Here is a 57,671-nt window from a genome sequence, read left to right on the forward strand (position 1 = left end):
CCGGGAACGCGCGCCCGGCGGACCCAACTCGAGCGCCCTGTCTGCCGGCCGCTGCAGGTCGCTTTTTCGCCGAGCAAGACGTCGGTCTCGCCGAAGGCCCAAGCCTCGAAGCCCCCACCCCGGCGGCGGTTCACCACCGACCCGGGCCGGCCCCGGACCGGCCACCCGCAACCCAACGCCCAACGCCCGCCGAAGAGGACCCGGCCCACTCGGGAACGCGCGCCCGGCGGACCTGACCCGAGCGCCCTGTCTGCCGGCCGCTGCAGGTCGCTTTTTCGCCGAGCAAGACGTCGGTCTCGCCGAAGGCCCCAAGTCTCGGAGCCCCCGCCCCGGCGGCGGACCACCACCGACCCGGGCCGGCCCCGGACCGGCCACCCGAGACCCAAAACCCAACGCCCGCCGGAAACACCCCGACCTGTTCGGGAAGGGTGCTCGGCGGACTCGGCTTGGGTGACCGCTTGCCTTGTGGTTTCAGGGGTTTGGGTCGTTCGTCGGTTGGCCTGGTGACTTCGGTTGGGGTCGCTGCGGCCGCCGGAGGCGGAGGTTCGTGTGATCTTGTCCGTGGGGGTGCTGTGGTTCGGGGTTGTCGAGTCGCCGATCCACAAGGGTCGAGTTGTGCACAGTCTGGTTGCCCGTGTTCGGTCGGGAGGGGTGTCGGGCGCAGGCTCGATGCATGAACGACACCGATGGCTTCGACCGCACGCCCTACGTGGCCATGTCCCCGCAATCCGTCCTGCGGGTGCGCTCGCCCGCCGATCTGGTGGAGGCCGTGCCGTATCTGATCGGCGTGCGGCCCACCGACAGTGTGGTGCTGCTCGGGATCCTGCCGGGGGATCGGAGCCGGGTCGGGCCGGTGTTGCGGCACGATCTTCCCGCGCCGGCCGATTTCGCGAACGCCGCTCGGCACTTCGCGCGCCTGCTGGTGCGGACCGGAGCACGCGGGGTGGCGGTGGCGATATACGCGGACGGGGAGCGCGGCCGGGCGAGCGGGGCGGAGGTCGCCGGGACGTCGCGTGCGGCCGACGCGTCCGGTGGAGCGGGTGCTTCGGAGGCGTTGGGAGGAAGCGCGGCGGCAGGCGGGTCGGTTGCCCCGGAGGCATTGGGGGCGTTGGAGGCTCTGGGGGCCCCGGAAGCCCCCGAGGTCTCACCCGCTCCGGGGTTCTCCTCCGGGTCGCCACTCCAGGACTCCGGCCGTACCGACCGGCCGGCCCCCGATCCGGGCGCGCCCGGGTCGCGTTCCGGCTCCCTCGGCGGTTTGCCCGGGGCCGTTGGGCGGCTGCGGCCCCTGCATGACGCCATTGCGCGGGAGTGTGCGGCTCTCGGGGTGGAGGTTCGGGAGGCGGTTTGTGTCACCGCCGGGCGGTGGTGGTCATATGGGTGTGCCGATGTGCGGTGTTGTCCGGTGGAAGGCACGCCGCTGCGGACCGAGCGTAATTCGACCGTGGCCGCCACGGCGGTTTGGGCCGGGTTGCCCGAGCCGGCCTCGTTGGCCGATCTGGTGCGCCTGTTCCGGCCGCCGGAGTATGCGATGCGTGAGCGGATACTGCGTGCGTACACCGACGTGCGTGGCGATTCCGCGGGCTTCGAGCCGGGGCGCACGCTGATCGCGTTGGCGGGCCATCGGGTCCGGTTTCGGGCCGGTGATACCGAGATCGAGCCGGAGGAGGCGGCGCGGCTGGTGTTGGGGCTCGGCGACGCGCGGGTGCGCGACGAGGTGATGGCCTGGCATGGGGAGACGCCGGGTGAGGCCGACGACCGCACCTTGCTCGCGCTGTGGACCGTGCTCGCCCGTCGGGCCTTCGCGCCCGCGTCCGCGCCGCCGCTCACCCTCGCCGCGTGGGCGGCCTGGACGGCGCACGACGGCGTGCTGGCTCGGGTCGCGGTGACCGGGGCACTGCGTGCCGATCCCGGATACACCATGGCGCGGCTGCTGCACTCGGCGATCAACAGCCCGCTGAGCGCCGCCGAGGTGCGTCGGCGGATCTTCCGCGATGCCGTGACCAACCGGGCGCCATGAGCGTTGGGGGGCCGGGGGCCGGTTGTCGACCGCGGGGGTGCGGTGCGGCCCGACGCGTCGCCGCCGTCCGGGTGGACCGACGTGACCACGGCCCCGCGTGGGACCTGGGAGAAGGGGGAGGCGGGAGCGGTGACGGTGAGCACGATTCCACATCCGGTCGCGCACGACGCGCTCGTCTGCGTGGACGCGCCGGGCATGGTGATCAGCGGCCGCGACGGGCAACTGCGCGGCCAGGGCGTGGAGGGTATGTACCACGACGGGCGACGCACGCTCTCGCGCAACGTGCTGACGCTCGGCGGCATCGAGCCGGAGCCGCTGTCCGGGCACGTGGTCGCCGCGGGGACCGTGCGATACCTGGCGATGCGCCGATTCGCCGCGGACACCACGCCCGACCCGGCCCTGGTGGTCGAGCGCACCCGGTTCGCCGACGGCCGCGAGCGGATCGTGGTGCGCAACACCGGCCGCCGGCCGCTGAGCTTCCCGGTCGAGGTGGTGCTGGGCGCCGACCTGATCCCGCTCGACGCGCTGCGCGCCGGCTTCCGGCCGGCCGAACTGCCCGCCCGGGTCGCCGCGGCGGGCCTGGGCTGGAGCGCGCCGGACGGCATGTCCGTGCGCGCGGTGTCCGAGCCCGCACCGGACACCGCGCTCGCCGCCACCGCGACGCTGCGCTGGGACGTGGCGCTGGAGCCGGCCCGCTCGTGGGCGGTCGAACTGCGCGTGCTCGCCGAGCCGGTGCCCGGCCGGTCCGGCCCGCGCGCGGTCTCGGGCCGACCGCCGTGGAGCGAGCCGCGGGTGCGCTGCGACGACGTACGGGTGGCGGCCTGGGTCGATCAGGGCCTGCGCGATCTGCGGGCGCTGCTCGTGGTCCCCGATCCGGACCTGCCGACCGCGGTGCTGCCCGCCGTCGGCGCGCCCTGGCAACTCGCCCCCGCCGGGCGCGACGCGCTGTGGACGGCCCGGATGTCGCTGCCCCTGGGCACCCGCTTCGCGAGCGGCGTGCTGCGGTTGCTCGCGTCGCGCCAGGGGGTGCGGTCGCGACCGAGGGTCGGCGAGGAGGTCGGGCGCATCCCGCACACCCTGGGGCGGGGCGGCGAGCAGGTGCGCTACGACTGCGCGGGCTCGACCGCGCTGTTCGTCACGCTGCTCGGCGAGGCGTGGCGGTGGGGGCTGCCCGCCGCCGAGACCGCCGCGCTGCTGCCCGCGCTCGGCCGCGCGCTCGGCCATCTGACCCGGACGCTGGGCGAGCGGCCCGGCGACTTCGTACGACTGGGGCCCGCAGGGCCGGCGCCGTGCGAACTCCAGGCCCAGACCTACGAGGCCGCGCGGCACGGGGCGGCCCTCCTTGACGCGCACGACCTGCCGGGCGGGGCGGCGTTGCGCGAGCGCGCCGAGCAGTTGGCCGCGGCGTTTCGCCGGGCGTTCCGGGCCGAGGACGCGGCAGGGGAGTACTACGCGGCGGCGCTCGATCCCGGCGGTCGGCCGATCCCGGTGGCCTCGTCGGCGATGGGGCACCTGCCCGGCAGCGGCATCCTGGACGACACCGGCAGCGAGGCGGTGGCCCGCCGGCTGACCGCGCCCGACCTGGACTGCGGTTGGGGCCTGCGCGGCACCTCGGCCCGTACGCCCGGCTATCACCCGCTCGCCGTGCGCGGCGGGGTGGTGCGCACCCACGACACGTGCGTGGCGGTGGCCGGGCTGGCCGAGGCCGGCCATCCCCACGCCGCGCAGCGGTTGTTCGCCGGACTGCTCGACGCCGCGCCGTGGTTCCAGTACCGGCTGCCGGAGATGCACGCGGGCGAACAACGCGTCGAGGGCCACGCACCGGTGGCCCACCCGCTGGCCTGCCGCCCCCTCGCCCGCGCGGCCGGCGCGATCCTGCCGGTCCTGGTCGCCTTCGCCGGCATCCGCCCCGACGCCCCCACCGGCCGCGTCGTCGTGCGCCCGAGCGGCCCCTTGGACATCGGCGAACTCGAACTCCGCGACCTGCGCATCGCCGGCAACCCCTTCACGGTCCGGGTGAACCGCACCGGGCAACCCATCGTCGAAGAGGCCCCCGAGTCCCTCCAATTCTCCACATGACCAACCCTCGTCAGCACCCCGAATCCCCGCCCCCACCGCATCCCGCGCCACAGGCCCCGAGCGACGCCACGCCGTTGCCTCGTCCGATACGTCGTCCCGCCCGTCGGTGGGGCATCCGGGCGGCGGAACGTCGCTCCGCTTCGGGGCGCGTTCGGATGTTGTCCGAGGGGCCGGCGGGAAGGGTGGGGTTGCGGGTGGTTTTATCGTCAGCCAGACAGCTAGTGGCTTTCGGGCACTAGGATCGCTCCATGCCGCGCTCCGATACCTCGCTCTTCCCGCCCTTCGGAGTCACCGTGGATCTTGTCGTCCTCACGGTGCGCGAGCACGCTCTGAGTGCCCTGACCATTCGTCGGGGCGAGCCGCCGTTCCAGGGCGCCTGGGCGTTGCCCGGGGGATTCGTGCGGGAGGGGGAGGGGCTGGAGGCCGCCGCGGCGCGGGAGTTGGCCGAGGAGACCGGGCTGGATCGGCTGCCCGTGCACCTCGAACAACTCGCCACGTTCGGCGATCCCGGCCGGGATCCCCGGATGCGCGTGGTCAGTGTCGCCTATCTGGTCCTGGCCCCCGACCTGCCCGCGCCGCGCCCCGGCGGAGACGCGGCGGGTGCGCGTTGGTCCTCGGTCGGCGAACTGCTGGGCGACGGCGGTCGGCTCGCGTTCGACCACGCGCGGATCCTGGAGGACGGGGTCGAGCGGGCCCGGTCCAAGATCGAATACTCCTCCCTGGCCGCCGCGTTCTGCCCCGAGGAGTTCACCGTGGGCGAGCTGCGCCGGGTTTACGAGTCGGTGTGGGGGGTGGCACTGGACCCGCGCAACTTCCACCGCAAGGTGACCGGCACCCCCGACTTCCTCGTGCCCACCGGCGGCACCACCACGCGCCAGGGCGGTCGCCCCGCCCAACTGTTCCGTCGCGGATCCGCGGAGAAGCTCAACCCGCCGATGTTGCGCCCCGAGGCCTGATCGCCAAGCCCCGCCCGATCGCCAAGCCCTGATCGCGCGGCGCGACCGACCCGCGACACGCCGCGCCCGCCCCTGCCCCCGCCCGCACTCCCCGTCAGCCCTGTCCGCCCAAGTCCAGCGCGACCGCGTCATACGCGAGCTGGGCGTCTCGGCTGCGGTGGTGGACCAGTTGGGCGAGCAGGTCCAGCACCCTGGGCCGCAGCGCCCGCCAGTCGGCCGCGTCCTGCGGGTCGTGGGCCAGGCCCGCGAGCAGGTCGTCGAGGAGCAGGCCGAGTCGGGTGTGTTCGTCCCGCAGTCGCCACACCGTGGGTTCGAACCTGGGATCCGCGCGGCGCACCTCCTCGTAGAGCCCGTCGGGCCCCTCGGTGACCGCGACATGTTCGTACAGATCGGCCCGCAACTGCCGCAGCCCCGCGCACAGCGCGGCCATCCGGCGCGGGCCCACACGGTCGGCGACCAGACCGTCACGAACGATCAACAACGCGTCGTCGAGGTCGCTCCGCCTACGGCGGACGGCGTCCAGGACGCCCGGATCGGGAAGAGACATGCCGACCTCCAGAGACGTGCTCGGCGGTACTTCGATGGTCCTCCCGCACCCCGTGACCTGTCCAGGTTCGGGGGACTTTTCCCCAGCTCGCCGATACGTGGGCAAATGCCGAGAAAACTATGGTTTCGCCGGTATGTTGCCAAAGATCCAAAGATCTCCCACGCACGGGATGACCAGGAGCGATGGCGATGGCGATGATCCAGACACGTGCGCTGACCAAGAGATACGGCGGCATCGTGGCCGTCGACGACCTTTCCTTCGACGTGCCGCCGGGCAAGGTGACCGCCCTGCTCGGGCCCAACGGCGCGGGCAAGACGACCACGCTGCGGCTGATGCTCGACCTCGAACGCGGTGGCGGCGAGACGCGGTACGACGGCCGCCGCTATCGCCGACTGCATCGCCCCGGCACCGTGGTCGGCGCCTGCCTCGGCCCGGGCGCGGCCCACCCCGGCCGGCGTGTGCGGGCGCACCTGCGGATGCTCGCCGCGGCCGGGCGCATCCCGGCGCGTCGGGTGGACGAGGTGCTGGACCTGGTCGGCCTGACGCCCGTGGCCGGTGCCCGGGCCCGGGTGCTCTCGGCCGGCGCGCTCGGCCGGCTCGCGCTCGCCTCGGCGCTGCTCGGCGACCCGGACACGCTGATCCTGGACGAACCGGCCGCCGGTCTGGACCCGCAGGGGGTGCGATGGCTGCGCGACTTCCTGCGGGCCTATGCCGCCCAGGGCCGTACCGTCCTGGTCGCGGGGCACATCCTGGCCGAGACCGCGCGCTGCGCCGATCGGGTGCTGGTGATCAGCCGGGGTCGGCTGGTCGCGGACGAGTCGGCCGCCGACTTCCTGCGCCGAGGGGTGCGCACGGGGGTCGCGGTACGGACCCCGCAGGTGGCTCGGCTGTCCGCGCTGTTGCGGGCCGAGGGGGTACACACCACGCGTCCCGGGGGCACCACGCTCACCGCGATCGGTGCGGATCGGGCCCGGGTCGGCGAGATCGCCTTCCGCGGCGGCGTGCTGCTGCACGAGTTGACCGAACGCGAGCCGGGCGTGGGCGACGCGTTCGCCGACGCGATCACCCGCCGCCGCGAGCGGGCGGCCGTCACGACCGAACTGGCGCGGACCGAGCACCGCGCCGCCCACCCGCCCGAGCACCCCGCCGACGCGGTGTGCACCGAAACGGGTCACCGCGCCGAACCGACACGCGTGGACCGAGCGACGCGACGCCTCGCCGACCCGGTACAGACGGACGATTCGGCCCGGACGGACGACCTCGCCTGGACGGACGCCCCGGTCCGGAGCAACCCCCACCCGCACGACCCGGCACCCGCACTCGCACCTACGCCCGCACCTACGCCCGCCCCCGGATCGCCCGCCGGACACCGCGTCGAGACCACCCCGACGATGACGACGACGGATCACCTCACCGAAGCCCTCGCCGAGTCCGCCCTCGCCCGGTCGGCCCCCCGCTTCGACACCCCCACCCGCGTCGACCTTCCCCGGGCGGCCCTCGCCCCCGACCCCCGAGGCGCCGAACCGGCCCCGGAGGCCGCGCCCGAGGTACGCCCGCTCGACGAGCCGATCGTGGCGGTCGAACCGCTCGCCCCCGAGGCCCCGCCGGCCGCGCGTCCGCCGAGGCGTCGATTCGCCCGCACCTGGCGCTCCGCCGACCGCGCCCGACAGACCGACGAGGTGAGGAGCGCATGAGCGCGATCCGGTACGAACTCGTGCGAGCCCGGAGCCTGCGCGCCACCTGGTGGGGCGCGTCGGCGCTGATCGCGCTCGCCGCCGGGAGCACATGGGTGGCGGTCCGCCAGGCCGGGGCCGTGCCGATCGGCTCCGGCGAGGTGGCCAACCTGCTCACCGCGGGCCCCGGCCACACCCCCGTCCTGGTCCCGGCGATCATGCTCTCGATCGCGCTGGCGTGTGCGCGGGAGCAGCGTCGCGACGCGCTGCCGACGCTCTTCCTCGCCCTGCCGCGACGCAACCGGGTGTTCCTGGCCAAGGTCGTCGGCACCGCGCTCGCCGCCGCGCTGGTCGCGGTCCTGGCGGTGGGCGCCGATCTGGCCACGGCCCGCGCGGTGTTCGGTCCGACCTTCCCCGACCTCGCGGCGATCGACCCGCCGGCGCCGCGGATCCTGGTCGGCTTCGTCGGCTACGTGGTGCTCGCCGCCGTACTCGGCCTGGGTGTCGGGGTGTTGTCCCGTGGCGCGCCGCTGATCGCGGTCGCCGTCGCGGCGCTGCCCGCGGGCGCCGAACGGCTGATCGCGGCGGCCATTCGGGCCGGCGTTCCGCCCGAGCGGCGGGACCTGGTGCGTCACCTTCCGTTCCGCGCCGCCGACCGCATGCTCGTGGTCGGCGAGGGTGGCGGCGGATGGTCGACGCTGGTCGACGGCGCGGTTCTGGCCGGGCTCACGGGTGTGGTCGCCGTACTGGCGATGGTGACGTTCCGTCGTCGGCGGGCCTGAGGACGGGGCCGCTTCGTGGGGTTGTGCGGGCTTCACACTTTCGGACGATCGACCCGCAAGGTAGATCACCCTTTCGTGTGTTTTTCAGCCGGGAGCGGGTTTGCGGCTCAAGCCCGACCCGTTCGAGGCCGAGATGGAGAGCGTGAGTATCGCTGCCCATCAGACAATGACCCACGCCCCGGCGAGCGGCTCGGCCGACGCGTTCCGCGCCGGCGAGCCGGGCGCCGCCGGCACCGACCCGATGTCCCGCCGGCCGTACGTGTGGGACGGACCCGACCTCGAACCGGCCCGAGCCGTCCGCAAACCCGGCGTCGGCCGGGGGCGGGGCCTGCACGGCCAACTCGTCCAGCAGCTCGGCCAGATGATCGTCGCGGGCGAGGTGGGCGCCGAACGTCCGCTGGTGCCCGAGGAGATCGGCCAGCGCTTCGAGGTCTCCCGGACCGTGGTGCGCGAATCGCTCCGGGTCCTGGAGGCCAAGGGCCTGGTCAGCGCCCGGCCCAATGTCGGCACCCGGGTGCGCCCGGTGAGCGACTGGAACCTGCTCGACCCCGACGTGATCGAGTGGCGCGCGTGCGGCCCGCAGCGTGATTCGCAGCGTCGCGAACTGTTCGAGCTGCGCTGGGGGATCGAGCCGCTGGCCGCGCACATGGCCGCGTGCCGCAACCACCCGGAGATCGTCCGTCGGCTCGGCGACGTCGTGGAGATCATGCAGCGGGCGGTGGCCCAGCCCGATCCGCTGACCTTCAGCCGCGCCGACGCCGAGTTCCACGGCCTGCTGCTCCAGGTCGCCGGCAACCGCATGCTCGACCACCTCGCGAGCATCCTGGCCGCCGCCCTCCAGGTGTCCGGCGGGCATGTCGCCGGGTGCGAACACCTGTCGGAGGCGTCGGTCGCGCTGCACGCGCGCCTGGTCGACGCGGTCGCCGCCGGCGACGGGGAGTGCGCCGAGGCCGCCATGCGGTCGCTGCTCGCGGTACACCCCGAGGTGGACCGCCAGTTCCCCGCCCCCCGCGAGGGATGACCCGCGCCGCCGCTTCCCGGATACCGCGCATCGCCCCTTCGCCGACCCACCGCCCGGGGTCGACGGAGGGGCGCGCGTATGCCCCGGGTCCCGGTCCGCTTCCTCGCCCCGCGGCCTGCCCGCGGATCGACGACCGACCCCGACCCGCCCGCTTTCGCGCGGCAGTTCGCGAGGCGGTGCGCGACGTGGCACACGAGACGGGGAGAGTTCGGGGCAATCCTCCCGATGAGGCGGCTCGCGTGCGTACTCTCGATATCTGACTCGATCCGACTCGCCGGCCCGTGATTGCCAACAGGTGGGGTTGTGAGGCAATGAACGACGACAAGGGCGGAAGCGAGCGGCCCGCGGACATCGACGCGGCGTTGCTCGACACCTTGAGCACCCACGGATCCATGGCATTCGCCTTCTACGACCGACGGTTGCGCTGTCGGCGGGTCAGCGACGCGCTGGCCCGGATGCATCGGCGCGGCGCGGCCGACCTGCTCGGCAGCCGTCCCGGCGAGGTCTCCCCGGGCGCGCGGGGCCGGCGGATCGAGGCGGTGTTGTCCCGGGTGCTGGCCGACGGTCAACCCCTCGTCGAGCCGCACGCGACCGGCCCCGACGGCGCCGCGGACACCCCGGATCCCGTGGACACCGGCGACCCGGGCCGGTCGGAGCGGGCGGAAGGGCGCGAACGGGCCTACGAGGCACAGTGGTTGCCGGTTCCCGACCCCGCCGACCGGGACGCCCCCGCGGTCGGCGTGCTGCTGGTGGTGCGCGATGTCACCGAGCAGCGGCGCTGCGAGGAATTGCTGCGCGCCGGGCAGTGGCGCACCGCCGGGCTGCAGGCGATGACCGCGCGGATCGCCGGCACCCTGAGCGTGCCCGAGGTCGAGGACGCGGTCGGCGAACTCGGCGCCGGCATCGCCGCCGTGTGCTCGGAGGCCTACCTCCTGGACGAGAGCACCCCGGTGTACCCCTGGCCGAACGTGCCCGCGCAGCGCACCGTCGGCCGCCGCCGGGGCATGCCCGCGCACTGGCCGGCGGACCTGGTGGCGGCGGTCACCGACGGCGTGGCGCGGTACACCTGCGCCGACGGCCCCGGCGCCTCCCGGGCGATCCTGCCGCTGGTCGGCTCCGGCGCGCCGCTGGGCGTGCTGCGCTACACCTTCGACGACGGCCGGGCGTTCGGGTCGGACGACCGGATCTTCCTGGAGGCGTTCGCGGGGCAGTGCGCGCTCGCGGTCGAGCGGTCCCGGCTGTACGAGCGCGAACACCGCACCGCGGTCGCCCTGCAGCGCAGCCTGCTCCCGGATCGGTTACCCGCGGTGCCCGGGGTCGAGTTCGGCTTCCGCTACCTGCCGGGCGCGCCCGACTTCGAGGTCGGCGGCGACTGGTACGACGTGTTCCAACTGCCCGACGGGCGGGTGGCGATCGTGGTCGGCGACGTGATCGGCAAGGGGCTGACCGCGGCGGCCGGCATGGGCCGGGTGCGCTCGGCGCTGCGGGCGCTCGCCTTCACCGACCCCGAACCCGCCGCCGTACTCACCGGCCTGGACCGGTTGTTCACCGCCACCGAGGACGACGAGTCGCTGACCACCCTCGTCTACGCGGTGGTCGACCCCACCACCGGCCTGCTCGACCTCGCCGACGCGGGACACCTGCCGGTGGTGGTCGTCTCGGCCGACGGCAAGTCCCGACTGGTCGAGATCGGCGAGGAGTCCACGCCCCTGGGGGTGGCGGAACACCGCACCCAGCACACCGTGCGCCTCGACCCCGGCGACATCCTGATCGGCTTCTCCGACGGACTGGTGGAGACGCGCGGTCGCGGCATCGACGAGGGGCTGGACGACCTCGTCGAGATGGCCAGAGGGGCCAACGAGGGCCTGGAGCCGCTGTTGACGGCCATCCTCGACGGACTCATCGGCGACCGGGGCCGCGACGACGACGTGACCATCCTGGGGGTGCGGATCACCGGCGCCGATTGAGGCGCATCCCGCATACATCCCTCACACAGGGTGTGGCGCGCGCCGCAAGGGGGAATCGTGTGAGCTGCGCCACTGAAGGGGCGCGTAACACTTCTTCGCCTGGCCCGATGAGTACGAAGGTGGCAGCCGTTCGGGAATAGCAAAACAAGCCGAAGCGCTGACTCGAGTGCAACCGGTTTGCCGGAACCACGCGCTGTCCGCCCGAGTGTCGTTCGCTTGGCGGCGCCCGCCTGTTCACCAGGCCGTGACGCCGTCCAGATCGTCGAGAGGTTGTTTGTGTCGGCCAGCACATCCCGTTCGCTCCCGCCCGAGATCGCCGAATTCGTCAACGTGAAGTCGTTGATCGAGCGTGGTGAGGCCCAGGGGTACATCGCCAGCGACGAGGTGCGCCAGGCGTTCGAGGCCGACCAGATTCCGGCCACCCAGTGGAAGAACGTCCTGCGCAGCCTCAACCAGGTCCTCGACCAGGAGGGGGTGACCATCATGGTCAGTGCCGCGGACTCGGCGGCACCCAAGCGCAGTCGCAAGAGCGTGGCGGCGAAGAGCGCGGCCAAGCGCACCGCGACCAAGACCGTCGTCACCAACCGCGCGGCGGCCGCCCCCGTGCCGGCCGCCCCCGCGCCGGGCATCACGGCGCAACCGACCACGAGGGCCACGACACCCGACGAGAACGCCGCCCCGGCCCCGATCGCCGCCGCGCCGGCCGCCGCCGCGCCGCGCAAGGCCGCCGCGAAGAAGACCGCCGCCGGCGGCGGCGCCAAGAAGGCCGCGCCGAAGAAGGTCGCCGCCAAGAAGACGGCCGGCAAGGCCGGCGAAGCCGAGCCGGACGCCGAGGAGTTGCCCGACGAGCCCGACATGGTCGTCGAGGACGCGGTGCCCGACGAGCCGGAGAGCAAGGGCTTCATTCTCTCCGACGACGAGGACGACGCGCCGGCCCAGCAGGTCGCCGCCGCGGGCGCCACCGCCGACCCGGTCAAGGACTACCTCAAGCAGATCGGCAAGGTCCCGCTGCTCAACGCCGAGCAGGAGGTCAACCTCGCCAAGCGGATCGAGGCCGGCCTGTTCGCCGAGGACAAGCTGGGCTCCGGCGAGAAGTTGCAACCCAAGCTCCGGATGGAACTGGAGATCATCGCCGAGGACGGCCGGCGGGCGAAGAACCACCTCCTCGAGGCCAACCTCCGGCTGGTGGTCTCGCTGGCCAAGCGCTACACCGGCCGCGGCATGCTCTTCCTGGACCTGATCCAGGAGGGCAACCTGGGTCTGATCCGCGCGGTGGAGAAGTTCGACTACACCAAGGGCTACAAGTTCTCCACCTACGCCACGTGGTGGATCCGGCAGGCGATCACCCGGGCCATGGCCGACCAGGCGCGGACCATCCGCATCCCGGTCCACATGGTCGAGGTGATCAACAAGCTCGCCCGCGTGCAGCGCCAGATGCTCCAGGACCTGGGCCGCGAGCCCACCCCGGAGGAGCTGGCCAAGGAACTCGACATGACCCCCGAGAAGGTCATCGAGGTGCAGAAGTACGGGCGCGAGCCGATCTCGCTGCACACCCCCCTCGGCGAGGACGGGGACAGCGAGTTCGGTGACCTGATCGAGGACTCCGAGGCGGTCGTGCCCGCCGACGCGGTCAGCTTCACCCTGCTCCAGGAGCAGCTGCACTCGGTGCTCGACACGCTCTCCGAGCGCGAGGCGGGTGTGGTGTCGATGCGCTTCGGGCTCACCGACGGTCAGCCCAAGACGCTGGACGAGATCGGCAAGGTCTACGGGGTGACGCGCGAGCGCATCCGGCAGATCGAGTCGAAGACGATGTCCAAGCTGCGCCACCCGTCCCGCTCCCAGGTGCTGCGCGACTACCTCGACTGACCCGACCGACGGACCGGGCCCCGGATACACCATCCGGGGCCTTCGTGTGTGCGGACGCGAATCAGTCACCCGTTCGCCGGGGCGAAGGGTTCCCGATCGTCACGCCTGGGCACCGGAGACTACCTGACGGTAGCCGGCGAGAGGTTCCCCATGATGGTGCGAGCGCCCGAGCGGAACGAACGCAGCAGTTTCCGGCGGTACACACGAGGATCGACGGCCGCGTTGGCCGCGATCGTGGTTGCGGCAGTCCTGACGGGGGCCGCGCCTTCCGCGCCCGCCGGGCCCCCGCGCGGCGTGGTCGGCGGGTCGCCCGCCGACACCGCGACCTATCCGTGGGCGGTGGCCCTCTCCAGTCGTGCCGAGTACGGCTCCGCGCGATCGGGGCAGTTCTGCGGCGGCACGCTGATCGCACCCACGAAGGTGCTGACCGCCGCGCACTGCATGTTCGATCAGAACGGACAACGCGACGATCGCCCGGATCTCAAGGTGATCCAGGGTCGGACGGATCTGCGCACCACCGCGGGCCGCGAGGTGGCGGTCGGTTCGGTGTACGTGAACCCGGGTTTCGACGCCGGCCGGATCTCCGGCGACTGGGCGGTGCTGACCCTCGAAGAGCCGCTGAGCACGGCCGGCGCGTCGCTGGTCGGCGCGGACGAGGACGTGTACGCCGCCGACACCCCGTCGACGGTGGTCGGCTGGGGTGACACCACGGGACGGGGCGACTACTCCCCGACGCTGCGGCAGGTCACCGTGCCGCTGGTGTCCGACGCCGCGTGCGCCACCGCGTATCCGGGCGGGCGGTACGGCACCTACGACGCCGCGTCGATGGTGTGCGCGGGGGAGAAGCGAGGCGGCAAGGACGCGTGCAGCGCGGACAGCGGCGGACCACTGCTGGTCGGCGGCCGGGTCGCCGGGATCGTGTCCTGGGGCGACGGATGTGCGCTGGCCGGCAAGCCGGGCGTGTACACCCGGGTCGCCGCGTTCGTCCGAGACATCCGGGATGCCGCCGGATTGTGAGGGATATCACGCACGTTTCGGACCCGAACGACCGTTCCTGAAGCGGGCGGGTGCGCAGGGACAGACGCCGATGGCGGCCACCTCGGTGGCCGCCATCGGCGCGATGTCTGCTCGTCGGGATCTCAGAGGGTCGGCTGTCTGGTCAGTTGTCGTCGTCCGGTGCGGTAACGGGGACCGCCGTGAGGCGGTCGGTCTCGTCCTGTATCTCCACGGCCACCTTCCGAAGTTCCGGCTCGAACTTGCGGGCGTGGTGCGCACAGAACAGCAGTTCGCCGCCGCTGGAAAGGACAACCCGAAGGTATGCCTGGGCGCCGCACCGATCACAACGGTCGGCGGCCGTCAACGGACTGGCGGGTGTCAGAACCGAATTCACGTCGCCTCTTCTCTACTCGACGAAGCCTTCATCGATGTCCAACATCAAATCAGCCTCGAACGTTCCCGGGGTGATCGTGTCATGTTCAACAGCTTCTCGGCACACCCCTTTTGCAACTCGTTCCTTGTGCATAGGACGTGCCCTGTGCGCGTACGGTTCATGCCGGCCACCCGATCGGGTGGTCGAAGATGTGTTCGGATGCCGGCTAGTATGCGGCGGCGAGCCGTCGCCGGGCTGTCTTCCGGCCCCGGTAGCCTTGCTCTCCGGCGCGACGAGGGTGATCACCGGGCCCACTTCCGTGGGTTCGACACATCGCGAACGCGCCGTACGGATCGACGCGTACGCGGCGATCCGACTACTCGACTACATGCGAGGAGTTGCACCGCGTGACCGCCCAGACGACCGCGCAGTCCACCGCGCTCCTGGCGGGCGAGCCCGACCACTCGAACTACACCGCACGGCACCTCCTCGTCCTCGAGGGTCTGGACGCGGTCCGCAAGCGCCCCGGCATGTACATCGGCTCCACCGACAGTCGGGGCCTGATGCACTGTCTGTGGGAGATCATCGACAACTCGGTCGACGAGGCCCTCGGGGGCTTCGGCGACCGGATCGAGGTGTTCCTGCACGCGGACGGCTCGGTGGAGGTTCGGGACAACGGTCGCGGCATTCCCGTCGACGTGGAGCCCAAGACCGGCCTGTCCGGTGTCGAGGTCGTCATGACCAAGCTGCATGCCGGGGGCAAGTTCGGCGGCGGCTCCTATGCCGCGTCCGGCGGCCTGCACGGCGTCGGCGCGTCGGTGGTGAACGCCCTGTCCGCCCGACTCGACGTCGAGGTGGACCGCGGCGGACACACCCACGCCATCTCGTTCCGCCGCGGCGTGCCCGGCGAGTTCGCCACGCTCGGTGCCGACGCTCCGTTCAGCAGTGGTAACGGACTGCGCCGGATCAAGAAGGTCGCCAAGGCCAAGAGCGGGACCCGGATCCGCTACTGGGCGGACCGGCAGATCTTCCTCAAGGACGCCGCCCTCGACCTCGAACTGCTGCACGCGCGGGCCCGGCAGACCGCGTTCCTGGTGCCCGGACTGACCCTTGTTGTTCGCGACGAGCGTAATGGGGCGAATCAGGGCGAAGTAGACGAACAGCTCTTTCACTACTCCGGCGGGATCAGCGAGTTCTGCGAGTACCTCGCTCCCGACCGCGCGCTCTGCGACGTGTTGCGCTTCACCGGCTCCGGCACGTTCAAGGAAACCGTGCCCGTGCTCGACGAGCAGGGACACATGGTGCCCACCGAGGTCCAGCGCGAGTTGGGCGTCGACGTGGCGCTGCGCTGGGGTACCGGCTACGACTCGACCCTGCGCTCGTTCGTGAACATCATCGCCACCCCCAAGGGCGGCACCCACGTCGCCGGGTTCGACCAGGCGCTGCGACGCACGGTCAACGACGCGCTGCGCTCGGCGAAACTGCTGCGCGTGGCCGAGGACGACATCACCAAGGACGACGCCACCGAGGGGCTGACCGCCGTGGTCACCGTTCGGTTGGCCGAGCCGCAGTTCGAGGGGCAGACCAAGGAGGTGCTGGGCACCTCGGCCGCCGCGCGGATCGTGCAGAACGTGGTGTCCAAGGAACTCAAGGCGTTCCTGACCTCCACCGGGCGCGACCACAAGGCGCAGGCGCGCGCCGTCCTGGAGAAGGTCGTCTCGGCGGCCCGCACCCGGATCGCCGCGCGGCAGCACAAGGAGGCCCAGCGTCGCAAGACGGCCCTGGAGACCTCGGCGCTGCCCGCCAAGCTGGCCGACTGCCGCAGCGACGACGTCGACCGCAGCGAGTTGTTCATCGTCGAGGGCGACTCCGCGCTCGGCACCGCCAAGCTCGCCCGCAACTCGGAGTTCCAGGCCCTGCTGCCGATTCGGGGCAAGATCCTGAACGTGCAGAAGGCGTCCGTGTCGGACATGCTCAAGAACGCCGAGTGCGCCGCGATCATCCAGGTGATAGGGGCCGGCTCGGGGCGCACCTTCGACATCGACCAGGCCCGCTACGGCAAGATCATCTTCATGGCCGACGCCGATGTCGACGGCTCGCACATCCGCTGCCTGCTGCTGACCCTGTTCCAGCGCTACATGCGCCCGATGGTCGAGGCCGGTCGGGTGTTCGCCGCGGTCCCGCCGCTGCACCGGATCGAGTTGTCCCGGCCGAAGAAGGGCCAGGACAAGTACGTCTACACCTACTCCGACGGCGAACTCCGGCGCACGCTGCTCGAATTCGAGCGCAAGGGCGTGGCCTGGAAGGACCCGGTCCAGCGCTACAAGGGCCTGGGCGAGATGGACGCCGATCAGCTCGCGGAGACCACGGTCGACCCCCGGCACCGCACCCTGCGTCGGATCAACCTCGGCGATCTGGAGGCGGCGGAGCGGGTGTTCGACCTGCTGATGGGCAACGAGGTCGCGCCGCGCAAGGAGTTCATCACCAACTCCGCGTCGCTGCTCGACCGGTCGCGCATCGACGTCTGATCGAGGGCCCGCGGACCGGGGATCCCGGTCCGCGGCGCCTCGACGCACACACGCCGGGCCCGGTGGGATTCGTCCCACCGGGCCCGGCTCTTTCATGATCAGGACATCCGGGCCAAACAATCCGTATATCTGCGATAGAAGGACGAATGTCACTCATTGGCGTGTGACCGACCGGTTTCCCGTATCGGGAGAGCTCGACTTCTCGTTGGCCAGACGATTCCACGACGCATGGCGGAGCCAGGAGTGCGGCCGTGCCGGTGATTCATCCGTACAGGTGAATCGCGCAGAACCTGGCCGTGCGGCCCGCGCCCGCTGACCATGCTGAACACCAGTCCCATCGAACGCCTGTGTCGGCGCTCGGACCGGGAGGCATCGCGCGGTTCGGCGATCGACGAGGAGAGCTACGGTGACGACCAGTTCGTACCGACCCACACCCACCCTGGGTGTGCCGTTCGGCGACCCGGAGCCGGATCCGCGGGCGGAGATCTACCTGCGCGTGCAGGCGAGCCCCGAGTTCCAGGAGATTCGGCGCCGCTACCGCGACTTCGTCTTCCCGATGTCGCTGGCCTTCCTCGCCTGGTACCTGCTCTACGTGTTCGCGTCCACGTTCGCGCGGCACTTCATGGCGCACCGCATCCTGGGCGCGTTCAACGTCGCGCTGGCGTTCGGGCTGCTCCAGTTCGCGAGCACGTTCCTGATCACGTGGGCGTACGCGCGCAACGCGCGGGCCAAGCGCGACCGCGCGGCGCTGAACCTGCGCTGGGAGACCCAGGAGATGTTCCGATGACCGGCCCGCACCTGGCGGTCGCCGCCGGCCATCGCGGCCTGACCGGCCTGCTGTTCGTGGTCCTCGTGCTGATCACCCTCGGCATCACCGTGTGGGCCAGCCGCAACAGCCGCACGGCCAACGACTTCTACGCCGGCGGGCGGGAGTTCTCCGCCGCGCAGAACGGGCTCGCGATCGCGGGCGACTACATGTCGGCGGCGTCCTTCCTGGGTATCGCCGGGCTGATCGCGCTGTTCGGCTACGACGGCTTCCTGTACTCGATCGGCTTCCTGGTCGCGTGGCTGGTCGTGCTCATGCTCGTGGCCGAACTCGTGCGCAACTGCGGTCGGTTCACCATGGCCGACGTGGTGGCGTTCCGGATGAGCCGCAAGCCGGTGCGCACCGCCGCCGGCGCCGCGACGATCGTGGTCTCGATCTTCTACCTGATCGCCCAGATGGTCGGCGCGGGCACGCTGGTGGCGCTGCTGCTCGGCGACACCGGCGGCTCGGCACAGACCTGGACGATCGTCGGGGTCGGCGCGCTGATGGTGGTCTATGTGACCTTCGGCGGGATGAAGGGCACCACCTGGATCCAGATCGTCAAGGCCGTGCTGCTGCTCGGCGGCGCGATCCTGATGACCCTGCTGGTCCTGTGGCGTTTCCACTTCGATCTCGACGAGTTGCTGCACACCGCCGCGCACACCAGCGGCCACGGGCAGCAGTTCCTCGAGCCGGGCCTGAAGTACGGGAAGAACCTGACCAGTCGGCTGGACTTCATCAGCCTGGCGATCGCCCTGGTGCTCGGCACCGCGGGGCTGCCGCACATCCTGGTGCGGTTCTACACGGTGCCCACCGCGCGGGCCGCGCGGCACTCGGTGATGTGGGCGATCGGGCTGATCGGCACGTTCTACCTGCTCACCATCGTGCTCGGGTTCGGCGCGGCGGCGGTGCTCGGCTCGGACCGGATCCGCAAGTCGAACGCGGCGGGCAACACCGCGCTGCCGCTGCTCGCGGAGGAACTGGGCGGCGGGCCGGACACGTTCGGCGGCGTGGTGTTGCTCGCGGTGATCGCGGCGGTGGCGTTCGCGACCATCCTGGCGGTGGTGGCCGGGTTGACCCTGGCCTCCTCGGCGTCGTTCGCGCACGACCTGTACACGAACGTGATCCGCAAGGAGGCGACCGACGAGAAGAGCGAACTGCGGGCGGCACGGCTGTCCGCGATCGTGATCGGCGGGATCGCGATCGGGCTGAGCCTGTCCGCGCAGAAGCTCAACGTCGCCTTCCTGGTCGCGCTCGCCTTCGCGGTGGCCGCCTCGGCGAATCTGCCCACGTTGCTCTACACGCTGTTCTGGCGGCGGTTCAACACCAACGGCACGGTGTGGGCGATCTACGGCGGGCTCGGTTCGGCGCTGGTGCTCGTGCTGTTCTCGCCGGTGGTCTCCGGGGGCACGACGCCGCTGGTGACCGGCGTCGATTTCCACTGGTTCCCGCTGGAGAACCCGGGGATCGTGTCCATCCCGATCGGGTTCCTGTGCGGCTGGATCGGCACGTTGCGCTCGGACGAGGAGGCGGACGCGGCGAAGTACGCCGAGATGGAGGTGCGTTCGCTGACCGGGGCGGGCGCCTACTGACGCGAGGCCGCCGCCACCCTGGCCCGCATGCTGGTCGGGAGGCCGCCGCCCTTGCCGCAGCTCTCCGGCCGGGCCGGGGCCTCCTCGCGCGGGTTCACCACGACGGTCCAGCGGCGCCCGTCGACGTGGTGGACGAGCACGGTCCACCCGCCGTCGTCCTCGGCCCGCTCGTCGTGCACCGACAGGGCGTCGGCCCGACGCTCGCCGCACTCCTCCCGGACCGCGAGCTCGGCGGCCTGGCCGGCCCGGGACCAGGTGGCCCGGCCCCGGCAGTGCTCCGGCGCGATCTCGCCGCGGTGTGCGGCGGTGAGCACGGCGCCGGCCGCGATGGGGTCCAGGCGGCCGTACAGGTAGCCCTGGGGCAGCACCACGGCGGTCGGGGCGAATCGGTGCCCGCCCAGGTGGGTGGCCTCCCACGTGGCCTCCGGGAAGCTCGTGGCGAGCGCCGCGGCCAGTGGGCGGCCCTCGACCGCACAGCAGCGGTCGCGCTTGCCGTTCGTGCAGACCAGCATCAGCGGCTCGGCGACCGGTTCGCCCACCGAGGGCTCGACCGGTCCGGCGAGCGCGCCGAGGTCGTGGGCGAGCAGCTCGGCGACGTCGCTCACGCGCAGTCGGCGCAACCAGGTCGCGCCCGGCTCGGTCCAGGCCAGGAACACCGTGCGCGGCGTGTCGGACTCGGCCGGCTCCGCCTCGGCCCGCGCGCCGCCCTCGTCGGGCCTGCGGATCAGCGTCGCGCGAAAGCCCGCCCGCGCCGCGCGCGCCTCCAGTTCGCGACCCACGCCGTCGGCCAGGCCCCGGCTGTCCACCAGCGCCTTCGCCGCCCACGGCCCGGGATGCTCGATCAGCAACCATCCGCGCGTGGTGGGAGCGGTGCCGGCCATCGGCTCGGCCAGTTCGTGCGAGAGAAAGACGCAGGTTTCCACGACCGTGCACGGTACAGCCGCGACGGGGGCGACCAGCGGATCGGTCCCGCCCCGAGCGCCACGATCGGGTGATCCCGGTACGGTTGTTGCACACGGTAACGATGGGAGGCGGCCATGCCCCAGGGACGGACCGACGGGAGCGCGGCGATAGCCGGCTTCACGTTGGACGACGCGGTGGCGCTCGCCAGGGCCGCGCACGACGGTCAGTTGGACAAGGGCGGTCACCCGTACATCACGCACCCGCTGCGGGTGATGCGGGAGGTCGAGGGGACCCACACGCGGATGGCGGCGGTGTTGCACGATGTGATCGAGGACACGCCGGTGGGTGCGGACGATCTGCGCGCCGCCGGGGTGCCGGAGCAGGTGGTGGTCGCGGTGATCGCGCTGTCCAAGCTGCCGGGCGAGCCGCTGGAGCGCAGCATGGCCCGCGCGGCCGCGAACCCGATCGCGCTGGTGGTCAAGCGGGCGGACATCGCGGACAACCGGTCCGAGGCGCGTCTGGGTCAGCTCGACCCGGCGACGCAGGTGCGACTGCGCAAGAAGTACGCGCGCTCGATCGAACTCCTGGAGGAGTTCGCGGCGCGCTGAGCGGGCGTCCCGACCGCGGTCGGGACGCCCCGGAACGGGAGAGGCCCCCGCGGCGAGGGACGCCGCGGGGGCCGTTTCGTGGGAGCCGGCCCGTGGGGCGGGCTCCTCGGTCAGACCGTGCCGGGGGGGCCGCCGACCACTTCGACGTGCTTGGCCAGCGGGGTGCCCGAACCGTCCCGACGGGGGTCCGGGGCGGGCAACTCGACCGGCTGGCCCTTGGCGTCGGAGCCGCGGCCGGGCGCCGGGCCCGCCCAGGCCAGGCGCAGCGTGGTCTCGCCCTTGAGGAAGCGCTGGCAGCGCACCCCGCCGGTGGCCCGGCCCTTGCGCGGATACTCGGCGAACGGGGTGACCTTGCAGGTGCCGTGTTCCGCGCCGAACAGCGCGTCGCCGCTGTACGCGGCCACGGTGACCACCACCGCGTCGGCGCCCGGGTCGACCGCGGTGAACGAGAGCACGGACTGCCGGTCGCCGAGCTTGATGCCGGCCATGCCGCCGGCCGGGCGGCCCTGGGGCCGGACCATGGACGCCTGGAAGCGCAGCAGTTGCGCGTCGTCGGTGATGAAGACCAGGTCCTCCTCGCCGGTGCGCAACTCGACCGCGCCCACGATCGAGTCGCCGTCGCGCAGGGCGATCACCTCGAGGTCGTCCTTGTTGGCCGGATAGTCCGGCACGACCCGCTTGACCACCCCCTGCGCGGTGCCGAGCGCGAGCCCGGGGGAATCGGCGGAGAGCGTGGTCAGGCACACCACACGTTCGTCGGACTCCAGGGAGACGAACTCGGACAGCGGGGCCCCGCCGGCCAGGTTCGGCGCGGTCGCGGTCTCCGGGAGCGCGGGCAGGTCGACCACGTTGATCCGCAGCAGTCGGCCGGTACTGGTGACCGCGCCGACCTCGCCGCGCACCGTCGCCGCGACCGAGGAGACCACCAGGTCGTGTTTGGCCCGGCCCCCCTCGGGCGGCAGCGGGCCGCCGGTGGAGGTGCGCGCCAGCAGGCCGGTCGAGGACAGCAGGACCGTGCACGGCGCGTCGGTGACCTGCAGCGGAACCGCCGCGGCGGGGACGTCGGCCGATTCGAGCAGGACCGTGCGGCGCGGCGTGCCGTACTTCTTGGACACCGCGGCCAACTCGTCGGAGACGACCTTCCGCAGCAACTTGTCGTCGTCCAGGATCTTGGTCAGCTCGGCGATCTCGGCGCGCAGCCGCTCCTGCTCGGCCTCCAGTTCGATCCGGTCGAACCGGGTGAGCCGGCGCAGCGGGGTGTCCAGGATGTAGGACGCCTGGATGTCGGACAGCGAGAAGGTCTCCATCAGGCGTTCCTTCGCCTGGGCGGAGTTGTCGCTCGAGCGGATCAGCTCGATCACGCGGTCGATGTCGATCAGCGCGACCAGCAGGCCGTCGACCAGGTGCAGGCGCTCCTGGCGCTTGCGGCGGCGGAACTCGCTGCGCCGGCGGACCACCTCGAAGCGGTGGTCCACGTAGACCTGGAGCAGTTCCTTCAGCCCGAGGGTGAGCGGCTGGCCGTCGACCAGGGCGACGTTGTTGATGCCGAACGTCTCCTCCATCGGCGTCAGCTTGTAGAGCTGCTGGAGGATCGCCTCGGGGTTGAAGCCGTTCTTGATCTCGATGACCAGGCGCAGCCCGTGCGAGCGGTCGGTGAGGTCCTTCAGGTCGGCGATGCCCTGGACCTTCTTGGACTGCACCAGCTCCTTGATCTTGGCGATCACCCGCTCCGGGCCGACGTTGTACGGCAGTTCGGTGACCACGATGCCCTTGCGGCGCGCGGTGACCGACTCGACCGTGGCGGTCGCCCGGATCTTGAAGGTGCCGCGGCCCTTCTCGTAGGCGTCGCGCACACCGCCGAGGCCGACGATGCGACCGCCGGTGGGCAGGTCGGGGCCGGGCACGTGGCGCATCAGGTCGTCGAGGTCGGCGGTGGGGTGGCGGATCAGGTGCCGGGCGGCGGCGACCACCTCGACCAGGTTGTGCGGCGGCATGTTGGTCGCCATGCCGACCGCGATCCCGGACGCGCCGTTGACGAGCAGGTTCGGGAACGCGGCGGGCAGCACGCCCGGTTCCTGCTCCTGGCCGTCGTAGTTGGGGCCGAAGTCGACGACGTCCTCGTCGATCGAGTCGACCATCAACATCGCGGCCGTGGACAGCCGGGACTCGGTGTAGCGCATCGCGGCGGGCGGGTCGTCGCCGCCGAGGGAGCCGAAGTTCCCGTGGCCGTCGATCAGCGGCAGGCGCATCGAGAACGGCTGCGCCATGCGCACCAGGGTGTCGTAGATGGGGCCGTCACCGTGCGGGTGCAGCTTGCCCATCACCTCGCCCACGACGCGGGCGCACTTGACGTAGCCCTTGTCGGGGCGAAGGCCCATCTCGGCGGCCTGGTACAGGATGCGGCGATGCACGGGCTTGAGCCCGTCGCGGGCGTCCGGCAGTGCCCGCGAGTAGATCACCGAGTAGGCGTACTCCAGGAAGGAGCCCTGCATCTCGTCGACGACGTCGATGTCGAGGATGCGTTCCTCGAAGTCGTCGGGTGGCTGCGGACCGGAGGTTTTCGTACTACGGCGGGCCATGCGCGGCGTTGCTCCTTTGCTTCTTCGGGCCGGCGCCGGGCCGTGTCTCCCGTGTCCGCCCGAGGGCGGCGCGGCCGGGGACGGCCCGCACGGCGTGCCCATTGTGGCGCGCCGGTGCGACATGTGAGTGCATCGACCCGGGTGACAGCGTGCTTGGGGGCCGTGCGAGGGGGGAAGGACAGCCCTTTGGCCCACGGTTGTGCCGCAGTTCCCGGCCGCCGTTCGAGCAGGAGAAAGAAGGGTTCCGCGCGATGGACGACAAGCAGATCCGCGACCGCATCACCGACATGGTCGAGCAGGAGCGTGCCCTGCGCGACCGACTTGCGCAAGGCGCGCTCACCACCGACGAGGAACACGGGCGGCTCGCGGAGGTGGAGGCCGAACTGGACCGGTGCTGGGATTTGCTGAGGCAGCGTCAGGCGTTGCGCGACGCCGGCGCGGATCCGGGGACGGCCGCGGCGCGTCCCGCGCGCCAGGTCGAGGGTTACCAGCAGTAGCCCGCACGCCCCGCTTCGCCCGTCGCGAACAGCCCCGCGCGTGGGAGTCGAACGGGTCCCGCGCGTCGTTAGGGTGAGGGTGGCCGCCGTCGCGGCGGTCACCCTCCAGGAGAGGACGGATGGGCTTATGGCAGGACCGGCGACTGCATCGTTGGGGTTCACCGCGACCACGCACACCCTCGGCAACGGGCTCCGCGTGGTGCTCTCGGAGGACCACGTCGACCCCGTGGCCGCCGTCTGCCTCTGGTACGACGTGGGTTCACGGCACGAAAGGCCCGGGCGGACCGGGCTCGCGCACCTCTTCGAGCACCTGATGTTCCAGGGTTCGGCCAACGTGCACGGCAACGAGCACTTCGAGTTCGTGCAGTCCGCGGGTGGTTCGCTCAACGGCACCACCAGCTTCGAGCGCACGAACTACTTCGAGACGATGCCCGCGCACCAGGTGGAGCTCGCACTGTGGCTGGAGGCGGACCGCATGGGCGGGCTGCTGCAGGCGCTGACCGAGGAGAGCCTGGACAACCAGCGCGACGTGGTCAAGAACGAGCGCCGGCAGCGCTACGACAACGTGCCCTACGGCACCGCGTGGGAGCGGCTGGTGGCGATGGCCTTCCCCGAGGGCCACCCGTACCACCACATGCCGATCGGCTCGATGGCCGACCTGGACGCCACCTCCCTGGAGGACTGCCGGGCCTTCTTCCGGACCTACTACGCGCCGAACAACGCGGTCCTGGCGATCGTCGGCGACGTGGACCCGGAGCAGACGCTGGCCTGGGTGGAGAAGTACTTCGGCACGATCCCCGCGCACGACGGCAAGCCGGTGCCGGCCGACGGCGCGCTGGCGCCGGTGATCGGCGCGGAGTTGCGCGAGACGGTGCACGAGGAGGTGCCCTCGCCCGCTCTGATGGCCGCCTACCGGATGCCGGCCGACGGCACCCGGGGCGCCGACGCGGCCGACATCGCGCTGACCGTGCTCGGCGAGGGGGAGAGTTCGCGGCTGAACACCCGCCTGGTGCGGCACGACGAACTCGCGGTGTACGCCGGGGTCGGTCTGATGCGGCTGTCCGGGACCGCGTCGGTGGCCATGCTCGACGTGAAGGCGTCCGGCTCCGGCGCGGTGTCGGCGATCGACGCGGCGCTGGCCGAGGAGTTCACCCGGTTCGCCGAGGAGGGCCCCACCCCGGCCGAACTCGAGCGCGCGCAGGCCCAGTTGGAGCGCGCCTACCTGGACACGATGGCCACCGTCGGTGGTCGGGCCGACGAACTGTGCCGCTACGCGACGCTGTTCGGCGACGCGAACCTGGCGTTCACCGCGCTGGATCGGCTGCTGGACATCACGGCCGAGGAGGTGCGGGCGGTGGCCGCCGAGCGCCTGGTGCCGGACAACCGTGCGGTGCTCGTGTACGAACCGACCGACGACGCGGACGAGAACGAGGAGCAGGTCGCGTGACCCAGACCGGCGAGATGGTGTTCCACCCGCGCCCCGGCGCGGGAGCGGCCCGCGAGTGGACCTTCCCGGCGCCCGAGCGCTCGGTGCTCGGCAACGGCCTCGCGGTGTTGCGGGTGGACCGGCCCGGGCAGAAGGTGGTGGCGGTCGAGCTGGTGCTCGACTCGCCGCTGGCCGCCGAGCCGACCGAGTGCGAGGGCGTCGCCACGATCATGGCGCGCGCGTTCACCGAGGGCACGGACCGGATGGGCGCGGAGGAGTTCGCCGCCGAACTGGAGAGCTGCGGCGCGACGATCGACACCGACGCCGACCACCCGGGTGTGCGGGTCGCGCTCGACGTGCCTGCCTCGCGCCTGGAGCGGGCCCTGGGACTGCTCGCGGACGCGGTCCGGGCACCGGCCTTCCCGGCCGCCGAGGTGGACCGTCTGGTGCGCCAGCGGCTGGACGAGATCGTGCACGAGATGGCCAGCCCGCCCCGGCGCGCGGCGTTCGCGCTGAACGCGACGCTGTTCGACGACGCGGTGCGGCTGTCCCGGCCGCGCGCGGGCACCGCGGAGAGCGTCGCGCGGGTGGACCGGGCGGCGGTGTGGGACTTCTTCACCGCGCACGTGCGCCCGAGCACCGCCACCCTCGTGGTGGTCGGCGACTTCGCCGGCGTCGACGTCACCGGCGTGCTGGAGCGCACCATCGGCACCTGGAGCGGGTCGGCCGCCGAGCCCTCGCGGCCGGGTCCGGTGGTCGCCGACGACCACGCGCGCGTGGTGATCGTGCACCGCGCCGGCAGCGTGCAGACGCAGCTGCTGGTCGGCCGGATCGGCCCGGGCCGCGAGGACGCCTCGTGGCCGGCGCTGACCATCGGCACCTACTGCCTCGGCGGCACCCTCACCTCGCGCCTGGACCGGGTGCTGCGCGAGGAGAAGGGCTACACCTACGGCGTGCGCGCGGCGAACCAGTCGCTGCCGAACGGCTCGCTGCTCGCCATCCACGGCTCGGTGGAGACCGACGTCACCGGACCGGCCGTCGCGGACCTGGTCACCGTGCTGCGCACGCTCGCCGCCGAGGGCCTGACCGACGGCGAGCGGGACGCGGCCGTGCAGAGCATCGTGGGGGTCGCGCCGCTGAAGTACGTGACGCCGCGCGCGGTGTGCGACTCGCTCGCCGACATGGCCGCCGAGCGGCTGCCCGACGGCTACCTGCCCGAGCTCTACCTGAAGCTGGCCGACGTGGCCACCAAGGACGCCGCCGAGGCGGCCTCGGGCGGGTTCGATCCCGCGCGCCTGGTGGCGGTGCTGGTCGGCGACGCGGACAAGATCCGCGAGCCTCTGGAAGCCCTCGATCTGGGACCGGTCACGGTCGTCGAATAGGGCGCTGCGGCGGTGGGCGGACCACAACGGTCGGCCCACCGCCAACCGGGATCCCCCCGGACACTTACGGTAGACCCATGACTCAGCCGTTGCCGGGCGCCGGGCCCGGAGAGACGACAGCCATCCCGCCGGTCGACAGACCCGACGGGAAAGAAAGCGAACCGAACGTGCGCCTCGGGGTGGGACTGACCACCGCGGACGTCGCGGAGCGGGTCGCCCGGGGCGACGTCAACGACGTCCCCGTGCGGTCGAGCCGATCCACCACCGAGATCGTCAAGGCGAACGTCTTCACCCGGTTCAACGCCGTCATCGGCGTGCTCTGGCTGATCATCCTGTCCGTCGGGTCGGTCAAGGACGGCCTGTTCGGCTTCGTGATCATCGCCAACACCGGGATCGGCATCATCCAGGAGATGCGCGCCAAGCGCACCCTGGACCGCCTCGCGGTGATCGGCGAGTCCAAGCCGGTGGTGCGCCGCGACGGACGGGCCGTCGCGCTGTCCCCGTCCGAGCTGGTGCTCGACGACGTGATCGAACTGGGCGCGGGCGACAAGGCCGCCGTGGACGGCGTCGTGGTCGAGGCCGACAACCTCGAGATCGACGAGTCGCTGCTCACCGGCGAGGCCGACCCGGTGATCAAGCGCCCGGGCGACCCGGTGATGTCCGGCAGCTTCGTGGTGGCCGGCAACGGCGCGTTCACCGCGACCCGGGTGGGTCGCGAGGCGTACGCCGCGCAACTGATGGAGGAGGCCAGCAAGTTCACGCTGGTGGCGTCCGAGCTGCGCAACGGGATCAGCACGATCCTCAAGTACGTCACCTGGATCCTCTTCCCGGCCTCGATCGCCCTGATCATCAGCCAGTACCGGCTGGAGGACACCACCTGGCGCGAGGCGGTGACCCGGATGATCGCGGGCATCGTGCCGATGGTGCCCGAGGGCCTGGTGCTGCTCACCTCGCTGGCCTTCGCGGTCGGCGTGGTGCGCCTGGGCCGCAAGCAGTGCCTGGTCCAGGAGTTGCCCGCGATCGAGGGCCTGGCCCGGGTCGACGTGGTGTGCCTGGACAAGACCGGCACGCTGACCGAGGGCGGGATGAACGTCGCCGAGGTCCGCGAACTGGCCCAGGGCCTGCCGGTGCGCCCCGCGCTCGGCGCGCTCGGCACCACCGAGCCCCGGCCGAACGCGAGCCTGGCCGCGATCATCGACGAGTGCCCGGCCGAGCAGGGCTGGACCTCGGTGGAGAGCGTGCCGTTCTCCTCGGCGCGCAAGTACAGCGGGGCGACCTTCGAGGTGGCCGGTGCCCGTGCCACGTGGCTGATCGGCGCCCCCGAGGTGCTGGTGACCACGCAGGCGCACGGCGACCTGCTCGCCGAGGCCGAACGCCTGGGCGCACAGGGCCTGCGAGTGCTGCTGCTCGTGCGTACCGACGCCGCGCTCGCGGACACGGTCGACGCCCTGGTCGGCGGCCCCGACGGCGCCGACGTGACGCCCGCCGCGCTGGTCGTGCTGGAACAGCGGCTGCGGCACGACGCGGGCGCGACGCTGGACTACTTCGCCGACCAGGGTGTGGCCGCCAAGGTCATCTCCGGGGACAACGCGATCTCGGTCGGCGCGGTGGCCGCCAAGCTCGGCATCAAGGGCGCCGACCACCCGGTGGACGCCCGGACGTTGCCCACCGACCAGAACGAACTGGCCGACGTGCTGGAGGCCAACACGGTCTTCGGCCGGGTCACCCCGCAGCAGAAGCGGGACATGGTCGCGGCGCTCCAGTCGCGCGGCCACAACGTGGCGATGACCGGCGACGGCGTCAACGACGTACTCGCGCTCAAGGACGCCGACATCGGCGTGTCGATGGGCTCGGGCAGCGAGGCCACCAAGGGTGTCGCGCAGATCGTGCTCCTCGACAACAGCTTCGCCACGCTGCCGTCCGTGGTCGGCGAGGGTCGTCGGGTGATCGGGAACATCGAGCGGGTCTCGAACCTGTTCCTGACCAAGACCGCCTACTCGGTACTGCTGGCCATCCTGGTGGTCATCGCCAACGTGCCGTACCCGTTCCTGCCGCGCCACCTGACGCTGCTCGCCTGGTTCACCATCGGCACGCCGGCGTTCTTCCTGGCCCTGGCACCGAACAAGGAGCGGGCCCGCGCGGGCTTCGTCAAGCGGGTGTTGCGCTACTCCGGACCCTCCGGCGTGATCGCGGGCACCGCGACGTTCACCGCGTATCTGCTGGCCCGCTCGCACTACGGCGCGACGGACGCCACCCGTACGGCGGAGACCTCGATCGCGACGCTCACGTTGTTCCTGGTCGGCCTGTGGGTGCTGGCGATCATCGCGCGACCGTACACCTGGTGGCGGATAGCGCTGGTCCTGGTGATGGGCGCCGGATTCGCCGTGGTGCTGACGGTGCCCTGGCTGCAGCGGTTCTTCGAACTCAAGCTGGTCGGCACGCAGATGCCGTGGACGGCGGTCGGCCTGGCGATCGCGGCGGGGCTGCTCCTGGAGGTGGTTGCCTTTTGGAACAAGCGCCGATTGGCTCAGGAGGTCGCGGTGGTGGGGGCGGGCTCTGTGTCGGTGTGATGGTGTGATGGGTGGGAGCGCCGCCCCGGTCGTTCGGTGATTCGGGGTGGTGCTGTTTTTTGGGCGCTTCGCGCCGGCTCGCGAGGGACCACTTTTTTCTCTCCCCCGCTTCGCTCCTCCGAGAAAAAAGCGGCCCCTCGCTCGGGGCCGGCTGTCCCTCCGCTTCGCTCCGGGCCATCCGACCCAAGTTCTGCGGCTCCGCCGCTCTCCGCGCTGCGCGCGTCGATCGCGTGGGCGGCCCGGGGCGGGGGCGCTGACGCGCCATGGGGGTTCGGGCGCGGGGTGGGGTGGGGGGTGCTGACGTTCCATGGGGGTTCGGGGGCGGGGCGTTGGTGGGTTGGGGCGTGGTGGGTGGGGGTGGGGGTGGTGGGTTAGGGGGTGGGGCGTTCTGTGAGGGCTACGGCGGTGCCGAGCAGGGCTGAGCCGGCGGCCAGGGTTGCGATGAAGGCGCGGTGGCCTCGGGGGAGGGCCTTGGCGTGGGTGGCGGTGATCAGGACGTCGCCGAGGTCGGCGGCCGCCGCGGTCAGGGCCCACAGGCGGACCGGTTCGCCGCGTGCCGCCGCGACCATGGTTCCGACGCCGAGTGCCACATCGCGCCCGCCCAGCGCGCGGGCGAACACCAGCGCTCCGACGCGGTCCGCGTCGTCGCCGATCCAGGGGCGGGCCACCCGGGGCGGGTCGAGCAGCGCGACCACCCCCAGTGCCGTGCGGGCGCCGCCCCAGGCGAGCGCCGCCGCCCGCCCGAGCCGGTCGAAGTCACCTGCGGTAATCGTCACATCCGGCACGGTATCGCTCCCACGCCACTTCGGCGGCAGCCCATTTCGTGCATTAGCCTCGCCCTGCCGACACACGCACCGGCAACATCGAGCGAGCGGCGCCGTCGTGACGTCCCGTCACGCGTCCACGGGGGTGGAGGAAGGCGCCGGGTCGCCACACGGGGATGGAGAACCAGTTGTACCTGCGCAAGCCTGCCCTCTCGGGACTGCTCGTCGCCGCGTCCGTCATCGCTCTTTCGAGCGGCTGCGGCCTGGCCGACAAGGTCAAGGGTGACGACGACAAGAAGAAGGATCCGACCACGGCCGCGCCCCAGGCGGGCGGCAGCACGGGGAACGCGACCGGAGGCGCGACCGGCGCCCCCGCCACGGCGCCCGGCGGTGGCAAGGGCACCGCGCCGGCGACGGCTCCGGGCACCACCAAGCCCGGCGGGACCGGCAACCTCGACCCCAAGGCGTTCTGCGAACTGCTCACGCCCGCCGAACTCAAGGGCGTGCTGAACACCGAGGTCACCCGCACCAAGAACGACGAAACGCTGCGCACCTGCCGCTACTACGGGCCCGGCGACTCCGGCCTGGTGACCCTGCAGTACTTCGTCCGCAGCGGCAAGCTCGCCGACACGCCGGAGAGCGTGGTGGCCAAGAACGAGATGTCGAAGTACGGCAAGCCGATCACCGACCTCGGCGCGATCCCCGCGCTGTACGTGCCCGGCACCGGCAGCTACCCGGCGCCCAGTGTCCCCGAGGTCTACTTCGCCAAGACGCACGGCGACGTGATCGTCGACATGCACGTCAGCCTGGCACCGCCCGCGAAGGACCTGCCGCGCGCGCAGCACATCGCGATCGCGAAGATCATCGCCGACAAGCTCTGACCGCGGCGCGGGGGCCGGCCTCGGCCCGGCCCCCGCGCGATCCCGGTTGTTCGTACGCCCGGGATCAACTGCCCTTGAGCTCGGGAAAGTCCTCCTCGAACCATTCCAGCGGGCCGCGCGAGGCCAGGTCCTCGTCGTGCAACTCGCGCTCGCGACCCCGCAGTTCGACCCGGCGGATCTTGCCGGAGATGGTCTTGGGCAACTCCGCGAACTCGAGCCGACGCACCCGCTTGTACGGCGAGAGCACCGCACGCGCGTGCCGCAGGATCGCCAGGGCCGTCTCCCGGGTGGGCTCGTGCCCCGGGGCGAGCACCACGTACGCCTTGGGCACCGCGAGTCGGACCGGATCGGGCGAGGGCACCACGGCGGCCTCGGCCACCGCGTCGTGCTCGATCAGTACGCTCTCCAACTCGAACGGCGAGATCCGGTAGTCGGACGCCTTGAACACGTCGTCGGAGCGGCCCACGTAGGTGATGTAGCCGTCCGCGTCCCGGGTGCCGACGTCGCCGGTGTGGTAGAAACCGTCGCGCATCGACTCGGCCGTGCGCTCCGGGTCGTCGAGGTAACCCGCCATCAGACCCAGCGGGCGCGCGGCCAGTTCGAGGCAGATCTCGCCCTCGGCGTCGGTGCCGGTGACCACCTCGCCGGAGATCGGGTCGACCAGCGCCACCGTGTATCCGGGCAGCGGGCGGCCCATCGACCCCGGACGGACCTCCTGCCCGGGCGCGTTGCCGATCTGCGCGGTGGTCTCGGTCTGCCCGAAGCCGTCGCGGATGGTCAACCCCCAGGCGGCCCGCACCTGTTCGATCACCTCGGGGTTCAGCGGCTCGCCCGCGCCGATCACCTCGCGCAGCGAGGTGCGCCACGCGCCCAGGTCCTCCTGGACCAGCATCCGCCACACGGTCGGCGGCGCGCAGAACGAGGTCGCCCCGCAGCGCACCACGGTGTCCAGCAACGGGCGGGCGGCGAACCGCTCCTGACGCACGATCAGGATCGTGGCGCCGGCGTTCCAGGGGGCGAAGAAGTTGCTCCACGCGTGCTTGGCCCAGCCGGGCGAGGAGATGTTCAGGTGCACGTCGCCGGGGCGCAGGCCGATCCAGTACATGGTGGACAGGTGCCCGATCGGGTAGCTCGCCTGGGTGTGCCCGACCAGCTTGGGCTGCGCGGTGGTGCCGGAGGTGAAGTAGAGCAGCAGCGGATCGCTCGCGGCGGTCGGCCCGTCGGGCGCGAACGGGGCGTCGGACTCCCACGCGTCGGCGAACGACGACCAGCCCTCGGTCGGCTCGCCCACCACGATCCGGGTCCACTCGCCCGGCACCTCGGCGAAGCCCGCCGTCACCGCCGACTCGGCGATCACGTGCGCGACGCCGCCCCGGGTGACCCGGTCGGTCAGGTCGGCCGGCGCCAGCATCGTGGTGGCCGGGATGATCACCGCGCCGAGCTTCATCGCGGCCAGCATCGCCTCCCACAACTCGACCCGGTTGCCGAGCACGAGCAGGATCCGGTCGCCGCGCCGCACCCCCCGCGTCCGCAACCACCCCGCGACCCGGTCGGAACGCCGGGACAACTCGGCGAAGGAGACCTTGGTGTCGGTGCCGTCCTCGGCCACGATCCACAGCGCGGTGGCGTCGTTGTCGCGGGCGATCGCGTCGAACCAGTCGAGCGCCCAGTTGAATTCGGTGGGTTCGGGGCGCGGGAAGTCCCGGCACGCGGTGGGCTGGTCCTCGCGGTGTTCGAGCAGGAAGTCGCGCGCAGCGCGAAACGCCTCGGTCGCACCCGTCGTCATCGCCGAATTCCTCCGTCTGTCGTGTGGTCTCGCTGTACCGCAACACGGCGTCGCCCGTGCAGAAACGCACCCTCGCATCACCCGTTCGAGCGGTCAACGACCGAGACCGGGCCCTACGCGTTGACCGTCGCGGCGCGGGGCGGCCAGACTCCCCGGGGACACGGAACGAAGCGCACAAAGATGATCTTGATCTGACCATCGGGACCGTAATTGACAGACAGTACGGCGCGATCCGGCCCACGCGTGCTCGTCCTGGCCGACGACCTCACCGGTGCCAACGCCACCGCGGTGCGCTTCGCCCGGCGCGGGATGCGCACGCTCGTCACCGGTGGGCCGCCGCGCACCTGTATCAGCGCCCCCGACGTGCTCGTGCTCGACCTGGCCACCCGGCACCTGCCCGGCGTCCAGGCCGCGCGCCGGGTGGTCGCGGGCGCCTCGGTGTTCCCGGACGCCCCGCTGGTGGCCAAGCGGGTGGACAGCACGCTGCGGGGCAACCCGGGCGCGGAGACCGCCGCGTTGTTGCACGTGCTGGACGCCCGCCCGGGGCCGCCGGTGCGGGCGCTGGTGGTGGCGGCCCATCCCGAGGCCGGTCGGACCACCGAGGGCGGCGTGCACCGCGTACACGGCGTGCCGATCGCGGACAGCGAGGCGGCCCGCGATCCGTTCCACCCGGTCACGTCCTCGTGTGTGCTCGGCACGTTCGCCACGAGCGAGCACACCGTCGCGCACGTCCCGCTCGACGTGGTGCGCGGCGATCGGTCGGGGCTGGCCCGCGCCCTCGGCGATCCGGGCGCGCGGATGCTGGTCTGCGACGCGATCACCGACGCCGACGTGGAGACCCTCGCGCTGGCCGCCGCGGCCCGCGCCCTGGAGGGCGATCTGCGCTGGTTGCCGGTCGACCCCGGACCGTTCGGCGCGGCCCTGGCCGGCGCGCTGGGCACGGTGCCCACCGGCCGCCCGGTGCTCGGCGTGGCCGGCAGCCTGAGCCGGCTCAGCCTGGAGCAGATCGCGCAGACCCAGCGCTGCCTGGACGCGCGCTGGCTGGACGTGGGCGACGCGCCGGACCCGATCCGGGTCGCCGCCGACCTGGTCGCGCTGGCCCGCACGGGGGTCGCGCTGGCCGGGATCCGCACCCGCGTACCCGATCGGGTCGACCCGGTGATCGCCGCGCGCCTGCCGGTGCTGCTCGGCGAGGCGGTCAAACGCGCGCTGACCGTCGCGCCGTTCGCGGGCGTGTACGCCACCGGCGGGGACGTCGCGGGGGCGGTGTGCACGGCGCTCGACGCCGACGGGCTGGCGGTGGAGACCGAGGTCCAGCCCCTGGTGGTGGCCGGCCGCCTGGTCGGCGGAGCGCACGACGGGCTGCCGTTCGCGGCCAAGGGCGGCCTGGTCGGCGACGCGTACGCGGCGGTGGCGTGCGCGCTGCACCTGCGGATGAGTTCCACCGTCACGGCGACGACGTCGCCCACGCCGATCACGACCGGAGAGAGCGCCGATGGACCACGCCGATAATCCGCCGGACCCCGCCGGTGACCCATCGCCCGTGGTGGCGCTCACCCTCGGCGATCCGGCCGGGATCGGTCCGGAGATCGTCGCCCGCACCCTGGCCGACCCGGGTCCGCCCCGCCTCGCCCGGTGCGTCGCGGTCGGCGACGCGGCGGCGCTGCGGCGCGGTGCCCGGGCCTGCGGCCTGGACGTGCGGGTGCGCTCGATCGACCCGGCCGGGATCGGGACGGAGCCGGAGCCCGGGGTGGTCGACATCCTGGACACCGCGACCGTGACCGACGCGGAGATCGCCGACACGATGCCGTGGGGCCGGGTCGGCGCACCCGCCGGCGCCGCCGCGCTCGCCGCGATCCGGCTCGCGGTCCGGCTCGCCGAGGCCGGCGCGGTCGACGCGATCGCGACCGCCCCGATCAACAAGGAGTCGATCTGGGCGGCGGGCGCCGGGCAGTTGGGCCACACCGAACTGCTCGGCGAACTCACCGGCGCCGCCCACGCGGACACCATGTTCGTGGTCGGCGGCCTGAAGATCTTCTTCACCACCCGGCACGCCTCGCTGCGCACCGCCCTGGACCTGCTCACCCCCGAACGGGTGGACGCGGCGATCACGGCCGCGCACGAGGCGCTGCGGGTGTTCGGCGACGCGCCGGACCCGGTGCTGGCGGTGGCGGCGGTCAATCCGCACGGCGGCGAGGGCGGCGCGTTCGGCGACGAGGAGATCGAGGTACTGGCGCCCGCCGTGGCCCGGGCCCGGGACCGCGGCCTGGCCGTGGTCGGCCCGATCCCCGCCGACTCGGTCTTCCACCAGGGGCTGCGCGGGCGCTGGGCGGGGGTGTTGTCGCACTTCCACGACCAGGGCCACATCGCGGCCAAGACCTTCGACTTCGACGGCACCGTCTCGGTCACCGTCGGGCTGCCGATCCTGCGCACCTCGGTGGACCACGGCACCGCGTTCGACATCGCGGGCACCGGCGTCGCCGAATACGCGTCGATGCGCGAGGCGGTGCGCACGGCGGCGCGGTTCGCGCCCGCGGTGCCGCGCCTGCGCGCGACCTGGCCCCGGGTGGTCGATCCGGGCGCGGTCAGGTGATGGTCAACGCCCTCGCGATCCGCGCGGCCAGGTCGGCGTTGCCCAGGATCAGCGCGACGTTGGCGGCCAGGCTCGCGCCGCGGGTCTCCCGGTGGAAGAACTCCAGCAGGAACGGGGTGACCGCCTTGCCGCGCACCCCGCCGTCCGCCAGCGCGGCCAGCGCCCGGCCCAGCACCCGATCGTGCAGGTCCGGATCCATCTGATCGCCCCGGGGCACCGGATTGGCCACCACCACCGCGGTACGACCCAACCCCAGCGCCTCGTGCGCGCGCACCACGTCGGCCACCTCGTCGGCGGTGTCCACCCGCCACTCCAGGCGATGGCCGGAGTCGGCCAGATAGAACCCGGGGAAGGCGTGCGTACCAAAGCCGAGGACGGTGACGTTGAGCGATTCCAACCGCTCCAGCGTCGCGCCCACGTCCAGGATCGACTTGACCCCCGAGCACACCACGGTCAGCCCGCATCCGGTCAGCGCGATCAGGTCGGCCGACTCGTCCCAACTCTCCCGGGCCTGGCGATGCACCCCGCCCAGGCCGCCGGTGGCGAAGACCCGGATCCCGGCCTGATGCGCCAGATGCGCGGTCGCCCCCACGGTGGTCGCGGCGTGCCCGCCCCGCGCGGTGACCGGCGCCAGATCCCGGATCCCGGCCTTGAGCACCTCCCGGGAGCCGGCCACGAATTCGAGCGTCTCCGCGTCCAGGCCGATCGACGGGCGCCCGTGCACGATCGCGATCGTCGCCGGCACCGCGCCCGCGGCCCGGACCCGCCCCTCGATCTCCCGCGCGATCCGCAGGTTGTCCGGCCGCGGCAGCCCGTGCGCGATGATCGTGCTCTCCAGCGCGACCACCGGCCGGCCCGCGGCCAGCGCGTCGGCGACCTCCGGCAGAATCCGCAAGCCGTTCACCGGAAGGACGCTACCGGGCGCGAGCGGCAGCGGTGTGGCATACGCGCCGGGACGTGCCGGTTCGGCCTCGCCCCGACGCTCGGATACTCCGATGATCATGGCAATTCACCGTTCCACCCCGAAGCGGGGTCAGCGCCGGGGCTGGTACAGCACGGCCGCCCAGCCGTCCGGCCCGCTCACCCGGACACGCACCTCGTGCGGCCCCTCGACCGGCTCGCCCACCGTGAACCCGCCCTCGCGCAGCGGCGCGAGCGCCGCCTCCAGGTCGGCGACCTTGACCATCACCGAGGCCGCGTCGCCCTCGCGGTCGGTACCCGCCAGCGCCAGCCGGCCGCCGGCCACGTCGAACTGCGCCCAGCGCTCCCCGTCGACGAAGGTCGGCTCGGCCCCGAGCACGGCGGTCATGAACCGCACCGCGGCGGCCATGTCGGCGACGGGGAAAGCGGCGGACAGGCCCTGAGCGGACATGGGTTGCCTCCTGGAGTGAGACCGGGAACGGTATCTGATGGTCTATCAGGCGTGCCGGACACCAACCGAGTCGGGGCGCCTCGAATCCGCCGGCGGCACGACACAGGGGTTAGCCTCGCAAACGTGGAGCCCACCGACACCGCAGGTCCGCCGCCGAAGCCCCCCGAGCACTGGGAGGCCGACGTCGTGCTGCGCGACGGCGCGACCGCCCACCTGCGCCCCGTCGGCCCGGACGACGCCGGTCGCCTCGTCGACTTCTACGCGCGCGTGTCCGCCGAGTCGAAATACCTGCGCTTCTTCACGCCCTACCCCCGCCTGTCCGACCGCGACGTACGGCGCTTCACCACCCACGACTGGGTGGACCGGGTGGGCCTGGGACTGTTCGTCGGCGACGAGATGGTGGCGATCGTGCGCTACGACCGGATCGGCCCCGACGGCCGCTCGGTGCGCACCGGTCCGCAGGGCCGCTCGTCCACCGCCGAGGTCGCTTTCCTGGTCCAGGACGACCAGCAGGGCCGCGGCGTCGGATCGGTCCTGCTCGAACACATCGCCGCGGTCGCCCGCGAGCGCGGCATCCGCCGCTTCGTGGCCGACGTACTGCCCTCGAACCGGCGCATGGTCACCGTGTTCACCGAGGCCGGCTACACCCAGCAGTCCGCGTTCGAGGACGGCGTGGTCCGGCTGAACCTCGAACTCGCCCCCACCGAGACCTCGCTCGGCGTGATGCTCGGCCGCGAACACCGGGCCGAGGCACGCTCGATCGCCCGCCTGCTCACCCCCCGATCGGTCGCCGTGATCGGCGCCGGCCGGCGCGAGGGCACGGTCGGCCACACGCTGTTGACCAACCTGCGCGCGGGCGAGTTCACCGGCGAGGTGTACGCGGTCAACCCGAAGGCGGGCGGCGAGCCGATCGACGGCGTGCCGACCTACGCGTCGGTGTCCGACATCCCCGGCGAGGTGGACCTCGCACTGGTCGCCGTCCCGGCCGACGCGGTACGCCGGGTGGTCGACGAATGCGGCCGCAAGGGCGTCCACGGCCTGGTCGTGGTGTCCTCCGGCTTCGCCGAGACCGGACCCGAGGGGCGCGAGCGCCAGCGCCGCCTGGTCCGCGCCGCCCGCCGGCGCGGCATGCGGGTGATCGGCCCCAACTGCCTCGGAGTGCTGAACACCGACCCCGACCTGCGGGTCAACGCGAGCCTGTCGCCCCGGATGCCGCGCCGCGGCCGAGTGGGCATGTTCGCCCAGTCCGGCGCGCTCGGGATCGCCATCCTGGAATCCACCGTCGGCCGCGGGATCGGCCTGTCCACCTTCGTGTCCGCCGGCAACCGCGCCGACGTCTCCGGCAACGACCTGCTCCAGTACTGGGAGGACGACCCGGCCACCGACGTGGTGCTGCTGCACCTCGAATCGATCGGCAACCCGCGCAAGTTCACCCGCCTGGCCCGGCGCATCTCGCGCACCAAACCCGTGGTCGCGGTCAAGTCCGGACGGCACAGCCAGGGCGTCCCGCTCGGCCACGTCACCCGCGCGCTGACCCTGCCCGACGCGGCCGTCGACGCGCTCTTTCGCCAAGCGGGCGTGATCCGCGTGCCCACCGTCGCCGAACTGTTCGACGTCGGCCAACTGCTCGCCTACCAACCCCTGCCCGCCGGCGACCGGATCGCGATCATCGGCAACTCCGACTCGCTCGGCCTGCTCACCCAGGACGCCTGCGCGAGCGCGGGCCTGCGTCCGCTGCGCCCGGTCGACCTGACCACCGTCGCCACCGCCGACGACTTCCGCGCGGCGCTCGCCGACGCGCTGGCCAGTGCCGAGACCGACGCGGTGATCACCGTGTTCATTCCGCCGCTGACCACCTCGGGCGACGAGGTCGCGAGCGCCATCGCGGAGATGGCCGGGCGGGCGGCGGAGATCGGCAAACCGCTGCTGACCACCTACCTCGCGCACGAGGGGCTGCCCACGCAGCTGCGCCGGCTGGACGCCGACGGCGTGCCCGCGTTCGGCTCGGTGCCCTCCTACCCGGCCCCGGAGAACGCGGTACGCGCGCTGGCCGAAGTGGTGCGCTACGCCGACTGGCGCCGGCGGCCCACGGGCCGGACGCCCGAACACCCCGAGGTGCGCACCGACCAGGCCCGCGCGCTGGTCCGGGCCCGACTCGGCGGCGCGGACGCGGTCGGCCTGTCGCCGGCCGACGCCGCCGAACTCCTGGACTGCCACGGCATTCGGCTGCGCCCGGCGGTGCGGGTGGACAGCGAGGACGCGGCGGTGCGCGCGGCCGCCGAACTGGGCTACCCGGTCGCGCTCAAGACCATCGCCGAACATCTGCGCCACCGGGTCGACGTGGACGGCGTGCGCCTGGACATCGGCGCCGAGGCCGGACTGCGCCGGGTGTTCCGCGAGTTGACCACCCGCCTCGGCGGCCCGGACCAGGCCCGGCTCGTGGTGCAGTCGATGGCGCCGCACGGGATCGCGACGGTGCTCGGGCTCACCTACGACGAGTCGTTCGGCGCGGTGTTGTCCTTCGGGCTGGCCGGACCGGCGAGCGAACTCCTGGGCGACGTGGCCCACCGCCTGGTGCCGGCCACCGACCAGGACGTGGCGGATCTGGTCCGCGAGGTACGGGCGGCACCGATGTTGTTCGGCTATCGCGGCGCCCGACCGGTGGACGTACCCGCGCTGGAGGACGTACTCCTGCGCCTGTCCCGGCTCGCCGACGACCTGCCGCAGGTGACGTCCGTCGAGCTGAACCCGGTGGTGGTGGCGGCCGAGGGCGCGCACGTGCTGGGCGCGCGGATCCGGTTGTCCCGCCCGCCGGCGCGCACCGACCTGGGCCCGAGGGCACTGTCTCGGCCGTAGCGTCCGGGGTCCGCGCACGGTGTCCGGGGGCTCGCAAAGCCTTCGACGCCGCCCGGATATGTGGAACCGCCGCCGTACTCACATGCCACCCCGAGCTGTGGCACGTACGTACGGCGACGGCTCCGGGCCGGATCCGCTCCGCGGCATGCCCCTCCGCGCCTACCCTCCACATGGCTGCGCATTTCATGCCGTTCACGCTGTCCGGACCGAGCCGCCCCGCGCCGGTCGTTTCCCCGAGTGTCCCCGGCGGTGAGGCGGTGTCACTCGTCCCCCCGCCCGGGGGCACGAGTGTCGCGAGAGATCCGCCGGTGCCACCGTCTGCACGGCGCGTCCCTGTTGCCCCGGCCGGGTCTCTCGAGAGATCAGTCAACCCCGCCGAGCCGTCGAACGGGAGGGCGCACGAAAGGCGCACGGTGGCGATCCGTAGAGGGCGCCCCAACAGTGCGCATCCACCTCACCCGTTCGGTCCTGTCATTACGTCGACAAACCGTCACCATTTGGCAACGGCCGGTGTCCGACCCGATCTTCGGACGAGGCGGATGGCGCACGGGTGCCCTCGGAGGTGCCAGGATGGGGGGTATGGCTAAGACCACCACCTCGACCCAGGGGCTGCGCACGGCCATCGAGCGCAGCGGTTACTACCCGAGCCTCGTTGCCGACGCGGTCGAGTCCACGATCGGCACCGAGCCGGTCGACGCTTTCCTGGTGCACCAGGAGACCACGTTCGATTCCAATGAGGTCCGCCGCCACATCACCGTTCTGGTGCTCACGCCAGGCCGATTCCTGGTCAGCCACACCGACGAACACGCGCCCGACGACACGTCGCCCACGCCCTACGCGACCACGTCCACCGAGACCGTGCGGATCGACCGACTCGAGTCGGTCGTGGTCAGTCGGGTCGTGGGCAACCCCGCCGAATACGTCCCGGGGGCCCCGCCGCGCGAAGCCGTGCTCACCATCGGCTGGGGCGCGGTCGGCCGCATCGACCTCGAACCGGCCGGGTGCGCCGACCCGAACTGTGAGGTCGACCACGGCTACACCGGCTCGTTGACCGCCGACGACCTGTCGCTGCGGGTGAGCGAGGCCGCCGACGGCCCCGAAGCGGTGGAGCGCACGCTCACGTTCGCCCGCGCGCTGTCCGAGGCCGTGGCCGGCATCAACCAGTGAGCGCCTCCGTCTGGCTCGACGAGCAACCCCCGGTCCCGTTGCCCCGCTACGGGACCGGGGCGCTGTGCGACCTGTTGCCCTCCATAGCCGCCTCTCTCGGCATGCCGGGGGAGCGAAACCTCCTCGGCCTCGCGCCCGCGCGCGCCGCGTGTGTGTTCCTGATCGACGGCCTGGGGTGGGAGTTGCTGCGGGCGCATCCCGTCGAGGCGCCGTATCTGCACTCGCTCCTGGCCGGCTCGTTCGCCGGCAGCGGCACACCGCTCACCGCGGGCTTCCCGGCGACCACCGCGACCAGCCTCGCGTCGTTCGGCACCGGGCTCACCCCCGGTGTGCACGGCCTGGTCGGCTACTCGGTGGCGGTGCCCGGCGAGAACCGGCTGATGAACCAGCTGCGCTGGGTCGGCGACATCGAACCCCGGGCGTGGCAGCCGTATTCGAGCGTCCTCGAACGTGCCGCGGCGGCCGGGATCACCGTCGCGCAGGTCAACGACACCATGTTCGAGCACACGCCGCTCACCAGGGCGGCGCTCGCCGGCGGTCGATACTTCGGCGCCGAGTTCGGCGCCCCCAGGATCGAGGCCGTACACCGGCAGTTGGCCCGGCCGGGCCCGGTGCTGATCTACACGTACGCGAGTGAACTCGACCGCGTCGGGCACGGCATGGGCGTCGACTCGCCCGAGTGGCGCGCGGAGTTGCGCCGGATCGACGGGGTCGTTCGGGCGATGGCCGAGGGGCTGCCCGCCGACTCGGTGTTGTACGTCACGGCCGACCACGGCATGGTCGACGTCGCCCCCGAACAGCGGGTCGACGTGGACGCCGACCCCGGCCTGTCCGCCGGTGTGGCCCTGCTCGGCGGCGAGGCGCGCGCCCGGCACGTCTACACCCGGCCCGGCGCGACCCGGGACGTGTACGCGATCTGGGACGACATGCTGGGCGATCGCATGTGGGTGCTCACCCGCGACGAGGCGATCGAGTCGGGCTGGTTCGGGCCCAAGGTCGAGGACCGGGTCCGCGAGCGCGTCGGCGACATCGTCGCGGCCGCCTTCGGCGACGTCGCGGTGGTCGCCTCCCGGCGCGAACCCGGCGAGTCCCGACTCACCGGCGTGCACGGCTCGATGACCGCGGCCGAACAACTGATCCCGCTGCTCGAGGTACGGAGCTAGGGCCCGGCGGGCGCGGCGCGTTTCGGCGAGCAAAAGGGGCGGCCCCGGTGGGGGTCGCCCCTTTGTGCCGAATCACCGCCGGTTCAGGCCTGGTTGCGCTTCTTCTGCACGGCGAGCGCGACACCCGCGGCGGCGGCGAGCAGCAGGACGATCTTGAACAGCTTGCCCATGGAAATGGACCCCCTCGATGGTCGAAACGATGATGCGTCCCCCGATCGGGGAAGGTCGCGGGCGACGCGGCCCGTGTGTACGTAGGCGCACGGGTCCCGCCGATCCCGGACCCCGCTCCGGTCGGAAGCCCGTCAAGCTCGACTCTACGTCACCTGTTTGGTTCAAGGGGGGAGCGGTTTCCGGTCGGAGTGGCGGCCGGGTCGGGCCCGACCCGACGGCGGATCGGGAGCAGTCGACTATTGCGGACCATTCGGATTCGAGGCCACCGCGATCACGTTGAACAGCGCGCCCTGTGGATCCCGTATGGCGGCCACCCTGCCGTACGGGGACTCCTCCGGCCCGCGCAGCACGGTGCCGCCCAGGTCGTCGACCCGCGTGACGCTCTCGTCCGCGTCGCGCACCGCGAAGTAGACGGCCCAGTGCGGCGGCGGCCCGTTGCGCACCCCCGCGAGCCCGCCGCGCGGCACACCGTCGACGTGGAAGGTGGCGTAGTCGAAGTCGGCGTCGGACATGTCCTGGAAGGTGACGCCGAACACGTCCGCGTAGAACCGTTTCGCCCGGCCGCTGTCCGGCGTGTACAACTCGTTCCACACCACCGCGCCGGGCTCGTCCACCACACCCGCGCCGATGTGTTCGCGCGCCTGCCAGACGGCGAACACCCCGCCCGTCGGGTCGACGGCCACCGCCGTGCGGCCGAGCGTGCGCACGTCCGTCGGCGGCACCGACACCTCGCCGCCCGCGGCGACGATCCCGCGGGCCACCGCGTCGACGTCGTCCGCCGCGAGGTGGGTGGTCCAGGCGATCGGCCCCGGTTGCCCGGGCCGTCGGTCGAGCAGGCCGGCGACGGGCCGCCCGCCGAGGGTGCAGGTCGTATAACCACCCGGCGGGGCCGGCTCGATCTCGTCGTCCCAGCCGAACAGTCCGCGATAGAACGCCAGTGCGGCCGCGACATCGGGCACCGCCAGGTCCACCCAACACGGCACGCCGGTGGGATATCGCGAGGTCCACACACTCATCGCTGCCTCCTCGGCAGAAGGTGACAATCGGGACGATACGACATCGATGCTGCCGGCCGGGTGCCGCATGTGCTCGTCGCCGAGCCGTCATACGAGGCAGGATGCCGTCATGAGTTCCCTGATCAGCGCGGCCGACCTGGCCGCCGCCCTGGACGGTTCGTCGCCCCCGATCGTGCTCGACGTGTCCTGGCAACTGGGCGGCCCGCCCGGCATCGACGCGTACCGGGTCGCACACGTGCCCGGCGCGCACTTCGTCGACCTCGCGAAGGAGTTGTCGGGACCGCACACCCCGACCGGCGCCGGCGGCCGGCATCCGGTGCCCGAACCGGCCGCGTTCGGCGCGGCCATGCGACGGTACGGGATCGGCCCGGCGACCGACGTGGTCGTCTACGACGCGGGGCAGAGCGTCGCCGCGGCGCGCGCGTGGTGGTTGTTGCGCCACTTCGGTCACGACCGGGTGCGCGTGCTCGACGGCGGCCTCGGCGCCTGGACGGCGGCGAACCTGCCGGTCACCGACGTGGTGCCGGGGCCCGCCGAGCCGGGCACCTTCGTACCGCGCCCGGGCGGCACGACCCGGCTCGACGCGGATCAGACCGCGGCGTTCGTGGCGGCCGGCGGCGTGCTGCTCGACGCCCGCGCCGGGGAACGTTTCCGCGGCGAGACCGAGCCGATCGACGCCAGGGCCGGCCACATCCCCGGCGCGGTCAGCGCGCCCGCGACCGAGTACACCCACGCCGACGGCCGGTTCCGCGAACCCGGCGAGCTGGCGGATTACTTCGCGGCCAAGGGCGTGGTTCCGGGTGCGCGGGTGGCCGCCTACTGCGGCTCGGGCGCGACCGCCGCGCACGAGGTGCTGGCGCTGCACGTGATCGGCGTACCCGCCGCGCTGTACGCCGGTTCGTGGAGCGACTGGATCTCCGACCCGCAACGCCCGGTGGCCACGGGCGAGTAGCCGCAGCGGTCGGCGGCGTCGGGACGGGACACGAAGAAGGAGCCGAGGAGGACCCCGGCTCCTTCGCCCGTCGTCGCCGGCTACTCGCGCCGCTTGCGCCTGCTGCCGAAGACGATCTCGTCCCAACTGGGCACGGTCGCCCGGCGCCCGGGGCGCACCCCGTCGGCCTCGGCCTGCCGGTCGGTGCTGCCGACCAGACGCTCGCGGTGCGGGCCGACCACACCGCGCGGCACCAGCACGTTCTCGTAGGCGCTGCCCGCGCCCGCCGCCGCCGCGGGGGCCTGGGTCTCCTCCTCCTCGATCGGCTCGGCGCGCTCGGGACGTTCCGCCCGTTCCACGCGTTCGATCCGCTCGGGCCGTTCGACACGTTCGATCCGCTCCGGGCGCTCGGGCCGCTCCGGGCGCTCGATGCCGCCCACGCGCGGGCGCTCGGCCAGCGCGGTGACGTCGATGCGCATCGGCCCGGGGGAGGCCTGTCGTTCCGGTACGACCGGCTCGCCGCGCAGTCCGGGTACCGCGTCGAGCAGGCTGGTGATCGCGTCGTCGTCGCTCTCGCGCGGGATGGTGGCCAGGCGCGGGCGAAACGGGAACGGGGTCTCGGACGCCGCCGGGTGCTCGCCGATCAGCGAACGCGCCTCGTCGTCGTTGGTGGTGACCAGGCGGCGGGGCGGGTCGAAGCTCCAACTCGCCGAGCGCATCTCGCCGTCGGCGCGGTACAGGAGCAGGATCTCCCAGCTGCCGTCGTCGCGGCGCCACGAATCCCACTGCACCGACTCGGAGTCGGCGCCGCGCAGGTGCAGTCGCTCGGTGACGATCTCGCCGAGCAGCGGACCGGTGGTCTCGCCCTGCCGGCGGATCGGGGTCTTGCGGGCACGCTCGGCCATGAAGGCACGCTCGGCGAGCACCGGACCCTCGAACCGCCGTACGCGGTCCACGGGGATGCCGGCGAGCTGTGCGACCTCCTCCGCGGTGGCACCGGCCCTTATCCGGGCCTGGATGTCACGCGGACGCAGCTGGCTCTCGACTTCGATCTCGATCTGACCGAGTCTGGCGCGGTCGCCCCGGACGGCGGCGCGGAGCCGCTCGTCGATGGGCAACATGTACTCAGTGCCGTCGGCAGCCTTCAGCACCAACCGTGTGCCGTCGTTGCTGACGGCCACGACACGCAGTTCGGGCATGGGGACCTCCCGGGTGGTGCCTGCCGACGTCACCTGCGTCGTTGCTCCCGCTACGAGTGTGACCTGCCCAGCCTCGGCATGACCACAACCTGACCGAGTTGTCCGGCGTGTCGGATTTATTACCTGACTGGCCGAATTGCCTTGGTTACACCATTTCGGGTAGATACCGGGGCGGTGCCCCACCCTGACCTCTGCGGTCGGTCGCCTCCCCCTTCGCGCACAGGTCTTTCCGGAACCTGGCGTGAACAGTACTCCATTCGGGGGCTCTACCGGGACACACCGCGCCGCATCGGCGCGTCCCGTTCGGACGAGTCGTTTTCGGCCGTCCGGGGTGATGTCGATCACAAGATTGGGCCGATTGGAACGATGTCGCTGGGCCGTTCAGTCGTAACCAGGGTGAAGTCGTGTTTTTCATGATTAGCCATTGGTTGTGAACGAACGTGCAAGGAAAGTGATGCCGGAAAGGACCGAGCGTGAACGTCGGCGGATCGATGTCAACGGGGTACAGGTCGTGGGCAGCGCCCTGGCGGCCATCTCCTCGGCGTTCCTGCTCTCCACCCTCGGCGTCGCCGGGACGGTGATCGGCGCGGCGCTCGCGAGCGTGGTCGCCACCGTCGGAAGCGCGGTCTACGTCCACCTGTTCCGGCGCACCGGCGAACAACTGCGCGACGTGCGGGCGACGCTGACCCCGCCGCCCGAGAGCGGACCGGCCACCGAGCCGACCGCGATCCCCGATCGGCCGACGGGCGTGGCCGATCCGGGGCGGGCGACCGACGAGACGATGGTGCTGCCGGTCGGCGACTACACCCGGGGCCCGGGCGACACCGGGGCGGAGCCCGCCCCGACCGGCGAACGGCGGGTCTGGCTGGCCCGTTCGCTGGTCGGCGCGGTGGTGGTGTTCGTGGTGGCGATGGGCGTGGTCACCCTCGCCGAGACCGCGATCGGCCGTTCCTTCGCGAGCCTGTTCGGGCACGGCGACGACGGCTCGACCATCTCGCGCATCGTCGACGACAAGCGCACCCGAAACGACACCCCGAAGTCGCCCGGTGGGGCCACCCCCGGTCCGACCGGATCGACCGCGTCACCGCCGAGCCACGCCCCGGACACCGGCGACAAGGGCACGTCGACCCCGAACGGCGGCGGGGGCGCGACCTCGGTGCCCTCGACCACCCCGACCACCCGGCCGAGCGGCAGTCCCTCGTCGAACCCGACCGGCTCCACGCCGCCGACCACGCCCGTGTCCCCGACCAAGCCCCCGGTGGGCGGCTCGGCCGGCGGCGACACCGACGCCGGCGGCGGCGCGGCGGCCGGGAACGAGGCGGGCGGACGGGGCGGCACGAACGCGAACGCGGGGTCGGGCGCGGGCAGCCGCTGACCGACCGGCGCCGCCCCGGGCGCCTCAGTCGCCCAGCACCCGGCGCAGATAGTCGTTGCCGAAGCGGCGCTCCGGGTCCACCCGGTTCCGCAGCGCCGTGAAGTCGGCGAACCTCGGATAGAGGCCGGCGAGGTGATCCGCGTCGCGGGTGTGCATCTTGCCCCAGTGCGGGCGCCCGCCGTGGGCGACCATGATCTTCTCCACCTCGGTGAAGTACCGCTCGTGCGGCGTCCCCTTGTACAGGTGCACCGCGATGTAGGCGGTCTCGCGCCCGTACGCGGTGGACATCCACAGATCGTCCGCCGGGGCCACGCGCACCTCGACCGGGAAGCCGATCGGCAGACCGGCGGCGTCCACGAAGGCGCGCACCTCGGTCAGTGCCTCGGTCGCCGCCGCGCGCGGCAGCGCGTACTCCATCTCGATGAAGCGCACCCGGCGCGGACTGGTGAACACCTTGTGCGAGGTGTCCGAGTAGGTGCGCGCCGACAACGCGCGGCTGGAGAGCCGGGCGATGGTCGGCACCGTGCGCGGCGCGGCGCGGCCGACCCGACACGCGAGCGAGAACACCCCGTTGGACAACAACTCGTCGTCGAGCAGGAAACGCGCCTTCGACAGCGGCTTCGCCGGCCCCTCGACGCGGTTGTTGCGCTTCACGTTGCAGTTGTCGGTGTGCGGGAACCAGTAGAACTCGAAGTGCTCGTTGTCCGCGCACAGCGCGTCGAAGTCGGCGAGCACCGCGTCGAACCGCATCGGCTCCTCGCGCGCCTCCAACAGGAAGCTCGGCTCGACGCCGAAGGTCAGCGCGGTCACGATGCCCAGCGCGCCCAGGCCGACCCGGGCGCCCGCGAACAACTCGGCGTTCTCGGTCGGCGAGCACGTGGTGATCTCGCCGTCGGCCAGCACGATCTCCATGCCGCGGATCTGCGCCGCCAGCGAGCCGGACGCCCGCCCCGTGCCGTGGGTGCCGGTGGAGGTGGCGCCGGCCAGGCTCTGCACCGCGATGTCGCCCATGTTGGTCAGCGCGAGGCCGTACCCGGTGAGCAGCGTGTTGAAGTCGCTCAGCCGCATCCCGGAGCCGACCGTGATGGTGCCGGCCGCGCGGTCGAGCGCGTGCACCCCGGTCAACCCCTCCGGGCGGATCTGTACGCCGTCGGTCACCGCGATCGAGGTGAACGAGTGACCGGCGCCGACGGCCTTGACCGAGAGTCCCTGCCCGGCGGCGCGGCGGACCGCGGCCGAGATCTCCTCGGCCGATCCCGGGGTGAGCACCGAGTGCGGTCGCGCGGACTGGTTCCCGGTCCAGTTCCGCCAGGCGGGGGGCGTCTTGGAGACGGCGGGGCCGGCGCTGCTCAACGGGATTCCTCCTGGGGTCGGACGCGGGATCTGCCGGACATTACCCGCCGGTCAACGGACCGGGAAGGGGTCGCCGGGGGATGGGCGGCAACTCACCCGCGGCTCACCCGCGACCGCACCCCCGAGGCCCGGGGTGTGATGTGGGCGAGGACGGCGCACGATGCGAGGATCACAGGCATGCACGCGACACAGGCCCCCGATCCCGAGCCGTTCGACGCGCTCCTGGTGCTCTCCTTCGGCGGCCCGGACGCCCCCGACGAGGTGCTGCCGTTCCTGGAGAACGTGACCGCGGGACGCGGGGTCCCCCGCGAACGCCTCGAGGAGGCGGCCGGCCACTACGCGCACTTCGGCGGCGCCAGTCCGATCAACGCGCAGAACCGGGCGCTGATCGCGGCCGTCGAGGCCGACCTCGCCGCACACGGGGTGCGGCTGCCCGTCTACTGGGGCAACCGCAACTGGCGCCCCTACCTGGCGGACACCGTGCGCCGGATGGCCGACGACGGGATCGAACGCGCCGCGGTCCTGGTGACCAGCGCCTACGGCTCCTACTCGGGCTGCGCGCAGTACCACGAGGACCTGCTCGCGGCCCGCGCCGAAGTGGGCGAGCGGGCCCCGGTGTTCGACAAGCTGCGGCACTTCTTCAACCACCCGGGCTTCGTCGAGCCGCTGGTGGACCACACGGCGGAGGCGTTGGCGCGGTTGCCCGAGCAGGTCCGGGCCGGCGCCCGCCTGGTGATGGTCACCCACTCGATCCCCACCGTCACCGCGCGCACCGCGGGCCCGGCCGGCAACGCCTACGTCACCCAGCACCGGGAGACCGCGCGCCTGGTCGCCGAGGGCGTCGCGCGCGCGGTCGGCCGCGAACACGACTGGGACCTGGTGTACTCCAGCCGCAGCGGCTCCCCGCGGGTCCCGTGGCTGGAGCCGGACGTCAACGACCACCTCGTCGAGTTGGCCGCGGCCGGGGTGCCCGCCGTCGTGCCGGTGCCGATCGGGTTCCTGTCCGACCACATGGAGGTGGTCTACGACCTCGACGTCGAGGCCGCCGCGACGGCCGCCCGGATCGGCCTGCCGCTGGCCCGGGCCGCGACCACCGGCGCCGACCCCAGGTTCGCCGCCGCCGTGCGCGAACTCGTACTCGAACGGGCCGCGACGGTGCGCGGCGAGGCGCCCGCGCGGTGCGCGCTCGGTGTGCTGGGCGCCGCGCACGACGTGTGCCCGGTCGGCTGCTGTCCCGACCCGCGGGCCCTGCGTCCGCGCCCCGGAGCGTCGGCCGCCGATTCGGAGGCGCCCGCGCGGGCGCCGCGCGGGGCGGCGCTCTCGGACGAGCGCTCCGGCAGGATGGACCCATGACGATCGACACCGCGGAACTCCTGGCCATCGCCCGCGACGCGGCGCGCCACACCGGGGGCTTCCTGCTGCACGAGCGCCCCGCCGACCTCGGCGTCGCGGCGACCAAGAGCAGCCCCACCGACGTGGTCACCGAGATGGACACGGCCGCGGAGAAGCTGATCATCGAACGCATCCGGGCGCATCGACCCCACGACGGCTTCCTCGGCGAGGAGGGCGACGCGAGCGAGGGCAGCAGTGGGGTGCGGTGGGTGATCGACCCGATCGACGGCACCGTCAACTACCTGTACGACCTGCCCGGCTGGTGCGTGTCGATCGCCGCCGAGACCGCCGAGGGCACGCTCTTGGGCGTGGTCGAGGTCCCGGTGGTCGGCGAGACCTTCCACGCCGTGCGCGACGGCGGCGCCTTCCGCAACGGCAAGCCGATCCACTGCCGCCCTGCGGTCCCCTCGGCCCGGGCGCTGGTGGCGACCGGATTCGGCTACACCGTCGAGCGGCGCACCCGACAGGCCGAGGCGATCGCCGCGCTGCTGCCGCGGGTGCGCGACCTGCGCCGGGCGGGTTCGGCCGCGATCGACCTGTGCTCGGTGGCGGCGGGCCGGGTCGACGCCTACTACGAACGCGGTCTGAACCCGTGGGACGTCGCGGCCGGCGCGCTGATCGCCCGCGAGGCCGGCGCCGAGGTGATCGTCGACCTGTGGCCCGAGGCCGACGGCTCGACGATGTGCCTGGCCGCCCCCGCCGGACTGCGCGCGGAGCTACAGACCGCCCTGGCCGCTCTGCACGCGTAGGCCCGCCCGTGCGTGAGGCCCGGATCGGGGTGATCCGGGCCTCACGGGTCTCGGCCGGACAGCCGAACCCCCGGCGTCCGCTGGGGACCTCGCCGGGGGAAACAAGAACGGGTGTGTCTGCTGCTGTACCGCGGTCGTGGCCCTTGTGGCTCAGGCGCTCTCGGGCAGCACCCGCACGCCGTGCTCCGACGCCATCCGCAGAAGATCGTCCAACTCGGACTGCTCGACCTCGACGAGGAAATCGTCACCGGTGTCGCAGGCCTGCTTCAACGCCTGTTCGGTCTCACGTATGCGTCGCAGTACGCCGGCCGTAAATTCGTCCATAAGGCCGCCCCAATGTCACTCGTCGTCGCCGGTTTCGGTTGTCCTACCCCCCGTGCAACGCCGGGGAAACCACCGAAGCGGGCCTTTGCGGCCCCTCGACCGAGGGGTCTGACCAGGGGACTTGTGCGATCCAACGATCGGGTGTCGGACTTTCCGGGGCGTACCGGAATCCTTCCCTCCTTCGGGGGGTCCCGTAACGTCGGCAACCGGACATGTGCGCGGGGGCGGCGCGCCCGCTCGGGTCGGGTCGGGCCCCGCGCACCGGCTTACCGGGGCTTTACCGGGCCGCGAGGGAAGATGGACAACGGATCCATCCCATCTCCATCCCATCTCCACCCTCGAATCCTTCGCGTCCCGCGAATCTTTCGAGTCTTTCGAGCAGGAGGCACAGCCGGTGCGGGTTCTCGTGGTCGAGGACGAGCAGCTTCTGGCGGACGCGGTCGCTACCGGGTTGCGCCGCGAGGCCATGGCCGTCGATGTCGTATACGACGGGGAGGCGGCGCTGGAGCGGATCGCCGTCAACGACTACGACGTGGTGGTGCTCGACCGGGACCTGCCGATCGTGCACGGCGACGACGTGTGCCGGGCGGTCGTGGAAACCGGCATCCCCATGCGGGTACTGATGCTGACCGCCGCCGGCGACGTCAGCGACCGGGTCGAGGGCCTGGAATTGGGCGCCGACGACTACCTGCCCAAGCCGTTCGCGTTCAGCGAGCTGATCGCCCGGGTGCGCGCGCTCGGCCGGCGGGCCGTCTCCCCGCTGCCGCCGGTCCTGGAGCGGGCCGGCATCCGACTCGACCCGAACCGGCGCGAGGTGTTGCGCGAGGGGGTGCCGGTGCACCTGTCGCCCAAGGAGTTCGCCGTCCTCGACGTGCTCATGCGCGCCGACGGCGCGGTGGTCTCGGCCGAGCAACTGCTCGAGAAGGCCTGGGACGAGAACACCGACCCCTTCACCAACGTCGTCCGCGTCACGGTGATGACGCTGCGCCGCAAGCTCGGCGAGCCGCCCGTCATCCTGACGGTGCCCGGCGCCGGATACCGCATTTGAGGACCGCCATGAACGACAGCTCTCGGGCCGTCCCGGCGGAAGCCGGCCCCGCCGCGACCCCGGCCAAGGCCGCACCCCCCGCCCCGACCTCGGGGTCGACCGCGGCACCGGCCCCGGGCGCCTCGACCGCGCCCGCGCCCGCCTCGGCCAAGTCCGCCGCGCCCCGCTCCGGACCGCCGCCGCGCCCGGGTCGGCCGCCCCAGCCGCCGCGTCCCAGCGCGCCGCCGAGCGCGCCGCCCAGGCCCAACCGGGAGCCCGCGCGCGAGGCGGGCCGCGATCCGCAGCGCCCGACCGCCGGCGGTCGGCGGCTGATCCTGGGCCGCGACGCCGACGACGCGGCGGAGATGTCGCGGCTGTCGCGGATGGCCCCCTCGCAGATCCCGGACCTGCTGCGGTCCACCATCAAGATGCGCCTGACCGCGCTGTACGGCGGCATGTTCCTGATCGCCGGGGTGCTCCTGCTCGGCACCGTCTACCTGCTGGTGCGGCAGAGCCTGAACGAGGGCCGGCTGAATCTGAGCCTGGCCCCGAACACCTTGATGACCATCAACGGTGTGCCGATGACGCCCGAGCAGTTCGAGCAGTGGCAGACCCTCCAGCAGATCCACCAGCGCGACGCGGCGTTGAACTCGCTCCTGCAGCAGTCGCTGCTCGCGCTGCTGCTGCTCTCCGTGATCGCCTTCGGCTTCGGCTACGTGATGGCGGGCCGGGTGTTGCGCCCGCTGGGGCGGATCACCTCCATCGCCCGCGAGGTGGCCGGATCCAACCTGCATCGGCGGATCGACCTGGAGGGGCCCGACGACGAGTTCAAGGAGCTGGCCGACACCTTCGACGACATGCTCGACCGGCTCGATCGCTCGCTGGAGTCGCAGCGCAAATTCGTCGCCAACGCCTCGCACGAGCTGCGCACGCCGCTGGCGATCAACCGCACCCTCCTGGAGGTCGCGCTCGGCGATCCGGAGGCGTCCGTCGAGCTCAAACAGCTCGGCAAGACGCTGCTGGCCACCAACGAGCGCAGCGAGGGGCTGATCGAGGGCCTGCTGCTGCTGGCCCGCAGCGACAACGAGCTGACCGAGCGCAAGCCGGTGGACCTGGCCGAGGTGGCCCGCCGCGCGGTGGACCAGACCGGCGCCGAGGCGGCCGACCGCGAGGTGACCCTGCACGACGAGCTGGGTCCGGCCGTGCTCCAGGGCAACGGCGTGTTGCTGGAGCGGGTCGCGATGAACCTGATCCAGAACGCGGTGCGCTACAACCGGGTCGGCGGCACCGTCGACATCTCCACCGAGTCGGGCGCGGGAGTCGCGGTGCTGACCGTGACCAACACCGGGCCGGTGGTGCCCGGCTACGAGGTGGACAACATGTTCGAGCCGTTCCGGCGGCTGCGGACCGAGCGGATCGCCAGCGACAAGGGCGTGGGCCTGGGGTTGTCCATCGTGCGTTCGATCGTGCGCGCGCACGGCGGCTGGATCGAGGTCGAGCCCCGGGAAGAGGGCGGGCTGATGATGCGGATCGGGTTCCCGATCGGCTGATCGCCCTCTCGTCACCGACTGTTTTCGGCCGGCGGCGGCCCGCTGTCGAGGGCCGCCGCGACCGCCCTTGTTCGTACGCACGTACGAGAGTCGGGGATCACATTTCCGTCTGGGGGTGGAACCAACCTACGCTGTCGTAAGTTACGGGAACGTAGGGACGCGTCGTGCGGGCGATGCACAGCGTCGTCCTCCGTGTCTGCCGCTGTACGACGCTGTCTGCCTATGCACTGGAGTGCCGATGAACCTTCTCGCCGCCGCACCGACCGGCCCGCACCTGCTCCGCGAGTTGGAGCAGGTCGTCGCCGTCGAACTCGACCGCCATCTCGCCGTGGCCAAGGAGTGGTTCCCGCACGAGTACGTGCCGTGGAGCGCGGGTCGCGACTTCGACGGCGTACTCGGCGGCGAGGCGTGGACCCCGGAGGAGTCGAGGCTCACCGACGTCGGCCGGATAGCGTTGACGCTGAACCTGCTGACCGAGGACAACCTGCCCAGCTACCACTACGAGATCGCGGCGATGTTCGGCCGCGACGGCGCCTGGGGCACGTGGGTGCACCGGTGGACGGCCGAGGAGGGCCGGCACGGCATCGCGATCCGCGACTACCTGATGGCCGCCCGGGCGGTGGACCCGGTCGCGCTGGAGCGCTCGCGGATGGAACACATGGAGGCCGGCTACCAGGGCGACCACATGGACAATCCGCTGCACGTGATCGCCTACGTGACCTTCCAGGAGCTGGCCACCCGGGTCTCGCACCGCAACTCGGGCCGCACCTGCGGCGACCCGATCGCCGAGCAGCTGCTCGCGAAGGTGGCGACCGACGAGAACCTGCACATGGTCTTCTACCGGAACCTGCTCAGGGCCGCCTTCGAGATCGCGCCGGATCAGGCGATGCGCGCGGTGACCGACATGGTCACCGACTTCCGGATGCCCGGACACGGGATCAGCGGCTTCGAGCGCGCGGCGGTCAAGCTCGCCGTGGGCGGCGTGTACAACCTGCCGATCCACCAGAACGACGTGCTCCTGCCGGTGCTGCGCAACCTCAAGGTGATGGAGCGCACCGACCTGGGCCCGGAGGGCGAGAAGGCCCGCGAGGAGCTCGCGGTGTTCCTGGGCGGCCTGAACACCCAGGCGACCCGCTTCGAGGAGCGCCGACTGGCCCTGGAGGCCCGCAAGGCGGCCAACCGCGTCTGACCGGCACCACGACGCGCGACGGGCCCGCCGCCTCCCGATCGGAGGCGACGGGCCCGTCGTACGCGGTGCCCGGGTCGACCCCGGACCGACGTCGCGCGCGATGCCCGGGTCAGCGCTTGCGGGCCGCGCCGAGGGCCTCCTTGAAGCCGACCTTGCCGCCCATCCGCAACACCGCGCCCTCGTACATCCGGGCCGCGAGCCGGACCAGCCCCACCAGCGCGAGCAGCGCGAGCGCGAAGGCGACCAGGTTCTCCACCACCGACACCTCGTCCGCGGCGGTCATCGCCGGCTGGAGCATCGCCGAGAACGGCGGGACGTAGGCCAGTACGTGGGCGATCGTGCCGCCCTTCTGCCCGAGGAAGACGGCGGCCAGGAACGAGCCGATCAGCAGCGAGGTCATCGGCGTGATCACGTTCTGCAGATCCTCCTGGCGGGACACCCGCGCCGCCGCCGCGGCGAACATGCACGCGTAGAGCGCGTAGCCCACCACGAACCACAGCAGCACCAGCGCCACCGGATAGATCATCGCCCCGGTCAACTCGACGCTGCCCAGCGCGGACGCCGCGGCCAGTCCGACCACCGCGGTGACCAGCATCTGCAACAGCCCGAGCAGGCCGATCCCGAGGACCTTGCCGGTCAGCAGCGCCCGGGCGGGCACGGTGGCCAGCAGGATCTCCACGATCCGGCTCGACTTCTCCTCCACCACACCGCTGGCCACCCACATGCAGAAGACCATCAACATGCCGTAGAGCACCAAAGTGCCGACGAAGGCGATGCCCTTGCGTGTGTCGCGCTGGTCGGCGTCGGGATCCAGCGTGGTCTTGGGCATCGGCCGGATCGCCGACGCCTCATTCACCGCGCCCGGGTCGATGCCCCGCGCGCTCAGCCGCAGATCGCGCTCCACGGTGGCCCAGGCGCTCTGCAGCACGGCCGCCAGCGGGTCGGACAGCTTGGTGTCCACCAGGATCCGGCCGTTGTCCACGACCGCGTCCAGCCCGCCGTCGGCCAGCGCCTTCTCCGCCGCCGCGCGGTCGGCCACCGTGCCCACGCGCACGTCCACATCGAGCAGCGCCGCCTGGCGCTCGGCGGTCTGCGCCAACTGCGTCTGCTGCGGACCGAGGAAGGCCACGTCGTACTTGTCCGAGCCGCCGCCGAGCGCGGCCGGGATGGCCACCGAGGCGAGCAGGATCACCAGCATGACGCCCACCGAGATCTGGAAACCCCGATCCCGGATGCGCTCGGTGAACTCGCGGCGCGCGACCAACCGCACGGCGGACCAAAACGTGCTGCCACCGGTGCTCACGCGCCGACCTCCGATTCCCTGCCGGCCGCCGGGTCCGAACCCGCCGGCTCGCCCGCCCGCGGCTTCGCGACCGGCGGCTCGCCGGCCTCCGCGTCCGTGCCCTCGCCGTTGACCACCTCGCGGAAGAGTTCGGCGAGGGAGGGGGCGGCGGGGGCGAACGCGAGCACCCGGCCCGCCGCCCGGCCCGCGTCGAGCAGTGCCTGCTCGCTCGTCCCCGGAAGCAGTTCGACCAGCACCGCGTCCTCCTCGGCCGGGCCGAGCACCCGCACGCCGGGCAGCGCGTCCGCCCAGCCCGCCGGCGCCCCCGCGACACGCACCCGATAGCGCACCGCGCGATCGTCGCCGCGCAATTCGGCCACCGTGCCGGAGGCGTGCATGCGCCCGCCGTTGATGATCCCGACCGCGTCGCACAACGACTCGACGAGTTCGAGCTGATGGCTGGAGAAGACCACCGAGGCCCCCGCCGCGGTGCGCTCGCGCAGCACGCCCGCCATCACGTCCACACCGACCGGGTCCAGGCCGGAGAACGGCTCGTCCAGGACCAGCAGCTCCGGCTCGTGCACCAGCGCGGCGGCCAGCTGCACACGCTGCTGATTGCCCAGCGACAGCGTCTCCAGCCGGTCCCCGGGAGCGCCCGTCACCCGCAGCCGGGTCAACCAGTGCGCGGCCGACGCCTGCGCCTCGGTCCGCGACATCCCGTGCAGCTCGGCCAGGTAGACCAGCTGGTCCCGGATGCGCATCTTCGGATACAGGCCGCGCTCCTCCGGCATGTATCCCCAACGTCGTCGCACCTTGCGGTCGACCGGGGCGCCCCGCCAGCGGATCTCGCCACGATCGGCCGCCAACACGCCCAGCGCGATGCGCATGGTCGTGGTCTTGCCCGCCCCGTTGGTGCCGACGAATCCGAACATCTGGCCCGGCTGTACGGTCAGCGAGAGGTTGTCGAGGACAACCTTCGCGCCGAACCGCTTGTCCAGGCCGGCCAACTCGAGCACGTATCTCCCCGTATGGTTTCAACCCCCCGTGTCGCACTTATATACGGGTCGATCCGGGCATTCAAACCGGCGCCCGCGTGTGCGATCGGACACATCCGGTCAGCGTGGGCCGGCGGTCGCGGATCAGTCCAGACGGCGCAGGTCGCGGCGGAAACGGCGGCCGTTCTCGACGTAGCTGCGCACCGCCTCCGCGAACGCGCCGGGCGCGACCGCGTTCTCCCGAATCCTCGCCGGCACCCCGAGCGCCATCGCGTAGGACGGCACCTCGATCCGATTTCCGACCACCGCACCCGCTCCCACCAGGGCACCCGTGCGCACCACGGCCTGATGCATGACCACCGCGCCGTTGCCGACCAGGCAACGATCCTCGATCACGCAGCCCTCCAAATGCACAATGTGACCGATCACGCACTCGTCGCCCACTACCGTCGGCCACGGCGCCGTGGTGTGCAGGACGCACCCGTCCTGTACCGACGTGCGCTCGCCGATCACGATCCGGCCGTGGTCCGCGCGCAATACGGCACCCGGCCACACCGTAGAATCCGCGCCGATCTCCACGCTGCCGATCACGACCGCGTCCGGGTGCACATACGCATCGGGGTGCACCTTGGGTACTTGATCACCCAGCGCGTAGACCGTCACGATTCCTCCTGGTTGTGCAGGGCGGTACGGGGTTACAGTGGCCCCCCATCCAACCAAGTCACCTCTTTGGGGGTTCGGTTGGGTGTCGATTGCGTAACGAGCCTTGATGTAAGGCAAAATCTGCGCTTCGGGTCGGGCACAACTCCGGCCCCTCGCGCGTTACGTGCGCTGAAGGCATCGTCCAATGAAGGTTCAGGGGCGGTGCCTGCACGACTGAGCACCGCAGATCCACCCGGAGGGGGAGAGGTACATGGCAACCGACTACGACACCCCGCGTAAGACCGACGACGACATCAACGAAGACAGCATCGAGGAGCTGAAGGCTCGGCGCGTGGACAAGTCGGCCGGTTCGGTCGACGTCGACGAGTTCGAGCAGGCCGAGTCTCTCGAGCTTCCCGGCGCGGACCTCTCCAATGAGGAGCTGTCCGTCCGGGTCGTCCCGAAGCAGGCCGACGAGTTCACCTGCTCCAGCTGCTTCCTGGTGCACCACCGCAGCCAGCTGGCCAAGGAGAAGGACGGCCAGCCGATCTGCAGCGACTGCGCCTGACCGTGTTCGGTCGAGGACGACCGGCGATGAACGGCAACCCTGCACACGCCACACGGGTACCGGCAGGAGTTGGACCGTCGACGTTCGCCGAGCGTCCTTGAACACGAGGACACGACACGGGGCACGAAAGACACCGAAGAGCACGCATGACGTACGAAG

The 57,671-nt window shown here is 72.3% G+C and carries 46 protein-coding genes; 31 read left to right on the forward strand and 15 right to left on the reverse strand.

The features are described 5' to 3' along the window. Positions 1 to 673: 673 nt before the first annotated feature. From EMA17_RS37685 to EMA17_RS37695, 3 genes are all read left to right on the forward strand, one after another. A complete protein-coding gene (locus tag EMA17_RS37685; RefSeq protein WP_126641716.1) occupies positions 674 to 2,017 on the forward strand; it encodes a DUF4192 domain-containing protein in 1,344 nt (447 codons plus the stop codon). Between the two features lie 81 nt (positions 2,018 to 2,098). Further along, entirely contained in the window at positions 2,099 to 4,096 is a 1,998-nt protein-coding gene (locus tag EMA17_RS37690; protein ID WP_126641717.1) for an amylo-alpha-1,6-glucosidase, read from the forward strand. A 248-nt stretch (positions 4,097 to 4,344) separates the two neighbouring features. Further along, entirely contained in the window at positions 4,345 to 5,052 is a 708-nt protein-coding gene (locus EMA17_RS37695; RefSeq protein ID WP_126641718.1) for an NUDIX hydrolase, read from the forward strand. Positions 5,053 to 5,146: 94 nt separating this feature from the next. Here EMA17_RS37695 and EMA17_RS37700 read toward each other — a convergent pair whose 3' ends face one another. Next, the gene (locus EMA17_RS37700; RefSeq protein WP_126641719.1) at positions 5,147 to 5,599 is read right to left on the reverse strand and encodes a hypothetical protein; all 453 of its coding nucleotides are present in this window, start codon (positions 5,597 to 5,599) and stop codon (positions 5,147 to 5,149) included. A 188-nt stretch (positions 5,600 to 5,787) separates the two neighbouring features. Between EMA17_RS37700 and EMA17_RS53460 the strand changes: the two genes are divergently transcribed. The 6 genes from EMA17_RS53460 (at position 5,788) to EMA17_RS37730 (ending at position 13,925) form a co-directional block, all read left to right on the forward strand. Further along, the gene (locus EMA17_RS53460) at positions 5,788 to 7,293 is read left to right on the forward strand and encodes an ABC transporter ATP-binding protein (protein ID WP_218043202.1); all 1,506 of its coding nucleotides are present in this window, start codon (positions 5,788 to 5,790) and stop codon (positions 7,291 to 7,293) included. After that, positions 7,290 to 8,054, forward strand: coding sequence for a hypothetical protein (locus EMA17_RS37710; RefSeq protein ID WP_126641720.1), 765 nt, complete (start codon positions 7,290 to 7,292; stop codon positions 8,052 to 8,054). The genes EMA17_RS53460 and EMA17_RS37710 overlap by 4 nt, the downstream gene beginning before the upstream one ends. A 166-nt stretch (positions 8,055 to 8,220) precedes the next feature. After that, a complete protein-coding gene (locus EMA17_RS37715; protein ID WP_246127161.1) occupies positions 8,221 to 9,075 on the forward strand; it encodes a FadR/GntR family transcriptional regulator in 855 nt (284 codons plus the stop codon). A 311-nt stretch (positions 9,076 to 9,386) separates the two neighbouring features. Then, positions 9,387 to 11,042: a SpoIIE family protein phosphatase gene (locus EMA17_RS37720; protein ID WP_126641721.1), complete on the forward strand. Its 1,656-nt coding sequence runs from the start codon at positions 9,387 to 9,389 to the stop codon at positions 11,040 to 11,042. Between the two features lie 276 nt (positions 11,043 to 11,318). Then, positions 11,319 to 12,908: an RNA polymerase sigma factor gene (locus EMA17_RS37725; protein ID WP_443093129.1), complete on the forward strand. Its 1,590-nt coding sequence runs from the start codon at positions 11,319 to 11,321 to the stop codon at positions 12,906 to 12,908. A 222-nt stretch (positions 12,909 to 13,130) separates the two neighbouring features. Further along, the gene (locus EMA17_RS37730; RefSeq protein ID WP_246127162.1) at positions 13,131 to 13,925 is read left to right on the forward strand and encodes a S1 family peptidase; all 795 of its coding nucleotides are present in this window, start codon (positions 13,131 to 13,133) and stop codon (positions 13,923 to 13,925) included. Between the two features lie 142 nt (positions 13,926 to 14,067). Here EMA17_RS37730 and EMA17_RS37735 read toward each other — a convergent pair whose 3' ends face one another. Further along, entirely contained in the window at positions 14,068 to 14,298 is a 231-nt protein-coding gene (locus tag EMA17_RS37735) for a DUF7455 domain-containing protein (RefSeq protein WP_020555816.1), read from the reverse strand. 386 nt (positions 14,299 to 14,684) lie between these two features. Here EMA17_RS37735 and EMA17_RS37740 point away from each other — a divergent pair, with 386 nt between their 5' ends. The 3 genes from EMA17_RS37740 to EMA17_RS37750 all read left to right on the forward strand — a co-directional run bounded on the left by EMA17_RS37740 (position 14,685) and on the right by EMA17_RS37750 (position 19,202). Next, entirely contained in the window at positions 14,685 to 16,805 is a 2,121-nt protein-coding gene (locus tag EMA17_RS37740) for a DNA gyrase/topoisomerase IV subunit B (RefSeq protein WP_126641723.1), read from the forward strand. Positions 16,806 to 17,211: 406 nt separating this feature from the next. Continuing rightward, positions 17,212 to 17,592: a DUF485 domain-containing protein gene (locus EMA17_RS37745; protein ID WP_246127163.1), complete on the forward strand. Its 381-nt coding sequence runs from the start codon at positions 17,212 to 17,214 to the stop codon at positions 17,590 to 17,592. Beyond that, on the forward strand, positions 17,589 to 19,202 hold the full coding sequence (locus EMA17_RS37750) for a monocarboxylic acid transporter (protein WP_126641724.1): 1,614 nt from the start codon (positions 17,589 to 17,591) through the stop codon (positions 19,200 to 19,202). Before EMA17_RS37745 ends, EMA17_RS37750 begins: the two co-directional genes overlap by 4 nt. Here the strand turns inward: EMA17_RS37750 and EMA17_RS37755 are convergent. Further along, on the reverse strand, positions 19,196 to 20,125 hold the full coding sequence (locus EMA17_RS37755; protein WP_126641725.1) for a ferredoxin family protein: 930 nt from the start codon (positions 20,123 to 20,125) through the stop codon (positions 19,196 to 19,198). The genes EMA17_RS37750 and EMA17_RS37755 overlap by 7 nt on opposite strands. Positions 20,126 to 20,239: 114 nt before the next feature. On the opposite strand from EMA17_RS37755, the gene EMA17_RS37760 reads away from it, so the two are divergent. After that, positions 20,240 to 20,713 (forward strand): HD domain-containing protein, encoded by a 474-nt coding sequence (locus tag EMA17_RS37760; protein WP_126641726.1) that lies wholly within the window; start codon positions 20,240 to 20,242, stop codon positions 20,711 to 20,713. 110 nt (positions 20,714 to 20,823) lie between these two features. On the opposite strand, the gene EMA17_RS37765 is transcribed toward EMA17_RS37760, so the two are convergent. Next, the gene (locus EMA17_RS37765) at positions 20,824 to 23,292 is read right to left on the reverse strand and encodes a DNA gyrase/topoisomerase IV subunit A (RefSeq protein ID WP_126641727.1); all 2,469 of its coding nucleotides are present in this window, start codon (positions 23,290 to 23,292) and stop codon (positions 20,824 to 20,826) included. Between the two features lie 251 nt (positions 23,293 to 23,543). Here EMA17_RS37765 and EMA17_RS37770 point away from each other — a divergent pair, with 251 nt between their 5' ends. The 4 genes from EMA17_RS37770 to EMA17_RS37785 all read left to right on the forward strand — a co-directional run bounded on the left by EMA17_RS37770 (position 23,544) and on the right by EMA17_RS37785 (position 29,167). Continuing rightward, positions 23,544 to 23,789, forward strand: a complete 246-nt coding sequence (locus EMA17_RS37770; protein WP_126641728.1) for a DUF2630 family protein — start codon at positions 23,544 to 23,546, stop codon at positions 23,787 to 23,789. A 127-nt stretch (positions 23,790 to 23,916) separates the two neighbouring features. Beyond that, positions 23,917 to 25,236 carry a M16 family metallopeptidase gene (locus EMA17_RS37775; protein ID WP_126641729.1) on the forward strand — a complete coding sequence of 440 codons (1,320 nt, stop codon included), beginning with the start codon at positions 23,917 to 23,919 and terminating at the stop codon, positions 25,234 to 25,236. Then, positions 25,233 to 26,597 carry a M16 family metallopeptidase gene (locus tag EMA17_RS37780; protein ID WP_126641730.1) on the forward strand — a complete coding sequence of 455 codons (1,365 nt, stop codon included), beginning with the start codon at positions 25,233 to 25,235 and terminating at the stop codon, positions 26,595 to 26,597. The genes EMA17_RS37775 and EMA17_RS37780 overlap by 4 nt, the downstream gene beginning before the upstream one ends. A 77-nt stretch (positions 26,598 to 26,674) precedes the next feature. Then, positions 26,675 to 29,167 carry an HAD-IC family P-type ATPase gene (locus tag EMA17_RS37785; protein ID WP_246127164.1) on the forward strand — a complete coding sequence of 831 codons (2,493 nt, stop codon included), beginning with the start codon at positions 26,675 to 26,677 and terminating at the stop codon, positions 29,165 to 29,167. A gap of 371 nt (positions 29,168 to 29,538) precedes the next feature. Here the strand turns inward: EMA17_RS37785 and EMA17_RS52190 are convergent, their stop codons facing one another. Beyond that, positions 29,539 to 29,943 carry a hypothetical protein gene (locus tag EMA17_RS52190; RefSeq protein WP_160161715.1) on the reverse strand — a complete coding sequence of 135 codons (405 nt, stop codon included), beginning with the start codon at positions 29,941 to 29,943 and terminating at the stop codon, positions 29,539 to 29,541. A 164-nt stretch (positions 29,944 to 30,107) separates the two neighbouring features. Between EMA17_RS52190 and EMA17_RS37800 the strand changes: the two genes are divergently transcribed. Further along, positions 30,108 to 30,812, forward strand: coding sequence for a hypothetical protein (locus EMA17_RS37800; RefSeq protein WP_126641733.1), 705 nt, complete (start codon positions 30,108 to 30,110; stop codon positions 30,810 to 30,812). 64 nt (positions 30,813 to 30,876) lie between these two features. Here EMA17_RS37800 and EMA17_RS37805 read toward each other — a convergent pair whose 3' ends face one another. Next, a complete protein-coding gene (locus tag EMA17_RS37805) occupies positions 30,877 to 32,598 on the reverse strand; it encodes an AMP-binding protein (protein ID WP_126641734.1) in 1,722 nt (573 codons plus the stop codon). A 210-nt stretch (positions 32,599 to 32,808) separates the two neighbouring features. Here EMA17_RS37805 and EMA17_RS37810 point away from each other — a divergent pair, with 210 nt between their 5' ends. Beyond that, the gene (locus EMA17_RS37810; RefSeq protein ID WP_218043204.1) at positions 32,809 to 34,110 is read left to right on the forward strand and encodes a four-carbon acid sugar kinase family protein; all 1,302 of its coding nucleotides are present in this window, start codon (positions 32,809 to 32,811) and stop codon (positions 34,108 to 34,110) included. After that, a complete protein-coding gene (pdxA, locus tag EMA17_RS37815; RefSeq protein ID WP_126641735.1) occupies positions 34,094 to 35,191 on the forward strand; it encodes a 4-hydroxythreonine-4-phosphate dehydrogenase PdxA in 1,098 nt (365 codons plus the stop codon). Before EMA17_RS37810 ends, pdxA begins: the two co-directional genes overlap by 17 nt. Here pdxA and EMA17_RS37820 read toward each other — a convergent pair. After that, positions 35,184 to 36,194, reverse strand: coding sequence for a pseudouridine-5'-phosphate glycosidase (locus tag EMA17_RS37820; RefSeq protein ID WP_126641736.1), 1,011 nt, complete (start codon positions 36,192 to 36,194; stop codon positions 35,184 to 35,186). The two genes, pdxA and EMA17_RS37820, sit on opposite strands and share 8 nt — an antisense overlap. Positions 36,195 to 36,224: 30 nt before the next feature. Then, a complete protein-coding gene (locus EMA17_RS37825; RefSeq protein WP_126641737.1) occupies positions 36,225 to 36,563 on the reverse strand; it encodes a VOC family protein in 339 nt (112 codons plus the stop codon). A gap of 123 nt (positions 36,564 to 36,686) precedes the next feature. Here EMA17_RS37825 and EMA17_RS37830 point away from each other — a divergent pair, with 123 nt between their 5' ends. The 3 genes from EMA17_RS37830 to EMA17_RS37840 all read left to right on the forward strand — a co-directional run bounded on the left by EMA17_RS37830 (position 36,687) and on the right by EMA17_RS37840 (position 41,749). Continuing rightward, on the forward strand, positions 36,687 to 39,419 hold the full coding sequence (locus EMA17_RS37830; RefSeq protein ID WP_126641738.1) for a bifunctional acetate--CoA ligase family protein/GNAT family N-acetyltransferase: 2,733 nt from the start codon (positions 36,687 to 36,689) through the stop codon (positions 39,417 to 39,419). A gap of 579 nt (positions 39,420 to 39,998) precedes the next feature. Continuing rightward, a complete protein-coding gene (locus tag EMA17_RS37835) occupies positions 39,999 to 40,586 on the forward strand; it encodes a DUF5998 family protein (protein WP_161365428.1) in 588 nt (195 codons plus the stop codon). Further along, positions 40,583 to 41,749: an alkaline phosphatase family protein gene (locus EMA17_RS37840; protein ID WP_126641739.1), complete on the forward strand. Its 1,167-nt coding sequence runs from the start codon at positions 40,583 to 40,585 to the stop codon at positions 41,747 to 41,749. The genes EMA17_RS37835 and EMA17_RS37840 overlap by 4 nt, the downstream gene beginning before the upstream one ends. A 407-nt stretch (positions 41,750 to 42,156) precedes the next feature. Here the strand turns inward: EMA17_RS37840 and EMA17_RS37845 are convergent, their stop codons facing one another. Further along, positions 42,157 to 42,936 carry a VOC family protein gene (locus EMA17_RS37845; protein WP_126641740.1) on the reverse strand — a complete coding sequence of 260 codons (780 nt, stop codon included), beginning with the start codon at positions 42,934 to 42,936 and terminating at the stop codon, positions 42,157 to 42,159. 109 nt (positions 42,937 to 43,045) lie between these two features. On the opposite strand from EMA17_RS37845, the gene EMA17_RS37850 reads away from it, so the two are divergent. Then, positions 43,046 to 43,888, forward strand: coding sequence for a sulfurtransferase (locus tag EMA17_RS37850; RefSeq protein WP_126641741.1), 843 nt, complete (start codon positions 43,046 to 43,048; stop codon positions 43,886 to 43,888). An 80-nt stretch (positions 43,889 to 43,968) separates the two neighbouring features. On the opposite strand, the gene sepH is transcribed toward EMA17_RS37850, so the two are convergent. Beyond that, a complete protein-coding gene (gene sepH, locus EMA17_RS37855) occupies positions 43,969 to 45,099 on the reverse strand; it encodes a septation protein SepH (protein ID WP_126641742.1) in 1,131 nt (376 codons plus the stop codon). Between the two features lie 421 nt (positions 45,100 to 45,520). Between sepH and EMA17_RS37860 the strand changes: the two genes are divergently transcribed. Then, entirely contained in the window at positions 45,521 to 46,441 is a 921-nt protein-coding gene (locus EMA17_RS37860) for a hypothetical protein (RefSeq protein WP_126641743.1), read from the forward strand. A 24-nt stretch (positions 46,442 to 46,465) separates the two neighbouring features. On the opposite strand, the gene EMA17_RS37865 is transcribed toward EMA17_RS37860, so the two are convergent. Then, positions 46,466 to 47,800: a D-arabinono-1,4-lactone oxidase gene (locus EMA17_RS37865; protein WP_371863104.1), complete on the reverse strand. Its 1,335-nt coding sequence runs from the start codon at positions 47,798 to 47,800 to the stop codon at positions 46,466 to 46,468. 171 nt (positions 47,801 to 47,971) lie between these two features. Between EMA17_RS37865 and EMA17_RS37870 the strand changes: the two genes are divergently transcribed. Together EMA17_RS37870 and EMA17_RS37875 are read left to right on the forward strand one after the other, a co-directional pair. After that, complete coding sequence (locus tag EMA17_RS37870; protein ID WP_126641745.1) at positions 47,972 to 49,147, forward strand: ferrochelatase; 1,176 nt, start codon at positions 47,972 to 47,974, stop codon at positions 49,145 to 49,147. Further along, positions 49,144 to 49,935, forward strand: coding sequence for an inositol monophosphatase family protein (locus EMA17_RS37875; protein ID WP_126641746.1), 792 nt, complete (start codon positions 49,144 to 49,146; stop codon positions 49,933 to 49,935). The genes EMA17_RS37870 and EMA17_RS37875 overlap by 4 nt, the downstream gene beginning before the upstream one ends. Before the next feature lie 150 nt (positions 49,936 to 50,085). Here EMA17_RS37875 and EMA17_RS52745 read toward each other — a convergent pair whose 3' ends face one another. Beyond that, positions 50,086 to 50,259: a hypothetical protein gene (locus tag EMA17_RS52745; protein ID WP_020555845.1), complete on the reverse strand. Its 174-nt coding sequence runs from the start codon at positions 50,257 to 50,259 to the stop codon at positions 50,086 to 50,088. A gap of 394 nt (positions 50,260 to 50,653) precedes the next feature. Between EMA17_RS52745 and EMA17_RS37880 the strand changes: the two genes are divergently transcribed. From EMA17_RS37880 to EMA17_RS37890, 3 genes are all read left to right on the forward strand, one after another. After that, positions 50,654 to 51,307 carry a response regulator transcription factor gene (locus tag EMA17_RS37880; protein ID WP_020555846.1) on the forward strand — a complete coding sequence of 218 codons (654 nt, stop codon included), beginning with the start codon at positions 50,654 to 50,656 and terminating at the stop codon, positions 51,305 to 51,307. 8 nt (positions 51,308 to 51,315) lie between these two features. Then, a complete protein-coding gene (locus EMA17_RS37885) occupies positions 51,316 to 52,836 on the forward strand; it encodes a sensor histidine kinase (RefSeq protein WP_126641747.1) in 1,521 nt (506 codons plus the stop codon). Between the two features lie 238 nt (positions 52,837 to 53,074). Then, entirely contained in the window at positions 53,075 to 54,025 is a 951-nt protein-coding gene (locus EMA17_RS37890) for an acyl-ACP desaturase (protein WP_126641748.1), read from the forward strand. Between the two features lie 109 nt (positions 54,026 to 54,134). Here the strand turns inward: EMA17_RS37890 and EMA17_RS37895 are convergent, their stop codons facing one another. From EMA17_RS37895 to EMA17_RS37905, 3 genes are all read right to left on the reverse strand, one after another. Beyond that, positions 54,135 to 55,328, reverse strand: a complete 1,194-nt coding sequence (locus tag EMA17_RS37895) for an ABC transporter permease (protein ID WP_160161716.1) — start codon at positions 55,326 to 55,328, stop codon at positions 54,135 to 54,137. After that, positions 55,325 to 56,323, reverse strand: coding sequence for an ABC transporter ATP-binding protein (locus EMA17_RS37900; protein WP_126641750.1), 999 nt, complete (start codon positions 56,321 to 56,323; stop codon positions 55,325 to 55,327). Before EMA17_RS37900 ends, EMA17_RS37895 begins: the two co-directional genes overlap by 4 nt. Before the next feature lie 123 nt (positions 56,324 to 56,446). Further along, positions 56,447 to 56,965, reverse strand: coding sequence for a gamma carbonic anhydrase family protein (locus EMA17_RS37905; RefSeq protein ID WP_170222329.1), 519 nt, complete (start codon positions 56,963 to 56,965; stop codon positions 56,447 to 56,449). A 250-nt stretch (positions 56,966 to 57,215) separates the two neighbouring features. Between EMA17_RS37905 and EMA17_RS37910 the strand changes: the two genes are divergently transcribed. Then, entirely contained in the window at positions 57,216 to 57,512 is a 297-nt protein-coding gene (locus tag EMA17_RS37910; protein WP_078974949.1) for a DUF4193 domain-containing protein, read from the forward strand. Positions 57,513 to 57,671 lie beyond the last annotated feature (159 nt).

The organism is Embleya hyalina (genome assembly GCF_003967355.1).
GTDB classification, from domain to species: Bacteria; Actinomycetota; Actinomycetes; order Streptomycetales; family Streptomycetaceae; genus Embleya; species Embleya hyalina.

Bases quoted from the DNA above. Each gene is read 5' to 3' on its own strand.
- EMA17_RS37685 (WP_126641716.1), top strand. From the start codon at position 674: ATGAACGACACCGATGGCTTCGACCGCACGCCCTACGTGGCCATGTCC.
- EMA17_RS37695 (WP_126641718.1), top strand. From the start codon at position 4,345: ATGCCGCGCTCCGATACCTCGCTCTTCCCGCCCTTCGGAGTCACCGTG.
- EMA17_RS37700 (WP_126641719.1), bottom strand. From the start codon at position 5,599: ATGTCTCTTCCCGATCCGGGCGTCCTGGACGCCGTCCGCCGTAGGCGG.
- EMA17_RS53460 (WP_218043202.1), top strand. From the start codon at position 5,788: ATGGCGATGATCCAGACACGTGCGCTGACCAAGAGATACGGCGGCATC.
- EMA17_RS37710 (WP_126641720.1), top strand. From the start codon at position 7,290: ATGAGCGCGATCCGGTACGAACTCGTGCGAGCCCGGAGCCTGCGCGCC.
- EMA17_RS37715 (WP_246127161.1), top strand. From the start codon at position 8,221: ATGACCCACGCCCCGGCGAGCGGCTCGGCCGACGCGTTCCGCGCCGGC.
- EMA17_RS37720 (WP_126641721.1), top strand. From the start codon at position 9,387: ATGAACGACGACAAGGGCGGAAGCGAGCGGCCCGCGGACATCGACGCG.
- EMA17_RS37750 (WP_126641724.1), top strand. From the start codon at position 17,589: ATGACCGGCCCGCACCTGGCGGTCGCCGCCGGCCATCGCGGCCTGACC.
- EMA17_RS37760 (WP_126641726.1), top strand. From the start codon at position 20,240: ATGCCCCAGGGACGGACCGACGGGAGCGCGGCGATAGCCGGCTTCACG.
- EMA17_RS37765 (WP_126641727.1), bottom strand. From the start codon at position 23,292: ATGGCCCGCCGTAGTACGAAAACCTCCGGTCCGCAGCCACCCGACGAC.
- EMA17_RS37770 (WP_126641728.1), top strand. From the start codon at position 23,544: ATGGACGACAAGCAGATCCGCGACCGCATCACCGACATGGTCGAGCAG.
- EMA17_RS37775 (WP_126641729.1), top strand. From the start codon at position 23,917: ATGGCAGGACCGGCGACTGCATCGTTGGGGTTCACCGCGACCACGCAC.
- EMA17_RS37785 (WP_246127164.1), top strand. From the start codon at position 26,675: ATGACTCAGCCGTTGCCGGGCGCCGGGCCCGGAGAGACGACAGCCATC.
- EMA17_RS37800 (WP_126641733.1), top strand. From the start codon at position 30,108: ATGGAGAACCAGTTGTACCTGCGCAAGCCTGCCCTCTCGGGACTGCTC.
- EMA17_RS37805 (WP_126641734.1), bottom strand. From the start codon at position 32,598: ATGACGACGGGTGCGACCGAGGCGTTTCGCGCTGCGCGCGACTTCCTG.
- pdxA (WP_126641735.1), top strand. From the start codon at position 34,094: ATGGACCACGCCGATAATCCGCCGGACCCCGCCGGTGACCCATCGCCC.
- EMA17_RS37820 (WP_126641736.1), bottom strand. From the start codon at position 36,194: ATGATCATCGGAGTATCCGAGCGTCGGGGCGAGGCCGAACCGGCACGT.
- EMA17_RS37825 (WP_126641737.1), bottom strand. From the start codon at position 36,563: ATGTCCGCTCAGGGCCTGTCCGCCGCTTTCCCCGTCGCCGACATGGCC.
- EMA17_RS37835 (WP_161365428.1), top strand. From the start codon at position 39,999: ATGGCTAAGACCACCACCTCGACCCAGGGGCTGCGCACGGCCATCGAG.
- EMA17_RS37845 (WP_126641740.1), bottom strand. From the start codon at position 42,936: ATGAGTGTGTGGACCTCGCGATATCCCACCGGCGTGCCGTGTTGGGTG.
- EMA17_RS37850 (WP_126641741.1), top strand. From the start codon at position 43,046: ATGAGTTCCCTGATCAGCGCGGCCGACCTGGCCGCCGCCCTGGACGGT.
- EMA17_RS37860 (WP_126641743.1), top strand. From the start codon at position 45,521: ATGCCGGAAAGGACCGAGCGTGAACGTCGGCGGATCGATGTCAACGGG.
- EMA17_RS37870 (WP_126641745.1), top strand. From the start codon at position 47,972: ATGCACGCGACACAGGCCCCCGATCCCGAGCCGTTCGACGCGCTCCTG.
- EMA17_RS37875 (WP_126641746.1), top strand. From the start codon at position 49,144: ATGACGATCGACACCGCGGAACTCCTGGCCATCGCCCGCGACGCGGCG.
- EMA17_RS52745 (WP_020555845.1), bottom strand. From the start codon at position 50,259: ATGGACGAATTTACGGCCGGCGTACTGCGACGCATACGTGAGACCGAA.
- EMA17_RS37885 (WP_126641747.1), top strand. From the start codon at position 51,316: ATGAACGACAGCTCTCGGGCCGTCCCGGCGGAAGCCGGCCCCGCCGCG.
- EMA17_RS37890 (WP_126641748.1), top strand. From the start codon at position 53,075: ATGAACCTTCTCGCCGCCGCACCGACCGGCCCGCACCTGCTCCGCGAG.
- EMA17_RS37910 (WP_078974949.1), top strand. From the start codon at position 57,216: ATGGCAACCGACTACGACACCCCGCGTAAGACCGACGACGACATCAAC.